This is a genomic window from Pseudomonas sp. FW507-12TSA, from assembly GCF_058781435.1.
Map to the genome: position 1 here is coordinate 1 of NZ_JBYSWT010000043.1, position 50,715 is coordinate 50,715.

At 60.6% G+C, this 50,715-nt stretch carries 48 protein-coding genes and 1 pseudogene; 35 read left to right on the plus strand and 14 right to left on the minus strand.

What is annotated here, in order from left to right; all coding sequences use genetic code 11:
* The first annotated feature begins 253 nt into the window (after positions 1 to 253).
* From AC3WK8_RS29370 to AC3WK8_RS29480, 23 genes are all read left to right on the plus strand, one after another.
* Complete coding sequence (locus AC3WK8_RS29370) at positions 254 to 826, plus strand: terminase small subunit (RefSeq protein ID WP_103326606.1); 573 nt, start codon at positions 254 to 256, stop codon at positions 824 to 826.
* Between the two features lie 4 nt (positions 827 to 830).
* Positions 831 to 2,834, plus strand: coding sequence for a phage terminase large subunit family protein (locus AC3WK8_RS29375; protein ID WP_103326604.1), 2,004 nt, complete (start codon positions 831 to 833; stop codon positions 2,832 to 2,834).
* 1 nt (position 2,835) lies between these two features.
* Complete coding sequence (locus AC3WK8_RS29380) at positions 2,836 to 3,042, plus strand: phage head-tail joining protein (protein WP_103326602.1); 207 nt, start codon at positions 2,836 to 2,838, stop codon at positions 3,040 to 3,042.
* A complete protein-coding gene (locus tag AC3WK8_RS29385; RefSeq protein WP_103326600.1) occupies positions 3,042 to 4,523 on the plus strand; it encodes a phage portal protein in 1,482 nt (493 codons plus the stop codon). The genes AC3WK8_RS29380 and AC3WK8_RS29385 overlap by 1 nt, the downstream gene beginning before the upstream one ends.
* Positions 4,520 to 5,662: a head maturation protease, ClpP-related gene (locus AC3WK8_RS29390; protein ID WP_103326598.1), complete on the plus strand. Its 1,143-nt coding sequence runs from the start codon at positions 4,520 to 4,522 to the stop codon at positions 5,660 to 5,662. Before AC3WK8_RS29385 ends, AC3WK8_RS29390 begins: the two co-directional genes overlap by 4 nt.
* Complete coding sequence (locus tag AC3WK8_RS29395; RefSeq protein ID WP_103326596.1) at positions 5,659 to 6,003, plus strand: head decoration protein; 345 nt, start codon at positions 5,659 to 5,661, stop codon at positions 6,001 to 6,003. The genes AC3WK8_RS29390 and AC3WK8_RS29395 overlap by 4 nt, the downstream gene beginning before the upstream one ends.
* 63 nt (positions 6,004 to 6,066) lie before the next feature.
* Positions 6,067 to 7,062, plus strand: coding sequence for a major capsid protein (locus AC3WK8_RS29400; RefSeq protein ID WP_103326594.1), 996 nt, complete (start codon positions 6,067 to 6,069; stop codon positions 7,060 to 7,062).
* 2 nt (positions 7,063 to 7,064) lie between these two features.
* Positions 7,065 to 7,379 (plus strand): head-tail joining protein, encoded by a 315-nt coding sequence (locus tag AC3WK8_RS29405; protein WP_041118653.1) that lies wholly within the window; start codon positions 7,065 to 7,067, stop codon positions 7,377 to 7,379.
* Positions 7,376 to 8,029, plus strand: a complete 654-nt coding sequence (locus AC3WK8_RS29410) for a hypothetical protein (protein WP_103326592.1) — start codon at positions 7,376 to 7,378, stop codon at positions 8,027 to 8,029. Before AC3WK8_RS29405 ends, AC3WK8_RS29410 begins: the two co-directional genes overlap by 4 nt.
* The gene (locus AC3WK8_RS29415; protein ID WP_103326590.1) at positions 8,022 to 8,549 is read left to right on the plus strand and encodes a hypothetical protein; all 528 of its coding nucleotides are present in this window, start codon (positions 8,022 to 8,024) and stop codon (positions 8,547 to 8,549) included. The genes AC3WK8_RS29410 and AC3WK8_RS29415 overlap by 8 nt, the downstream gene beginning before the upstream one ends.
* Complete coding sequence (locus tag AC3WK8_RS29420; protein ID WP_103326588.1) at positions 8,546 to 9,136, plus strand: phage baseplate assembly protein V; 591 nt, start codon at positions 8,546 to 8,548, stop codon at positions 9,134 to 9,136. Before AC3WK8_RS29415 ends, AC3WK8_RS29420 begins: the two co-directional genes overlap by 4 nt.
* A gap of 43 nt (positions 9,137 to 9,179) precedes the next feature.
* On the plus strand, positions 9,180 to 9,395 hold the full coding sequence (locus AC3WK8_RS29425) for a hypothetical protein (RefSeq protein WP_103326586.1): 216 nt from the start codon (positions 9,180 to 9,182) through the stop codon (positions 9,393 to 9,395).
* A gap of 4 nt (positions 9,396 to 9,399) precedes the next feature.
* A complete protein-coding gene (locus AC3WK8_RS29430) occupies positions 9,400 to 9,726 on the plus strand; it encodes a GPW/gp25 family protein (protein ID WP_103326585.1) in 327 nt (108 codons plus the stop codon).
* Positions 9,723 to 10,604 carry a baseplate assembly protein gene (locus AC3WK8_RS29435; RefSeq protein WP_103326583.1) on the plus strand — a complete coding sequence of 294 codons (882 nt, stop codon included), beginning with the start codon at positions 9,723 to 9,725 and terminating at the stop codon, positions 10,602 to 10,604. Before AC3WK8_RS29430 ends, AC3WK8_RS29435 begins: the two co-directional genes overlap by 4 nt.
* 1 nt (position 10,605) lies before the next feature.
* Complete coding sequence (locus tag AC3WK8_RS29440) at positions 10,606 to 11,217, plus strand: phage tail protein I (RefSeq protein ID WP_103326582.1); 612 nt, start codon at positions 10,606 to 10,608, stop codon at positions 11,215 to 11,217.
* Positions 11,214 to 13,187, plus strand: a complete 1,974-nt coding sequence (locus AC3WK8_RS29445; protein WP_103326580.1) for a phage tail-collar fiber domain-containing protein — start codon at positions 11,214 to 11,216, stop codon at positions 13,185 to 13,187. Before AC3WK8_RS29440 ends, AC3WK8_RS29445 begins: the two co-directional genes overlap by 4 nt.
* Positions 13,188 to 13,200: 13 nt before the next feature.
* Positions 13,201 to 13,791 (plus strand): tail fiber assembly protein, encoded by a 591-nt coding sequence (locus AC3WK8_RS29450; RefSeq protein ID WP_103326578.1) that lies wholly within the window; start codon positions 13,201 to 13,203, stop codon positions 13,789 to 13,791.
* A 97-nt stretch (positions 13,792 to 13,888) separates the two neighbouring features.
* The gene (locus tag AC3WK8_RS29455) at positions 13,889 to 15,052 is read left to right on the plus strand and encodes a phage tail sheath subtilisin-like domain-containing protein (protein ID WP_103326576.1); all 1,164 of its coding nucleotides are present in this window, start codon (positions 13,889 to 13,891) and stop codon (positions 15,050 to 15,052) included.
* Between the two features lie 12 nt (positions 15,053 to 15,064).
* Positions 15,065 to 15,574, plus strand: a complete 510-nt coding sequence (locus AC3WK8_RS29460) for a phage major tail tube protein (protein WP_085599592.1) — start codon at positions 15,065 to 15,067, stop codon at positions 15,572 to 15,574.
* A gap of 11 nt (positions 15,575 to 15,585) precedes the next feature.
* Positions 15,586 to 15,888, plus strand: a complete 303-nt coding sequence (locus AC3WK8_RS29465) for a phage tail assembly protein (RefSeq protein ID WP_103326574.1) — start codon at positions 15,586 to 15,588, stop codon at positions 15,886 to 15,888.
* A gap of 136 nt (positions 15,889 to 16,024) precedes the next feature.
* Positions 16,025 to 18,640 (plus strand): phage tail tape measure protein, encoded by a 2,616-nt coding sequence (locus tag AC3WK8_RS29470; protein WP_103326573.1) that lies wholly within the window; start codon positions 16,025 to 16,027, stop codon positions 18,638 to 18,640.
* 8 nt (positions 18,641 to 18,648) lie between these two features.
* Positions 18,649 to 19,491 (plus strand): phage tail protein, encoded by an 843-nt coding sequence (locus AC3WK8_RS29475; protein WP_178088066.1) that lies wholly within the window; start codon positions 18,649 to 18,651, stop codon positions 19,489 to 19,491.
* Positions 19,466 to 19,672 carry a tail protein X gene (locus AC3WK8_RS29480; protein ID WP_085599547.1) on the plus strand — a complete coding sequence of 69 codons (207 nt, stop codon included), beginning with the start codon at positions 19,466 to 19,468 and terminating at the stop codon, positions 19,670 to 19,672. Before AC3WK8_RS29475 ends, AC3WK8_RS29480 begins: the two co-directional genes overlap by 26 nt.
* Here the strand turns inward: AC3WK8_RS29480 and AC3WK8_RS29485 are convergent.
* Complete coding sequence (locus tag AC3WK8_RS29485) at positions 19,669 to 20,139, minus strand: hypothetical protein (protein WP_085599545.1); 471 nt, start codon at positions 20,137 to 20,139, stop codon at positions 19,669 to 19,671. The two genes, AC3WK8_RS29480 and AC3WK8_RS29485, sit on opposite strands and share 4 nt — an antisense overlap.
* A 73-nt stretch (positions 20,140 to 20,212) precedes the next feature.
* Here AC3WK8_RS29485 and AC3WK8_RS29490 point away from each other — a divergent pair, with 73 nt between their 5' ends.
* The 6 genes from AC3WK8_RS29490 to AC3WK8_RS29515 all read left to right on the plus strand — a co-directional run bounded on the left by AC3WK8_RS29490 (position 20,213) and on the right by AC3WK8_RS29515 (position 25,687).
* Entirely contained in the window at positions 20,213 to 21,256 is a 1,044-nt protein-coding gene (locus AC3WK8_RS29490; protein ID WP_103326571.1) for a phage late control D family protein, read from the plus strand.
* A 25-nt stretch (positions 21,257 to 21,281) separates the two neighbouring features.
* Positions 21,282 to 21,833, plus strand: a complete 552-nt coding sequence (locus tag AC3WK8_RS29495) for a glycoside hydrolase family 19 protein (RefSeq protein ID WP_103326569.1) — start codon at positions 21,282 to 21,284, stop codon at positions 21,831 to 21,833.
* Positions 21,830 to 22,357, plus strand: a complete 528-nt coding sequence (locus tag AC3WK8_RS29500) for a lysis system i-spanin subunit Rz (RefSeq protein WP_103326567.1) — start codon at positions 21,830 to 21,832, stop codon at positions 22,355 to 22,357. The genes AC3WK8_RS29495 and AC3WK8_RS29500 overlap by 4 nt, the downstream gene beginning before the upstream one ends.
* A gap of 191 nt (positions 22,358 to 22,548) precedes the next feature.
* The gene (locus tag AC3WK8_RS29505; protein WP_103326565.1) at positions 22,549 to 22,962 is read left to right on the plus strand and encodes an SAM-dependent methyltransferase; all 414 of its coding nucleotides are present in this window, start codon (positions 22,549 to 22,551) and stop codon (positions 22,960 to 22,962) included.
* Positions 22,959 to 24,257 (plus strand): ParA family protein, encoded by a 1,299-nt coding sequence (locus AC3WK8_RS29510; protein WP_103326564.1) that lies wholly within the window; start codon positions 22,959 to 22,961, stop codon positions 24,255 to 24,257. The genes AC3WK8_RS29505 and AC3WK8_RS29510 overlap by 4 nt, the downstream gene beginning before the upstream one ends.
* Positions 24,254 to 25,687 (plus strand): hypothetical protein, encoded by a 1,434-nt coding sequence (locus tag AC3WK8_RS29515; protein WP_256592430.1) that lies wholly within the window; start codon positions 24,254 to 24,256, stop codon positions 25,685 to 25,687. The genes AC3WK8_RS29510 and AC3WK8_RS29515 overlap by 4 nt, the downstream gene beginning before the upstream one ends.
* A gap of 515 nt (positions 25,688 to 26,202) precedes the next feature.
* Here AC3WK8_RS29515 and AC3WK8_RS29520 read toward each other — a convergent pair.
* Positions 26,203 to 27,006, minus strand: a complete 804-nt coding sequence (locus tag AC3WK8_RS29520; RefSeq protein ID WP_103326562.1) for a LuxR C-terminal-related transcriptional regulator — start codon at positions 27,004 to 27,006, stop codon at positions 26,203 to 26,205.
* A gap of 132 nt (positions 27,007 to 27,138) precedes the next feature.
* On the opposite strand from AC3WK8_RS29520, the gene AC3WK8_RS29525 reads away from it, so the two are divergent.
* The gene (locus AC3WK8_RS29525; protein ID WP_103326560.1) at positions 27,139 to 27,963 is read left to right on the plus strand and encodes a carbon-nitrogen hydrolase family protein; all 825 of its coding nucleotides are present in this window, start codon (positions 27,139 to 27,141) and stop codon (positions 27,961 to 27,963) included.
* 39 nt (positions 27,964 to 28,002) lie between these two features.
* Positions 28,003 to 29,100, plus strand: a complete 1,098-nt coding sequence (locus tag AC3WK8_RS29530; protein ID WP_103326558.1) for a polyamine ABC transporter substrate-binding protein — start codon at positions 28,003 to 28,005, stop codon at positions 29,098 to 29,100.
* A gap of 651 nt (positions 29,101 to 29,751) precedes the next feature.
* Here AC3WK8_RS29530 and AC3WK8_RS29535 read toward each other — a convergent pair.
* Together AC3WK8_RS29535 and AC3WK8_RS29540 are read right to left on the minus strand one after the other, a co-directional pair.
* Entirely contained in the window at positions 29,752 to 31,335 is a 1,584-nt protein-coding gene (locus tag AC3WK8_RS29535; RefSeq protein WP_178088065.1) for an anti-phage protein, read from the minus strand.
* Between the two features lie 796 nt (positions 31,336 to 32,131).
* Positions 32,132 to 33,019: a serine hydrolase domain-containing protein gene (locus tag AC3WK8_RS29540; protein WP_103326556.1), complete on the minus strand. Its 888-nt coding sequence runs from the start codon at positions 33,017 to 33,019 to the stop codon at positions 32,132 to 32,134.
* Positions 33,020 to 33,230: 211 nt separating this feature from the next.
* On the opposite strand from AC3WK8_RS29540, the gene AC3WK8_RS29545 reads away from it, so the two are divergent.
* Positions 33,231 to 33,710 (plus strand): hypothetical protein, encoded by a 480-nt coding sequence (locus AC3WK8_RS29545; protein ID WP_085599531.1) that lies wholly within the window; start codon positions 33,231 to 33,233, stop codon positions 33,708 to 33,710.
* A gap of 256 nt (positions 33,711 to 33,966) precedes the next feature.
* Here the strand turns inward: AC3WK8_RS29545 and AC3WK8_RS29550 are convergent, their stop codons facing one another.
* The 7 genes and pseudogenes from AC3WK8_RS29550 to AC3WK8_RS29580 all read right to left on the minus strand — a co-directional run.
* Positions 33,967 to 35,073: a glycosyltransferase family protein gene (locus AC3WK8_RS29550; protein WP_103326554.1), complete on the minus strand. Its 1,107-nt coding sequence runs from the start codon at positions 35,071 to 35,073 to the stop codon at positions 33,967 to 33,969.
* A complete protein-coding gene (locus AC3WK8_RS29555) occupies positions 35,070 to 37,151 on the minus strand; it encodes a glycosyltransferase (protein WP_103326552.1) in 2,082 nt (693 codons plus the stop codon). The genes AC3WK8_RS29550 and AC3WK8_RS29555 overlap by 4 nt, the downstream gene beginning before the upstream one ends.
* A gap of 25 nt (positions 37,152 to 37,176) precedes the next feature.
* Positions 37,177 to 38,193 carry a class I SAM-dependent methyltransferase gene (locus AC3WK8_RS29560; RefSeq protein ID WP_256592429.1) on the minus strand — a complete coding sequence of 339 codons (1,017 nt, stop codon included), beginning with the start codon at positions 38,191 to 38,193 and terminating at the stop codon, positions 37,177 to 37,179.
* Between the two features lie 38 nt (positions 38,194 to 38,231).
* On the minus strand, positions 38,232 to 40,388 hold the full coding sequence (locus AC3WK8_RS29565) for a glycosyltransferase (RefSeq protein WP_256592428.1): 2,157 nt from the start codon (positions 40,386 to 40,388) through the stop codon (positions 38,232 to 38,234).
* 16 nt (positions 40,389 to 40,404) lie between these two features.
* Positions 40,405 to 41,097: a 2OG-Fe(II) oxygenase family protein gene (locus AC3WK8_RS29570; protein WP_103326610.1), complete on the minus strand. Its 693-nt coding sequence runs from the start codon at positions 41,095 to 41,097 to the stop codon at positions 40,405 to 40,407.
* 116 nt (positions 41,098 to 41,213) lie between these two features.
* Entirely contained in the window at positions 41,214 to 42,488 is a 1,275-nt protein-coding gene (locus AC3WK8_RS29575; RefSeq protein ID WP_404942568.1) for a polysaccharide pyruvyl transferase family protein, read from the minus strand.
* A pseudogene (locus AC3WK8_RS29580) lies at positions 42,465 to 43,736 on the minus strand (ABC transporter ATP-binding protein); the annotation flags it as partial. The pseudogene AC3WK8_RS29580 and the gene AC3WK8_RS29575, both read right to left, overlap by 24 nt.
* Positions 43,737 to 44,365: 629 nt before the next feature.
* Between AC3WK8_RS29580 and AC3WK8_RS29585 the strand changes: the two are divergent.
* Positions 44,366 to 45,922, plus strand: coding sequence for a GGDEF domain-containing protein (locus tag AC3WK8_RS29585; RefSeq protein ID WP_085599520.1), 1,557 nt, complete (start codon positions 44,366 to 44,368; stop codon positions 45,920 to 45,922).
* A 3-nt stretch (positions 45,923 to 45,925) separates the two neighbouring features.
* On the opposite strand, the gene AC3WK8_RS29590 is transcribed toward AC3WK8_RS29585, so the two are convergent.
* Both AC3WK8_RS29590 and AC3WK8_RS29595 read right to left on the minus strand, forming a co-directional pair.
* Entirely contained in the window at positions 45,926 to 46,450 is a 525-nt protein-coding gene (locus tag AC3WK8_RS29590; protein ID WP_085599518.1) for a GNAT family N-acetyltransferase, read from the minus strand.
* 30 nt (positions 46,451 to 46,480) lie between these two features.
* On the minus strand, positions 46,481 to 47,065 hold the full coding sequence (locus AC3WK8_RS29595; protein WP_085599516.1) for a GNAT family N-acetyltransferase: 585 nt from the start codon (positions 47,063 to 47,065) through the stop codon (positions 46,481 to 46,483).
* Positions 47,066 to 47,299: 234 nt separating this feature from the next.
* Here AC3WK8_RS29595 and AC3WK8_RS29600 point away from each other — a divergent pair, with 234 nt between their 5' ends.
* On the plus strand, positions 47,300 to 48,139 hold the full coding sequence (locus AC3WK8_RS29600) for an arylamine N-acetyltransferase family protein (protein ID WP_103326608.1): 840 nt from the start codon (positions 47,300 to 47,302) through the stop codon (positions 48,137 to 48,139).
* A 388-nt stretch (positions 48,140 to 48,527) separates the two neighbouring features.
* Positions 48,528 to 50,063 (plus strand): nucleobase:cation symporter-2 family protein, encoded by a 1,536-nt coding sequence (locus AC3WK8_RS29605; protein WP_085599514.1) that lies wholly within the window; start codon positions 48,528 to 48,530, stop codon positions 50,061 to 50,063.
* A 47-nt stretch (positions 50,064 to 50,110) separates the two neighbouring features.
* On the opposite strand, the gene AC3WK8_RS29610 is transcribed toward AC3WK8_RS29605, so the two are convergent.
* The coding region (locus tag AC3WK8_RS29610; protein WP_335740013.1) for an SH3 domain-containing protein at positions 50,111 to 50,715 on the minus strand (605 nt) is incomplete at its 5' end.

The following is a 50,715-nucleotide window of genomic DNA, read 5'->3' on the forward strand; positions in this document are numbered from 1 at the left end:
CCCCGGGGGCGGGCCCCTACACGGGTACTCGGACTCGCGGTTTCTCTGTAGCTGAGTTGAGTCCAGGAATGTCCGTCTTTCTAGTGGAATCAGTTTCGGGTGTCCGGGAAACCGCCGGGGACCCTGGAAGCCGTTCCCGGACACGGGGTCGGAAACCCGCGGATCTTTGTTAGCGGCTGGTTCACCCGCTTAGTGAACTGGCGGTGAACTGGTGAACACCCCGTATTCATTGGGTTAACTGGACGTCAAACACATGACCGTTATCAGCAAGTCGGACTTTGCGGCGCGGCGCGGTTGGGCCAAGTCCTACGTTTCTAAGCTGGCAAAGCAAGATCGGCTGGTGCTGACCGCAGACGGCAAGGTCGAGCTGGAGGCAACCGAGGCCCTGCTGGCTGAATCGGCAGACCCCAGCAAGGCGGCGGTGGCTGCCCGGCATGAAGAAGCGCGCATTGATCGCGATGTGCGCAGCGGCCTGGTGCCGACTGCTGAAACCGATGCTGTGCCGCAACTCCCCAGCAAAGGCCCGGATTTTCAGAAGTCCCGAGCCCACCGGGAGCATTACCTGGCCAAGCTGGCCGAAGCTGAGTTCTACAAGGTCCAGGGTGACCTCGTTGATCGCGAAGCGGTAACGGTTGCGGCCTACAACGCGGGGCGCATGGTCCGTGATTTGCTGTTCGGCATGTCGCCGCAACTAGCTGCCGAGGTCGCGGCACTGAGCGATCCCTGGGAAATCGAGCGACACCTGACTGGGGCGTTTCGCCGGGCCCTTGAAGACGCCGGACGCATGACCGACGCCGACCTACAACAAGCCATCACACAGAGCTGAACCTATGCCCGAATACGCTAACGGTGCAGAGGTGTACCGCGATGCGTATTGCCGAGGGCTACAGCCAGACCCTGAACTATGGGTTGACGAATGGGCAGATGAATACATGCGAATCCCGCGTGACACGGGGGCCGCAGAGCCCGGCAAGTACCGCACGGACCGGACGCCGTACGCACGAGAACCCATGCGCTGCCTGTCCCCGGCCCACCCCTGCAAACGGGTGGTGACCATGGTGGCCTCGCAGTTGATGAAAACCCAAATCGCCTTGAACTGGATCGGCGCCCTGATCCACATGGCCCCATCCAACATCCTAACCTTGCTGCCGAGCCTGGGCCTGGCCAAGCGGGTGTCGTCGCGGATCGGCAAGACGATCAAGGCCACGCCGGAGTTGAACAAGCGCGTGGCATCCAGCCGCTCCCGTGACTCCCGCAACACGATGGACACCAAGGAGTTCGAAGGCGGTTCGTTGTACGTGACCACGGCCGGTTCTGCCGCCAACCTTGCCGAGCTGTCGGCCCGGTATGTGTACGGTGACGAGGTGGACCGGTGGGAGGTCGATGTGGGCGAGGAGGGCGACCCCATCGAACTGGCGGAAGCCCGGGGCAGTACCTTTGGCCGCAACGCCAAGTTCTACTTTTCCAGCTCGCCGACCATCAAGGGCGCCTCGCGGATCAGCGATCTGTTCGAGTCGAGCGATCAGCGGCATTACTACGTGCCGTGCCCAACCTGCGGGCATCACCAGGTGCTGGAGTGGGAACGCCTGCTGTACTCCGCTGACTTCAGCGTGGCGCACTACCAGTGTGCAGGTCCTGAGTGTGATGTCCTGATCGAGGAACACCATAAGGGCTGGATGCTGGCCAACGGGCAGTGGCGGGCGCACGCGGAGGGCGACGGGGAAACCGTGGGGTTCTACCTCAACGCCTTGTACGCCCCATCCGGCTGGACCGACTGGCGGACCTTGGCCCGGCAGTACGAGAAGGCCAAGAAGGCCCAAGCCGCTGGCAACCTGGAGCCGATGCAGGTGTTTTACAACACCCGCCTGGCCAAGGTCTGGGACAGCGCCCAAGAGCAAACCAAGGCCCATGTCCTGCGGGACCGGGCCCGCCTTGAGCGCTACAGCCTCGGCTCGATGCCGGCCGGCGTGTTGATGCTGACCGCTGCGGTCGACGTGCAGGCCAACCGCCTGGAGCTGATGGTGATGGGCTTCGGTGTTGGCTTGGAGCGCTGGGTGATCGACCACCAGGTGATTTGGGGTGATCCGGCGAACCAAAAGACGTGGGATGTGCTGGACGAGAAGCTCAAGGCCCGCTATCGGCATCCCTGCGGTGTCGCGCTGGCGATCCTGGCTGCAGGTGTCGACTCCGGTGGTCACCACACCGACGAGGTTTACCAGTTCTGCCGCCTTCGCCGGTGGCGCAACATCTTCGCCATCAAGGGGGCGAGCAAGCCCGGGCGTCCGGTCATTGCCCAGCGTCCGTCGATGGTCGATGTCACATGGCGCGGGCAGACCGAGCGCAACGGCGCTGAGCTGTGGTTTGTCGGCACCGACACCGCCAAGGACTGGATCTACAACCGCTATCCGTTCCCGGACGGCCCTGGTGCATTGCACTTCGCCAACGACTTGCCCGACGAGTTCTTCGATCAGTGCGTGGCCGAAAGCAAGGTGGCCCGCTACGTCAAAGGCTACAAGCGCATCGAGTGGGTGAAGGGCAAGGCCGACCGAAACGAAGCGCTCGACCTTATGGTGTATTGCCTGGCAATGGCCCATTACCTGGGCATCAATCGCTACCTGGACGCTGATTGGGAACGGGTCCGGCAGGCGCTGGTACAGGGCGGATTGTTCGACGACGAGGCCGGCCAGCAGGCGGTGTCGCCTGCACCTGCGACCGATGTACCGGAACCACAGGCCATCGAGCGTCCGGCTCCGCCACCTGTGGCCAGGGCCCAACCCGTTGCGCCGCAACCTCAACGCCGCATGTCAACCAGCGGCTATCTCAAGAGACGCTGATATGTCCTTTACCCAGAAACACCTCGACGCTATCGAGGCGGCTATCGCTCGCGGTGAAAAAACCGTGCGCTATGGCGACCGCACGGTGGAATACCGGACGGTGGACGAACTGCTCAGGGCTCGTGAGGAGATCCGAGGCAGTCTTGCCGCAGCTGCTGGCCCACGCCCCCGCGTGGTTCGGCTTTACCACGGGGGCAAGGGACTGTAATGGCTCGCCACTACCCAACGTTGAGCCGTCAAGGCTTCCTGCTGCCCTCGAACATCAAGGCCAGCTACGAAGGCGCCGGGGAGGGGCGCCGGTCGGCGGGCTGGGACGCCCCGGACAGTAGCCTCAACAGCATCAACACTCCGGCTTTGCGCAACTTGCGCTCGCGCTCCAGGGCAGCGGTGCGCAATGACCCCTATGCCTTCAACGTGGTGGACAAGCGGGTCAGTAACCTGATCGGCACCGGCATTACCCCTCGGGCCCAAACCGTCGACAACGACCTGCGCAAGCTGTTGCATGTCCTGTGGGAGGATTGGGTGGACGAGTCGGATGCCGACGAGCTGACCGACTTTTACGGCCAGCAGGCGCTGGTCGCCAGGACCGTTGAAACCTCGGGGGAATGCTTCGTGCGGTTGCGGCCGCGTCGAACCGAGGATGGGCTGGTGGTGCCCTTGCAGGTGCAACTGCTGGCGCCGGAGTTTGTGCCCCATGACAAGTTCGAGACCACTCGCGACGGCAACGTCATTCGGGCCGGGATCGAGTTCAACGGCATAGGCAAGCGGGTGGCGTACTGGATGTATCGCTCGCACCCGGGGGAATCCTCCGCATTGACCGGCGGCTATAACCAGCTGGTGCGAGTACCGGCCGCCCAGGTGCTGCACATCTTCGACCCGCTGGAGCCTGGCCAACTGCGTGGTGTACCGCGCCTGTCGCCGGTGCTGAAACGTCTGCGCAGCCTCGATAACTACGATGACGCGGTGTTGTTCCGGCAGGAGGTCGCCAACCTGTTCGCGGGTTTCATTACTCGGCCCACCCCGGAAGGTGGTCCTCCGCCGTTCGATCCTGTCACCGGTAAGCCGTTGAGTCTGGATCGAGACGGCTTCACGCCCATGGTGGCGCTGGAGCCGGGGACCATGCAGGAGCTGGGGCCCGGGGAGGAGGTCGAGTTCTCCAAACCGCCGGATGCGGGCAACAACTACCCGGACTTCATGCGCCAGCAACTCATGGCTGCTGCTGCCGGCGCGGGTGTGCCCTACGAGATCGTTACCGGCGATATGCGCGACATCAACGACCGAGTGATGCGGGTGGTGCTGAACGAGTTTCGCCGGCGCCTGGAACAATTGCAGTTCGGCGTTTACGTGCACCAGTTGTGCCGCCCTGTGCGTGCGGCTTGGCTGGATATGGCGTTCTTGGCCGGTGCGGTGCAATTGACGGACTACACCCAGCGCCGCCGTGAATACCTGCGTACTCGCTGGGTGCCACAGGGGTGGCCGTATCTCCAGCCGGTGCAAGACGTTCAGGCCCGACGCATGGAAGTGCAGGCCGGCTTCGCCTCGCGCAGCGAGATGTGCCTGCGCACCGGCTACGACGCCGAAACGGTCGACGCGGAAAACGCCGCGGATCTGGAGCGGGCGAACGGCCTGAGCCTCAATTACAACACCCTCGAAAGCGTCGAGCAGCTCGACGACAAGGAGCAACCATGAGCAAGAAAACTCAGGTCCGCGTCTACGACGCTGCCGGCGCGTTGGTGCCGGTCAAGGATCAGACCTGGTACACCGTTCGGGCCAGCGACGGAGCCGAGCAGCGCAATATCGAAGTGTTCGTGTATGGCGAGATCGGCACCTGGGGCGTGACAGCCAATCAGTTTGTGCAGGACCTGCGGGCCCTGGATGACGGGGTGTCGCCGGTGGTGGTCGCCTTCAATAGCATTGGCGGGGATCTGTTCGACGGCCTGGCAATGCACAACGCGCTGTCGCGTTTGGGCGAGCGCTGTACCGGTCGGATTGACGCCCTGGCCGCCAGCGCCGCCAGCGTGGCAGTGTGCGGCGCGCATCGGGTGGTGATCGCTGCCAACGCCATGCTGATGATTCACAACCCGTGGACCTATGCGGCTGGCGATGCTGAGGACTTCCGCAAAGTGGCCCAAGTACTGGACCAGACCATGGAAGCCATCATCGCGGCCTATAAGGCGAAGGCCCCTGACATTGATGAGGAGGAGCTGCGGCGCCTCGTCGATGCTGAAACCTGGCTGACAGCCAACGAAGCCGTGGCGCTGGGCCTGGCGGATGAAGTAGGCGACGGGGTCAAGGTCAGCGCCTGCCTGGGCCATGGCGATGCGTTGCGGCGCTTTCGCAACGCTCCCCCTGGGCTACTGGCCCAGTTGGACGAGCAGCCTCCAGCATCTCCAGCTGAGCCAGCAACCCCGCCCGAGCCGGCTCCGGTGGTGGATGCTGCCCAGTTGGCCCTGATGATCACTCAGCGTTGTGCTGAGTCCGGTATCAGCAACCTGGTAGAACCGCTGCTCAAGTCCACCCAGTTGGAAAGTGAGGCGGTGGTCCAGGCTGGCCTGGCACGGGCCAAGACCATCAACGATCTGTGCGTAGCCGCTCGGTTGCCGGAGTTCAGCGTCGAGTTCGTGGCGGCCGGTCTGGATGCGGCCAGTGTTCGCGCCCGCTTGTTCGACAAGCTGGTGGGCACGGGCAAGGGCTTCGAAATCAACAACAGTCTGCCGTTGGAAAACGACCCGCCGCCCAAGGTACAGGCCAAGAAAATCGACCAGCCCTCGATCTGGGCTGCTCGCCAAGCTGCACATCAACCATCCGCGAAAGGAACCAGACCATGACTGTTCAACGTGAGCCGATGCATGCGGGTGAATTCCTGCTGTCCGAAGGCCCCGGCAACATCTCCCGCGAAGCCATCAACGTCGCCGCAGGCCCGGCCCTGGAGCCCGGCCAGATCCTTGGCTTGGTCACTGCTACCGGCGAGTTCGCGCCTTATAAGCCGACTGCTGAAGATGGCAGCGAGAACGCCCAGGCCATCCTCTACGGCCCCCTGGGCGAGTCGGATGTGGTGCGACGCGGTCGTGCTGTGGTGCGCCTTGCTGAGGTCAGCGAGGCATGTTTGACCGGTCTCGACCCGGCCGCTGAAAAGGCCCTGGCCAGTCACTTCGTGATCGTCCGCTAAGACCCTTCACCCTCGTTTATCGAACCCGCCCTTGCGGGTTTTTTGCTTTCTGGAGATTGCTTCATGGCTGACATTGAGATTTTTAACGACGATGCGTTTTCGGTTTCCTCGCTGACTGCGGCGATCAACGAGCAGGAATACCTGCCGGGTCGCATCAGCAGCCTGGGTTTGTTCAGGGAGGAAGGTATCTCCACCGTGACCGTGCAGATCGAAAAGGACGGCGACACCATCGGCCTGGTTCCGGCGGGTGAGCGTGGCACCTCTGGCCTGGTGGTCGGAGGAAGCAAGCGCACCATGATTCCGTTCAACACCGTGCACCTGCCGCAGCGCTTCTCGATCAAGGCGGACGAGATCCAGGGTATTCGTGCGTTCGGAACTCGCAGCGAGCTGCAATCGGTACAGGATGCGGTCAACAGGCGTTTGGCCAAGTGCCGCCGACAGTTGGACGCCACCCACGAATACCAGCGCATGGGGGCTCTGAACGGCCAGATCCTCGACGCTGATGGCAAGACCGTGTTGCTGGACATTTACAAGACCTTCGGCGTCACCCGGAAAAAAATGTCGATGGGGCTTAATAGTCCAGACACTCAAGTCCGTGAGAAATGCGGCGATGCCCTGGACGAGCAGGAGGAGGCGCTGGGTAGCATTACCAGTACCGGAGCCCGGGCGTTCTGTGGCAAGAACTTCTGGAACAAGCTGATCACTCATAACTCTGTGGAGAAGACCTTCCTCAACACAGTGCAGGCTGCTGCACTGCGTGGTGACTCTCGCGAAAGCTTCGAGTTCGGCGGCATCGTCTGGGAGCGCTATCGGGGCAAGGTCGCTGGGGTTCAGTTTGTGCACCCCGATAAAGCCCTGCTGATTCCTGAGGGTGTGCCCGACCTCTATATCTCTGTGTTTGCCCCGGCCGACTACATGGAGACGGCGAACACCGAGGGCCTGCCGTACTACAGCAAGCTTGAGCCGCTGCCGTTCAACAAAGGCATTGCTGGTGAAGCACAGTCCAACCCGCTGCACATTTGCTCGCGGCCGCTGGCGCAGATCTTGCTGGAGATGTGACCGTGGGTATTCGCGACCTGGTGGCGGATGTCGACGAGGTGGTGTTTGAGGTTCTGGCGGACACCGCCTACATCGAAGGGCGCGAGGTGCGGGGGATGTTCTCCGCGCCTTGGCTGCAACCCAAGCTTGGCAAGATGTCCACGGCGCTGCGCGAGCCGCACCTGGTGATTCGTGTTGCAGACGCCGAGGGCGTAGAGATCCGGCAACAGGTGCGGATCGACCTGCCGGAGCATGACGGCGGAGGGGTTTACACCCTGATCCTGGTGGAGCCGACAGGTGACGGCCTGGTGACGCTTGTCCTGAGGATCAACCCATGAACGTTGGTAGCTATGCACGGCTGGCCGTCAGAGATGGCGTGATCACCTTGCAGTCGTCGCCTGCGCATCTACAGGCGTTTAGGGACTTTGCCGCCCTGGTCCCGAAAGCGGCGGTGGTGGCCCAGCGGCGGGCGATCAACAAGACGTTGCGCTGGCTGCGTACTTACATCTCCCGAGCTGTTAGCAGCAAGGAGCGTATAGCGGTGGGTGCAGTTCGCCAGCGCCTGCGGGCCTATCCGATCAACAGCGCCGGGCAGGGCAAGCTCTGGTTCGGTATCAACCCGATAGAGTCCAGCCGAATCGGCCGCGCCCGGCAGAACCGGTCGGGTGTGTCGGTGGCGGGCAGACGTTATCAGGGGGCGTTTTACAAGCAGGTCTATGGCAGTCAGGCGGATATCTGGATTCGTACCGGTAGCCGCCACTATGACCCAGCTGACTATCCCGAAACCCGCGAGGGCCGGCGGCGCACGGGCTTCATCAACGAGAACGACAACCGCTTCCCCCTGGCCAAGGCAAAGGTATCGCTGGATGACGTGCGGCCGGTTTTCGATGAATGGGTTAAACGGGCAGATCAGCGGCTGCTGGAGATCCTGGAGCAGGAGCTGAACTTTGAGCTGCAAAAATACTTGAGAGGTAGCAAAGGTGTCTGAACCCCTCGATCTAGACCAGCTCTACCAGGCCATCGAACAGCATATCCGCGAGGCTATTCCCGGCCTGTTTGATGTAGCAGTGATGCCTGATCTGCTGGGGCGCATGGCACTTCCAGCCGTGATTGTTGAGCTGAACGAGTTGGAGCCTGGAACCGATCCGCTGACCGGCGAGACGGCGCTGGAAGCCCGCTTTGAAGCGCGGGTGATGGTGGGAGCTGAGCAACCTCAATCTGAACGGCAGGCGCTGTTCATTGCCTCGCAGCTTGCGGTTTTGCTACGCATGCAGACCTGGGGTCAGCCCGTAGAGCCTGCGCAGTTTGTCCGGTCCGGCCAGGATTGGACGCGGCCCGAGCTGGACGGCTACACAATCTGGACTGTGGAATGGACCCAGGGCTTTTACCTCGGCCTTGAGGAATGGCCATGGCCAGACCAGCCACCTGGAACGCTGGTGTTTGGGTTCAGCCCTGATACCGGCCCGGGTCACAAGGACGGCTACCTGGGGCCGGAGGAGATGGCATGAGCTACGTTGCAGCAGCGCATGACCGCATGATCGCCGGCCTGATCATTCCCTGTAGCGTGGTCGCGGTCGATCTGGCCGCCGCCATGGTGCGGGTGTCTGATGGTGCCGGCTGGACCAGCGCCTGGGTGCGTTGGCACAGCCAGGCCGCCGGCAAGGCCCGGCACTGGCGGGTGCCGAGCCTGGGCGAGCAGGGGGCCTTGATCAGCCCCAGCGGCGAGCCGGCCCAGGGGACCTTCGTGCCGGGGCTGTACGGCAACGCTGGAGCCCAGCCGGACAACCGCGACCACGTCGAAGTGTGGCGCTTCGACGATGGCGGCTCGCTGGTCTACGACTGGCAGGCCAAGAGCTACAGCATCAGCTTGCCCAGCGGCACCGTGACCATCCAGGTCGGCGGTAGCTCGGCGGTGATCACCGATAGCGCGATCACCGGCAAGGCCAGCAGCATCACCCTGACCGGGCAAATCACCTTGAACGGTGACGTACAAATCAACGGCGCGAGCCTGAAACACAACGGGGTCAACGTCGGTTCGACTCATACCCATTCGGGCGTGCTGCCCGGCGGTGGATCGACCGCGGTGCCTCAGTAACCAGCAGCCCGCCATCGCGGGCTTTTCTTCGCCTGGAGCAAACATGACCATAACCAAGAAACCCGCCGAGCAACCCGGCGGGGAGCCGGCCGCGCCCGGCGCTTCGGTGTTCCGCGACACCCTCTATACCTCCCGCGTGCTGATCCTACCGGATGGCCGGCAACTGGCGGTGAAGCAAGGCCAGGTAACGGCCGGGCCGGGCGACCAGGTGGCGCTGGACTTCCTGCGCTCGCATTCGGACCTACAGCCGCAGGGGTGACGCGATGATCGGAATGGATCGCCGAACGGGCCAGCCGCTGTCGGGCCTTGAGCATGTGCGGCAGTCCATCGAGGACATCCTGACCACGCCGCTGGGCAGCCGGCGGATGCGCCCGGAGTACGGCAGCGACCTGCGCCGCTACGTCGACTTGCCCGTCACTGGCGGCTGGAAAAGCGCCGTCCAGGCCGAGGTGGCCCGGGCGCTGTTGCGCTGGGAGCCGCGCTTGAAGCTGGAACGTGTGCAGGTGGTGGCGGTAGTGGGGGGCCAGATCAGCTTTCAGCTGGTGGGCCAGTACCTGGGGGATAGCGCGATATTGGAGGTGACGGCATGAGCATATTGGACTTGTCGGCCCTGCCGGCGCCGCAGGTGCTGGAGCCCCTGGATTTCGAGGCGCTGTACCAGGGCAAGCTGGCGATGTTTCGTCAGCACATGGGGGAAGCCTGGACGGCGGACCTTGAGAGCGACCCGGTGACCAAGCAACTGGAGCTGTCGGCTTACGGGGATCTGCAACTGCGGGCCCGGATCAACGACGCGGCCAAGGCCCTGTTGCTGGCCCATGCCCAGGGGAGCGACCTGGACCAGTTGGCGGCCAACGTCAATTTGTCCCGCCTTGTGATCCGCCCGGCCGATCCCCAGGCAGTGCCACCGGTGGAAGAGGTCAAGGAGTCCGACGACGCCTTGCGCGAGCGCGTCCAGCTGGCCTACGAGGGCCTGACCACGGCGGGTCCGCGCAACAGCTACATCCTGCATGCCCGCAATGCCTCGGCGCTGGTGGCGGATGCCGAAGCCGAAAGCCCGGCGCCGGCCTGTGTCACGGTCACGGTGTTGAGCCTCGACGATGACGGGAAAGCCAGCGCCGAGCTGCTGGCGACAGTCGCAGCGGCCCTTAATGATGAAAACGTGCGGCCGCTGGGGGACCGGGTCACGGTGCAGAGCGCGCAGGTGCTGCCCTATCGCATCGATGCGGTGCTGTACATGAAAGGCCCCGGGCCGGAAAGCGATGCCGCGCTGGCCGAGGCCCGGCGCAAGCTGGCGGCCTGGATTAATCCGCGTCGGCGCCTGGGGTTGGAGGTCGCCCGCTCGGCGATCGATGCCCAGCTGCACGTTGCCGGCGTGGCCCGGGTTGACCTGAGCAACTGGCGCGATATCTCCCCGACGCGGGCCCAGGCGGCGTATTGCACCGGCTACAGCGTCACGCTGGGGGGCTGATATGACCAGCCTACTGCCGATCAACAGCACGCCGCTGGAACGGGCCATGGAAAGCGCAGGGGCCCGGCCTGGGGAGGTCGCGCAGATCCTGCGCACGCTCTACAACCCCGCGACCTGCCCGGCCCACCTGCTGCCGCAGTTGGCCTGGGCGTGGTCGGTGGATCGCTGGGACCCGGGCTGGTCCGAGACGGTCAAGCGCAACGCCATACGCGCATCGTTCTTCATCCATGCGCGCAAGGGCACCATCGGTGCGCTGCGCCGTGCTGTGGAACCGTTGGGCTACCTGATCGAGGTGATCGAATGGTGGCAGACGGTTCCCCAGGGGCCGCCGGCCACCTTCGCCCTGAAGGTCGGGGTGCTGGATACCGGTATCACCGAAGCGATGTATGCCGAGCTTACGCGCTTGATCGATGACGCCAAGCCGGTCAGTCGCCACATGACGGGCCTGGCCATCAGCCTGGAAACATCAGGAACCATCAGGTTCGGCGCCTACGTCGACCAGGGCGAGGTGATCGACATCTATCCGCCGACTCCTCGCGATATCGAAGTGACCGGCCGTTATGGCCAGGTTGTGTGCATTGACGAAATAGACACTTTGGATGTGTACCCATGATCGATTCTAACAGTCAGTTCTTCGCCATTCTCACGGCGGTAGGGGAGGCGAAACAGGCCAACGCCACCGCCCTGGGCATTCCCTGGACCTTCAAGGATATGGCGGTGGGGGATGCCAACGGCACCGACCCCGTGCCAGATCGGGCTCAGACCAAGCTGATCAACGAATGGCGCCGGGCGCCGGTCAACCAGGTTCGCACCGATCCGGCCAACCCGAACCTGATCATCACCGAGCAGGTGATTCCATCGGATGTTGGCGGGCGCTGGATTCGCGAGATCGGCTTGTATGACGCGGCGGGCGACCTGGTGGCGGTGGCCAACTGCGCACCGAGTTTCAAGCCACTGCTGGCCCAAGGCACAGGCAAGACCCAGATCATTCGCATGAATTTTATCGTGTCGAATACCGCGCAGATCGTGCTCAAGATCGATCCGGCGGTGGTGCTGGCAACTCGGCAATATGTCGACGATTCACTGGCCACGGCGCTGCCAGCAAACAAAACACCAGGCACTTACCGGCAGGTGACCATCGACAAGCGCGGCATTGTTGTCAGTGGCGCTAACCCCACCACACTGGCTGGCTATGGCATCACCGATGCTTTCACCAAGCCGGAAACGTCGGCGGCGATCAATCAAGCGGTGGCCGCGCTTGTTGCAGCCGCGCCCGGCGCACTCGACACGTTGAAAGAGCTTGCGGATGCGCTTGGCAATGATCCGAACTTTGCAACGACGATGACAAACGCCCTCGCGGGGAAAGCCGCCAAGGCCACAACGCTCGCCGGGTACGGCATCACCGACGCGATGAAAAAGCTCGCGGGCGGTATTGAAGCTCAAGCGGTCCCGTCTTCAAACAATCTCGACACGGTCAGTTCTTCGGGGCTGAACAGTTTTCATGCTTCAACTGCAAACCGCCCGTCGGGGTCCACGTACGGGACTGTTCTCCACATCTCCTATGACCAGCCCACCGGAAACTGGACTCAGCTTGCAGTGGCGACGGGCGACAGCCGGGCGTGGTTCCGGGGATGTGTGAATGGATCTCTTCAGGCGTGGCAAGAGATATGGAGCTCCGGAAATCTCAATCCTGGAAACCTCCAGCAAAAGCTTGGTTTTACGCCGGTTCAGCAAGGAACAGGGCACGGACAGGGCAGCAATACAGTTAAAATTGGTTGGTCAACTGATCAGTCCCCTAGACTTAAACTTACTGTTGATAATACCTATATTGGGGACTTCTGGACGTCATCAGACTTCAATCCTGCCGACTACATCAAAAAAGGCCAGATATTGGGATCAGGAGAAAGCCCCAAATGTATGAGTGCTGCCACAGGCACTATTGGTGGCATAAGCGGCGATGCTAGCGGGCTTGAAGTTCGCGGAAATGGTAACGGTGCCGCAGTGATTAGCTTTCATCGTCCCGGGATTTATGGGGTTCACCTTGGGTTGGACACCGACAGCCAACTCAAAATTGGCGGCTGGAGTATGGGCGGCGTCGCTCACACGATATTGCACACCGGCAACTGTGATATGACCGGGGCCATTGTGCACTTCCCGTTCCCCGAGCCGCCTACTGGTTTTCTGCGCGCAAACGGTACGGCAGTCAGTCGTTCAGCTTATCCAAGGTTGTTTGCGCGGATCGGAACAACACACGGCGCAGGGGATGGTTCTACGACATTCAATCTCCCGGACTGGCGTGGCGTCTTCGTGCGCGGGCTAGATGAAGGGCGCGCACTTGATCCGGGCCGAGCGCTCAATAGTTTTCAGTGGGATCAGCTACAAGGGACCGCACAGAGCATGCCACCAGGTTCTTCCGGTTTTACTGTCTACGCGCCTGGAATCGGTGGGGCTTCTAGTGGTGGCGGGATTAATACAGCTCCTCGGACTGGCGGCGCCATTTCAGATGGAATAAATGGCGAGCCGCGAGTTGGTAAAGAGACTCGACCGGTGAATATCGCTTTTCTAGCCTGCATTAAATACTGAACTGAGGTGAAACATGTCTGAGAAAGAACCGCCAAAGGTGTACCAAGCCCATGTTTTCACAGGTGAGTATATCGGCCAGTCTTATGCTGACCCTGACCCCATGGTGCCTGGCAATTGGCTGATACCAGGAATGGCGTTTACTGAAGCTCCACCGATAGCTGAAAAGGGATTCGCGGCCGTCCACATTCCTGGCGGGAAGGAGATTTGGAGCCTTCTGCCCGACCTGCGCGGAACGGTTTACCAGACGGATACGGGGCAGCCAGTTCAGTGGGAGAAATTCGGAGAATTGCCTGAGGGGCTAACGTCAATGCCACGACCTGGGCCCTACCACTTTTGGAAGGAGGGGGAGTGGAAGCTAGACGCTGCTGCACAGACCGAGGGACAAAAGGTCCAAGCATTCGCTAAGCGCGATCAGTTGCTGGGTGATGCGGCTATCAGGATCAGTCCGCTGCAAGATGCGGTTGATCTTGGCGATGCAACAACAGCAGAAGAAGCAGAACTGAAGAAGTGGAAACAGTACCGGGTGGCAGTCAACCGCGTTGACCAGCAGCCGGGCTTCCCTCGAGCAGTTAGCTGGCCACCAGCGCCTGAGCCCACGCCATAAACGCCCCGCACTGTCGGGGCGTTTTCATTCCAGCGCTTCGGCGCCCGTTCCACCCACGGCCTCGCACATGCGGGGCCTTGTCATTTCTGGAGACTCTATGAGCTTTTTCCACGGCGTCACCGTCACCAACGTGGACACCGGCGCGCGCACCATCGCGCTGCCTACGTCCTCGATCATCGGCCTGGTGGACACCTTCACCGAGGGCCCGGGCGTCAGCGCCAAGGCCAACGATCTGCTGCTGATCACCAGCGAGCGTGAGGCCATTGCGGCCTGGGGCCCGGATGCGGCGATCACCAAAGCGTGCCAGGCCATCTATCAGCGTGCCAAGGCGGTGATCGTCGCCTGTGGTGTGGCCAAGGTCGCAGACGCGGCGCAGCAAACCTCAGCCATCATCGGCGGGGTCCTGGCCAGCGGCAAGCGTACTGGCTTGCAGGCGCTGCTGGACGGCAAGAGCCGTTTCAACGCCCAGCCGCGCCTGCTGGTGGCGCCCAAGCACAGTGCCACCCAGGGGGTCGGTACGGCCCTGGTGGCCCTGGGCGACAAGCTGCGCGGCCTGGCCATCATCGACGGGCCCAGCACCACCGACGAGGCGGCCATGGAGTACGCCAAGAACTTTGGCGCCAAGCGCGCTTACCTGGTTGATCCGGGTGTTCAGTATTGGGATGGCCAGGCGAGCGCCACGGTCGATGCGCCGGCCTCGGCCTGGGTCGCGGGCCTGTTCGCCTGGACCGATAGCGAGTACGGCTTCTGGGCCTCGCCTTCTAACAAGGAGTTCGTAGGCATCACCGGCACAGGCCGGCCTGTTGAGTTCCTGGACGGCGACGAGACCTGCCGCGCCAACCTGCTGAACAACGCCAATATCACCACCATCATTCGTGACGCCGGCTTCCGCCTGTGGGGCAACCGCACGCTGTCCAGTGACCCCAAATGGGCGTTCGTCACCCGCGTGCGAACCATGGACATCGTCATGGACGCGATTCTCTACGGCCACAAGTGGGCGGTGGATCGGTCGATCACGGCCACCTATGTGAAGGACGTCACCGAGGGCCTGCAAGCCTTCATGCGCGACCTCAAGAACCAGGGGGCGATTATCAATTTCGAGGTCTACGCAGATCCGGAGTTGAACACCGCCAGCCAACTGGAACAGGGCAAGGTGTACTGGAACATCCGCTTTACCGACGTACCCCCCGCCGAGAACCCGAATTTCCGCGTCGAAGTCACCAACCAGTGGCTGACCGAAGTCCTCGATAAAGCCGCTTAAGGAGCTGCAGCAATGGCAATGATTCCCGAAACCCTGGCGAACATGAACCTGTTCGTCGACGGCATTAGCTTTCAAGGCGACGTGCCGAGCCTGACCCTGCCCAAGCTCACCCTTAAGACCGAGGAACACCGGGCCGGCGGCATGGATCTGCCGGTGGAACTGGACATGGGCATGGAGAAGCAAGAAGCCGGCTTCACCACCACCGGCGTGCGCCGCGAGTCGCTGCGCATGTTCGGCCTGTCGGATGGGACCGCGTTCAACGGTGTGTTCCGTGGTGCCTTCAAGGGCCTCAAGGGCAAGACCACGGCGGTGATCGTTACCCTTCGTGGCCTGTTGAAAGAGGTCGACATGGGTGACTGGAAGGCGGGCGACAAGGCCGAGATCAAGCACAACGTGGCCTTGACCTACTACAAGCTGGAGGTCGACGGGCGCCTGATCTACGAGATTGATGCCCTGGGCATGAAGCGTGTGATCAACGGCGTCGACCAACTCGCCGCCCAACGTTCGGCCCTGGGCCTGTAAGGAAAACCCTCATGACTCAAGTAAAGAAAACCCCGGCCTGGATGAACCTGACCCCCGATAGCGTCGTGGTGACCCTGACCAAGGCTGTCGAGCTGAACGGCGTGCGGTGCGACACGGTCACCCTGCGTGCCCCCACCGTGCGCGACGTGCGCGCAGCGAACACCGCCGCCGGCGGTGATGACGAACAACGCGAGCTGGCGCTGTTCGCCAGCCTGGCCCAGGTAGGCAGCAAGGACCTGGAGGGCATGACCCTCAAGGACTACCAGCGTTTGCAGGCCGGCTATTTTCGCCTGGTGCAAGACGACGAACTTTGACCCGGCGGTGTTGAAGATGGCGGCAAAGCGGCTCGCCAGCGAGCTGCATTTTTCTGCCGAGGAGATTATGACCATGCGCTTTTCCGACATGGTCTGGTGGCTCACGGATTGAGCCTCACGGGGCATAGGAGGTCAGATGGCACGCAATATTTCGCTGGGTCTGGTGATCGGCGGCGCCGTGAGTGCAACAGTCGGCGCGGCCTTCAAGACCGTTGGAAACAGCATCAAGAAGCTGGAAGAGCAGGGCAGCAAGGCCAAGGTGCTGAAAAGCACGATCGGCGAAACCATGCGCCTGCGGGACGAATGGAAGCGAGCCCACGACAGCGGCGCCGCCTCGGCGGCCGGCCTGCTGAGCAAGCTGGAGCGCAATCTAAGCAGCCTGCAAAAGCAGGGCGTTCAGGTCGGCAAGCTGCGCCAGGAATACCAGGCCCTCGGTCGGGTGGCCAAGGGCGCAGATTTGCAGCTCAAGGGGCACCAGCAGATCCAGCAGGGCAAGGAAGGGTTCAAGTCGAGCATTGGCCAGGCCGTGGCCGGGACTGCTGCTGTAGCGATCCCGACAAAGATCAGTGCTGACTATCAGGCGATCATTCGGGATATCGCGATCAAGGCTGGTATTGCGAACAAGCCCGAAGAGCAGCAGATGACACGGACGATCATCGAGACGTCCCAGCAGACCGGCATGGGTCGAAACGATGTGGCGGACCTGGTGAACCAGTTGGTGGCTGCTGGCCTGGAGCTGGACAAGGCGCTGTCCTATGCGCCGCTCGCTGCAAAGTTCGCGGTAGGTCAGGGTTCGGGCGGTGAAGAGACGGCGAAAATGATTTTTGCGTTGCAGCAGAACGCCCAGATCAACGATCCGAAAATCATGGAAAAGGCGCTGGAGGCTATCGCCGTGCAGGGCCAGTCGGGCAGTTTCGAGGCGTCCGATATGGCGCGCTGGTTTCCCAAGCTGCTGGCCAACATGGGTAACACCCAGTTGTTTGGCATGGATGCGGTGGTGCAGTTGGGCTCGATGCTGCAAGTGCAGATGAAGACTGCCGGCAGTGCGGACGAGGCGGCCAACAACCTGATGAACTGGATGTCCAAATCGGGGGCGGAAGATGTCGTGAAGGCCTACAAGGACGTTGGCATTGATTACCAAGCGTCGCTGAACACGGGGATTCAAGGCGGAAAGTCGACCTTTGAATCGACCTTTGAACTGGCCATGCGATACATCAAGGCCACGGACCCGGCGAAGGCCGCGAAAATGCAGGAAGCCCAGGCCAAGATCAGCAAGGAAGCCGATCCGGCGGCGGCCAAGGCGCAGTTGATCGCGCTGGAGGAGTCGTTGCGTACCGGCAACCTGTTCGCGGACATGCAGGTCAAGATGGCCCTGCTGGCCTACTCGCAGAACCGGGAGCTGTACGAGCAGCAGAAAAAGAACTCGCTCAACGGCAAGGGCATCCTCGACCAGAACCTGGCCGAGCGCCGCGAGACGTCTGCCCAGCTTTGGACCGAAACCGTCCAGGCAATTAACGATGGCATGCGTGCGGTGGGTGATGCGCTGCGGCCGGCAACGGATGCGGTGGCCAAGGGTGTTCGAACGGTGGCCATGTCGTTGACCGGGCTTACGGAAAAGATGCCGGGTGTGGTCGCGGGGGTGGTGGGTGTAGGAGCGGCATTGGTCGCCCTGGGTTCAGCATTCAGCATGTTCAAGATGGGCAAGGGGCTGTTCAACGTTGCTCGGGGTTCGCTGATGGGTAACCCGAATGTGATCCAGCGGGTGTTCGTCACCAACGCCGGCGGCCTGGGCGGCGATTACGACCTCGACGGCGGCCGCGACAAGACGGGCGGAAAAGGCGCTAGGGGCGGCAAGGCGGGCGGCGGTGTACGTGGCCGGCTCGGTCGGGCCGGGCGTGCGTTGCGCTCTGCATTCCGGCCGGGCGTGCTGGGCCGCACGGCGCGGCTGGGTGGCGCGGCATTGAAGGGTGCCACCAGTCTGGGCGTTTCGGCATTGAAGAGCGTAGGCGGCCTGGTCAAGGGCATGTCGCCCTGGGTGAAAGGTGGCGGCGTGCTGTCGGCGCTGGGGGCTGGATTCAAGGTCGCGGACACCTACCAGAACGCCAAGACCAAGGACGAAAAAGCAGAAGGCTATGGCGGTGCCGCCGGTGGATTAGCCGGTGCCATGCTCGGCACCAAGGCGGGGTTGGCGGCAGGGGCTGCCATTGGCTCGATTGTGCCAGGGCTCGGCACGGCCATCGGCGGGGCTGTAGGGGCCGCGGTGGGTGGTGCCCTCGGCTATTGGGGTGGTGATGCCCTGGGCGCAAAAGCTGGTAAGGCGCTGTTCGGTGGTGACGACTCGCTTAAGCGACTGCCGGACGCCGGCCCGCTGATGATACGCGATGCCGGCAAGAACATCCCGCCGGTCCTGGGCGATATTGCCAAGTCCTTCAAGGCTGGCCAGTCGCCGCTGATGCTCAAGGCCCCCGAGGCAGCTAAACCCATGATGGGGCAGGTGGTGCGCTCGATGGCGGGGACAGCGTCGCCAGTCGCAACGCCGGCGATGATCAAGCCGCCTGAGTTGGCGAAACCATTGCCGCCGAAGGTCGACCAGCAATTCAGCTTCGCCCCGGCGCTATCGGTCACGGTCCAGGGTGATGTTAAGGACCCGGCGCAGTTGGCCCGGGAGCTGACCCCCCACCTGCGTTTACAGTTCGACGAATACAGCCGCCAGGCCGCTGCTCGACAGCTGTCGGACGAACCACATGTTTAGGAGATCCCATGGCTTACATGGAACAATTGCAATCGGGGCTCCACTCCCTGGTCGCCGCCGGGGAGGCCGGGCGCACCAGCGCAGACGGCATGTTGACCCCGTTGAACGGGGCTATCGGCGATATTACGGGGGCTGCGTCCGAGCTGGAGAATGTGCCGTTCGTGGGCCCGGAGATCGGCGCGAAGTTGCAACGGACCTTGCGCGGCATCACTGCTGCGCAATCGGTCGTGGGCCAGGTCGCGGCCGGCTACAGCCAGGCCGTGTCTGCTGCGGGGCAGATCCAGCAACGCCTGGGCAGTTTGCAGGAGCAGACAGCCCGGGCGGGGGCTGCGATCAACCGTATCGGCGTCCAGGTCAGCCCCTCCCTGGGCAGCATCTTCCCGAGTGGTGCGCTCGGCGGTCTGGGCATGCCGGCGGCAGCGGTGAAGCCGTTCCCGCATTTGCTGATCATTCATCCGCTGCGCCCTGGTGCGCAGCCCTACTACTTCAACCTGGACACGGCCGCCTTCGACGAACTGCGCCGGCAGACGGCGTTTCGCTGGGCGGGTCAGGAGCGTCTGACGCGCAGCATTGCCCAGCAGGCTGTGGGGCAGGGGGACGACAAAATCACCCTCAAGGGCGCGGTTTTCCCCGGCTTCAAGGCCGGCCTCGGCCAGTTGCAGAAGTTGCGCAGCATTGGCCGGCGGCTCCAGCCGTTGAGCCTCACCACCGGTTACGGCGAGGTCCTGGGCACCTGGTGTCTGACAAGCCTTGAGGAAGAACAGAGCCATCTACTGGCCGGCGGCGTGCCGCGCAAACAAGGCTTTTCATTGGAGTTCGTGAGCTATGGCGACGACTTGCAGAACGTCTAGCGGGGATCTGCTCGACACGATTTGCTATCAGTTCTATGGCCACCTGAACGGCAGTGTGGAGGCGGTGCTGGATGCCAACCAAGGGCTGGGCGATGAACCCCAGCCGTTCCGGGCTGGGGTGCTGATCGTGCTGCCGGATCTGCCGGCGGCGGTCGATGCTCAGGTGCTGCTATGGGATTAGTCCGCTGCGTTAGCGCATTGCCGTGCGGCCACTTGGTAGGCGGCGTAGTTTTCGGAGTACCGTCGAGCATCCTTAAGAATCATGCCTTGCCAAGAGGATGCTGCGTCTATAGCAGCTGTGCGGCATTTTGCGTAGGGCGTAAAGAGAGCCCCGTAGCGGTCGCTTTCGTCTTGTAGCCTTTTCAGCGCAAGTGCCTGTTCGCTTGCTTGCTGGTTGTTCATGGCTCCTGTCAGCGCGAGAGTCTGGCCATGTTCTACCGTCTCATTGAGGCGCTTAAGGAATTCGCGAGCTTCCTCGGGCTTAATTTTCGCTACCTCATCTTGGGCGGCCACGTATTGCTTTCCGCGTTCAATGGACCCGGCGCTGGGTGGGGGATCGTCGCCAAGGTTCATGACTCGTAACTTGTGCTCGGCTTGTACGAAGTAGGCGGCCACCAGGCAAAGCGTTATCCCAACAATCCTTTTCATTGCTTTCTTTCTTCCTAACACGCGGGGCTCCGAGGTCCCGGTGGCTTCATGATTTTTGGAGGGAATATATTACATGACACCTGTTTTTCGAATTGTAGCGGATGGCCATGACATCACAGCGCTGATCAATGACCGCCTGGTGACCTTGCGCACGTCGGACAAGCCGGGCATGGAGTCGGACGAGTTCGAATTGCGCATCGATGACCGGGCCCAGGCCGTGGCGCTGCCCAGCCGCGGCGCCACTATCGAGGTGTTCATGGGCTACAGTGGCCAGGCCCTGGCCCGGCTCGGGCGCTATACCGTGGATGACGTGGTGGTCAGCGGTCCGCCGGACACCATTGAGATACGGGGCAAGGCCAGCGATATGCGTGGCAGCGGTAAGACCACTCGCAGCGGCAGCTGGGAGGATGTGCCGCTGCAACAGATCGTGCGTGACATCGCAGCACGCAATGGCTGGCAGCCGGTGTGCCCGGTCACAACAAAGGTGCCCCGGATCGACCAGTTGAACGAGTCCGACTACAACTTCATTACCCGCCTGGCCAAGCAGTACGACTGCACGGCCAAGGTGGCTGATGGCAAGTTATTGACGTTGCCGCGCCAGGGTGGACAGAGCGCAAGCGGCAAGGTCTTGGGTATGGTCACCATCACCCGTCGCGACGTGAGCCGCTACCAGTTTCGCCTCGGCGATCGCAGCACGCATAAGGCCGTTCAGGCCAAGCACCAGGACAAGAAGAGCGGCAAGCTGCGGGTGGTCGACCTGGGCAACGACGACTCCCCGGATGGCCTGCCACCGGTGCATACCGACCGTCATATCTACCCCAACAAATCCGCCGCAGAGCAGGCCGCCAAGGCCCGGCTGGCGGCATTCAACCGCAGCACCGCCGGCGTGCGCCTGGAGATGCCCGGGCGTACCGACCTGTTCGCAGAACGCATGATCAACGCCCAGGGCTTCAAGGTTGGGCTGGATGGTGAATACCTGGTCGACTCGGTCGAGCAGGTGTTTACCCAATCGGGCTGGAGTACCACCGTCGAATGCAACGGCGGCAAGAAGGGCAAGGCGAAAACCAAGGGCAAGAAAAAGAAAGCCACCAAGCCGCTGCGAGTCGAGCAGCTGTAACCCATCACCACTGGAGAAACCACGCATGACGATCACAGTGCAGCAGCTGCTGCAAATCCTCCCCAACGCCGGCGCTAAAGCCGGCGTTTTTGTTCCTGGGCTCAACGCGGCCATGAGCAAGTACGCGATCATCACCCGGCTGCGAATCGCGGCGTTCATCGCTCAGATCGGCCATGAGTCCGGCCAGTTGCTGTACGTGCGCGAGCTGGGCAACGATCAATACCTGAGCAAGTACGACACCGGCACCCTGGCCGCTCGGCTGGGCAATACCCCGCAGGCCGATGGCGACGGCCAGAAGTACCGGGGGCGGGGCCTTATTCAGGTCACCGGCCGGGCTAACTATGAAGCGTGCAGCGAAGCGCTGTTTGGTGACTCGCGACTGCTCAATACCCCCGAGCTGCTAGAAAACCCGGTCTATGCCGCGCTGTCTGCTGGGTGGTTCTGGCAGAAGGCCGGCCTGAATACCCTGGCAGACAAGGGCGACTTTCTCACCATCACCAAGCGCATCAACGGCGGCACCAACGGCCTGGCGGATCGCCAGGCGCTGTATGAGCGTGCCCTTAAGGTGCTGGCGTGAAGGGTTCTGGCTGGTTGTTGCCAGCCCTGGTCCTGGTCCTGGTGCTGGGGCTCGTCCTGGGCGGCTGGAGCGCATGGACCTGGCAGGCCAACGCCTACGGCAAGGCCCTGGCCGAGCAAGCCGAGGCGTACAGCACGGACCGAGAGCAGGCCGCTACGGCGGTGATCAACTGGCAGGGCGAGCAGCAGGACGCCCGCCGTGCGCTCGAGGACCGCCTGCAAACGAATGACGAAACCCACTACAAGGAATTGCGCGATGAACAAGCGAAACAGGCTCGCCTGCGCAGCCAGCTGGCTACTGCTGATTTCCGGCTGTCAGTCCTACTCAACACCGCCGCCTCGGGTGGTGGCGGTGGGTTGCCAGCCACCGCCGGCACCTGCGGCATGGTTCATGGAGCGGCGAGAGCCGAACTTGACCCAGCGGCTGCTCAACGAATTGTCGCCATCGCCGGCGACGGTGACCAGGGATTGATCGCCCTGGCGGCGTGCCAGGACTACATCAAAGAGGTGATTTCAATGAAGTGAAAAGGAGCGGGTAGATGGGATATGAAAATACCCCATAACCCAATCCTCACGTGCAGTTATTGGCTGCAGCGTGGCTACCCGGCTAGCGACAGTGCATAATTGCATAATCACATTCACGCAGTTAAGCGTCAGTATCTGACGATCTTTTACCGATGTTTGCTTATCGGAGCTCTAAGGATGGATAGCAATACATGAATGCAGATTTTTTAGACGCCCATCAAAGGCACATGGTTGATGCAGAAATGCTATTTTTGGCGTCACGTTTGGCTAATTCCGACCAGCTCTTCGGCTTCGCTGCGGAGTGCGGCCTCAAAACACTCATGCTCCATTTTGGCATGGTGATTAAGCAAGACGGTTCGCCGAAAGGGACTGACGACCGTGTGCATGCTGATAAAGTGTGGGGTCGTTACGATACCTATCGGGCTAATTCGGTTCATGGCGCAAATTACGCACTCCCGAGCCAGAATCCCTTCCAAGATTGGGGGGCGCCTCAGAGATACGTCCATAGCGGCGAAATTTTGCAGCCGAGGGTTGATGCTCATAGAGCTGCTGCTGGAGCTGTCGCGGCTTTGGTTAGAAAGGCCCGGCTGGAGGGATTGATATGATTACATTTGACCGGCTTATCCCCGAGTTGCAGAACATTTTTTCTCACCATTCTGAGTTTTTTCGTCAGACGGCGCCCGTCTACGTAAACAGAGACTTGAATGGAAGGATTCGACTGATCATTTCTGCAAAGTGGCAAAGTGATCAGGGTGTTTTGGATACTCTCGCAATCATATCGAAACAAATATTTGATGCGCTTGGAGGTCGAGCATTTCCACCTCCACAAGCAGTATTGTTCGAGTCAGACTTAGAAAATGTTTCATTTGGTGCGCCGATATTCCCCTTAGAGGGCATTCCTGGTGTTTCGTTGATTGATCGGTTAGCAACTCAAGGTAACTGGTCGACAATTGCTCCTCCCTCGACTGACGCTCCTAGAGTTGTATTTTTTTCCATCAAGGGTGGGGTTGGGCGTTCTACAGCAATAGCAGCGAGTGCTTGGTCGCTAGCGCAGAGTGGGAAGCGAGTCTTAGTATTAGATCTAGATCTTGAATCGCCAGGTCTCTCTACTTCTTTGCTGCCTGTAGATCGTCGCCCCCGGTATGGTATTACTGATTGGTTGGTTGAAGACCTCGTCGATAATGGAGACGAGGTGTTTGACAGTATGGTGGCGTCTAGTGGTTTATCACATGACGGCGATATTTTTGTCGTGCCTGCTCATGGCGCTGAGTCTGGTGAATATGTCGCTAAATTGGGGCGGGCTTGGATGCCGAAAGTATCGGCTACCGGTCAAGAGTCTTGGTCCCAGAGACTTCAACGACTTATCTCACTATTAGAGAAGCGTTGGTCACCCGATGTGATTTTGGTGGACTCTAGAGCGGGAATTGATGAGGTAGCATCTGCATGTGTTACTGATTTAGGTGCAAATTTGGTTCTCCTGTTTGCATTGGATGGAGACCAAACTTGGTCTGGCTATCGGATTCTATTTCGTCATTGGCGGACAACAGGGGTTGTTCGAGAAATCAGAGAGCGCCTTCAGGTCGTGGGAGCCTTGATTCCGGAGTTAGATGGGATTGAATATACAATAGGCTTACGTGAAGAGGCATGGAGTTTATTCGCAGATGAGCTCTATGACGAAGTGCCAGCTGGCAGTGCAGCTACGGAGGAAACCTGGAGTTTCGACACTGCCGACGAGGGAGGTCCTCACTATGCTTGGGCAATTCGTTGGAACCGAGGCTTCAACTCTTTAAGGGTAATCCACTCAAGGTTAGATGGCATCGATGCTAATGAAGTCTCTGCTGTTTTTGGCCAGGTAATACAAGGCGTTTCGAATGCTGTTCAGGATGAGGATTGCTCGTGATTTCAAAGGTACAGATTAAAGAGTCTCTTGTTCAAGCGATTCCTCTGACAACTTCGAGTCACGGGGAAGCGCCTGATTTGCGGCACTTGTATATGCCTCTTGGCCATGTAAAAGCATTGAGGCTTGAATGCAATTTGGTAGTAGGTGCAAGGGGAGTAGGGAAATCTTTTTGGACCGCGGCGCTCCGCGCGCCACTATTGCGTGAAGCTCTCGGTAAGGCTGTTAAGGAACTTGAGTTTACCGATGTTCACGTGGGCTTTGGCGTTGCTCCAGATATCGATTCGTTTCCCGATATGGAGGTTTTTGCGCAGCTAATCCATACTGGGTTTACCCCTTTTGAAATATGGAAAGGTGTTGTTGTTCGTTGGCTCGCTAAAATTAATCCAGTTGTAATTCCAGACGGTAGCTGGAAGGATACAGTAGAATGGGTTAGAGATAAGCCTGAGAGTTTAGCTAGGATTGTTCAGGATACTAACGGCTTGCTGGCTGGTAAGAGTAAATCTGCTCTCATAGTTTTCGATGCTTTGGATCGTACCAGTAACGATTGGGGGATGATGGATCGGATTGTTAGGGATCTACTAAGAGTTGTACTGTGGTTAAAGTCTTACTCGCGCCTTCATGCCAAAGTTTTTTTACGAGAAGATCAATCTGATCGAACTATCACCGATTTTCCAGACGCATCAAAATTGCTTGCTACAAAGGCTGAGCTGACGTGGGCATCGCACGATTTACATGGCTTGTTATGGCAGACACTTTGTAACGCTGCCGGAAATGACGGCTCAAATCTGCGCGCCCTGTATACAGGCGTAATTGGACGTGCCCCGCGATCAGATAATCAAGTTTGGTTTGTAGCTGAAGAGGTAAAGCGAGAGAGCGTTAAGCAACGTGAGTTATTTGAGGCTCTCGCGGGGCCGTGGATGGGACGTGACCGTCGTCGGGGGGTGCCCTATATCTGGGCTGTAAGTCATCTCGCTGATGGACGGGGGCGGACTTCTCCTCGATCTTTCCTTGCCGCCATACGCCAGGCGGCAGAGGACTCTTTAGAAAAATATCCGGACCACGAACAGGCGCTTCATTACGAGAGTATTAAGCGCGGCGTTCAGAAAGCGTCTGAGATAAGAGTTTCCGAAATGGCTGAGGACTATCCATGGGTTCCTAGGATTATGGATCCTCTTCGGGGCGCATCTGTTCCTTGTGCTTTTGACATTGTTGAAGAACGGTGGAAATTGCAATTTCCTTCGGGACTCTCCGGTCTATCAGACCAAAGGCTTCCACCTCAGCATGCTGAAAGAGGATGGGCCGGGGTGCGTAGTGACCTAGAGCGATTGGGTATCTTTGAAACGATGAAGGATGGAAGGGTGAACCTGCCAGATCTATATCGCGTCGGTTTCGGTTTAGGGCGACGTGGGGGAGTGAAGCCGGTTAAGTGACATGCTTTTCTAATCATGAAACTGGGAGTTTTAGGGCAAAAATAGGGCAAATTATGGGTCGCTACGGGTCGCAGTAGGCAGTCAAAAGCTCATTAGGTATGCTGGTTTTGCTGGCTGTAGCGGCCTGTGTTGATATAGAAAGGGGGGCGAATCCCTATCCTCGCTACCTTGGTTTGCAGTTGCCGAACTGATTGTTGACAAGGGAGGCGGGCCTGTGGGGCAAAAATGGGGCAATCTGTACGCCAATCAATGCCATTTAATGCCAAGTGACCTTATATCCAGCTGCTTTGAAAAAGCCCTACAGCCCTTGTTCTTCGGGGTTGTAGGGCTTTTTGCATTAATACCCGAGCACAATCGGCGTATGTTCGTCTCCTTTGGGCCAGTAGCTGCTTTTCGCTAAGACAGCTAACGGCCAGTAGCGGCCTGTGACCGGAGGTCTCTCTCGGCCGAAAGTAGCGGGCACTGTACGCTGACAAACTAAACTTATGGGCCTAGCAGGCACGGTCAGGTAGGGTTCAGGTTGATGTTGCGCTGAGCGAGCCCTGAGCCTTTATGAACAGCGCGAACAGTTCAGGCTGCGACTTGATGTTGAGTTTGGCGTAGAGATGCCGTCGGTGAACCTTCACCGTCTCGGTAGAGATATCCAGCTTGCGCGCGACTTCCTTGTTTGAGCAGCCGGCCAGCATCAAGCGAACCACATCCACTTCGCGCATCGTCAGCGCTGCGCCTAGGCGCTGCATGAACATCTCCATTCCAGCCTCCTGCGCCATCTGCTCGGCCACGGGTTCTGCAGGCTCTGGTTCGAAGGCCATGCGCTGGCGCATCAAGGCGATTAGCCAAGGGCGGATCAATTCCAACAGGGCGATCTGCTCGGGGGTGAAGCGGAGCTTGCTGCCCAGAGACAGGCAAAGGGTGCTGTCCGCATTCAACTGAACATTGAATTGCACCTCGTCGGCGACCACGTTGTGGGTGAAGTACAGGCGGTAGTAGTCGGTTTGCTCGAAACACTCGGGAGCTACTTCGGCCAGACGCACCAGGCCGCTGCCGGGGTGCTCGCGACAGGCGATGTAGAACGGGTCGAGCAGATACAGGCCCTTGAGGTAGTCGCAGTACAGTGGATCGCTGCTCTCACCCTTATATGGGCTCTCGGCAAATACCCGGGGGCGACCCTGGCTGAACAGCAGGACGACCCAGCTGTCGGCCGGCACGTAGTCCTGCAGCAGGCGACTCAATGCCAGCCAGAAGCCTGGGTGATCGAGGCGCTCGATCAGCTGACCGACAGCGCGGTGCCACGCCAGATCCTGCAGCGTCAGCCCCATGTCTAATACTCCCTGGGTTAGCTAATCCGGGTTATATGAAATTCAAAATGAAAACACATACTTACATCTCCCCTCCGGAAAGTCATGGTGTTCCGGAGCCCACGCCTAATCGCATAACAACAAGGTTTGCTTATGAAACTCGAGCTCGTACAAATGGCCGGCCGCGATGGTGATACTGCCTACAACCTGCAGCGCACGCTGGAAGCCATTGCCTCCTGCCAGGACGACACCGACATTCTGATTTTTCCTGAGTCGCTGATCACCGGTTTCCCCAGTCCGCACAACCTCGCCAGCCTGGCCGAGCCACTGAATGGTCCGAGCCTGAGCACGCTTCAGCAGGCGGTACGCGAGCGCGATATCGCCGTGGTGGTCGGCTTGATCGAGAACGACCAAGGCCACTACTACAACACTAGCGTACTCATCACCCCGGACGGCATCGCCCTGAGCTACCGCAAGACCCACCTGTGGGTCGGTGAAGGCGAGCTGGTGAAGGCCGGCGATCGCTACACCACGGTGGAGTGGCGCGGCGTGCGTATCGGCCTACTGATCTGCTACGACTGCGAGTTCCCAGAGAGCGCTCGCGCCCTCGCCGAACTGGGTGCCGAGCTACTTCTGATCACGGACGGCAACATGCAGCCCTATGGCTACGTACACCGCACTGCGGTGGCCGCGCGCGCACAGGAAAACCAGGTATTCGCCGCCATGGTGAACCGGGTAGGCCCAGGTATCGACGAGCTGACCTTTGCTGGCGGTAGCACCGTGGTAGATCCCTTTGGCCACCTGCTGTTCGAGGCGGGCCAGGAAGAGTGTAGGCATAGCCTGCGTCTGGACATGACGCGCATCGCCAGCGCTCGCCAGCTTTACGACTACCAGGTCGACCGACGCTTCACCCTACCCAGCGAACACTGTCGCCATGCCGACGGCCGTCGCGAGCTGCTGATTCCCTCACGCGCCTGATCCTCAGGTCCTCGAATAAGAACACGTCAAGGAATCACCATGCATTGCAAACCTTTGCTCACCCTCAGCCTGGTCGGTTTGCTCTCCGGCCTGGGTCACGCGCAAGCAGATACGCCCAGCGTGCATCTGTATAACTGGTCCGACTTCATTGCCCCGGAAACGCCTAGAGAGTTCAAGCAGGAAACCGGCATCGCCCCCATCCTCGATGTGTTCGATGACGCCGAAGTGATGGAAAGCAAGCTCATGGCCGGGCGCAGCGGCTATGACGTGGTGGTGGTGTCGGACGATCTGCTGCCCAACTTTGCTAAAGCCGGGCTGCTGCAGGAGCTGGATCGCTCGCAGCTCGCCAACTGGTCCCACCTGGCCCCGAACATGATGCGCAAACTGGAGGTCAACGATCCCGGTAACCGCTACTCGATTCCCTACATGTGGGGCACCACAGGCATCGGCTACAACATCGACAAGGTCCGCGAACTGCTCGGCAACAACGCGCCGGTCGACTCCTGGGATCTGATCTTTAAGAAGGACAACATCGCCAAGCTCAGCCAGTGCGGCGTTGCCATGCTCGATGCGCCGGTCGAGATCATCCCCATCGCCCTGCATTACCTGGGGCTGCCCAGCAACAGCAAGAACCCAGACGACTACCAGCGGGCTGAGGCGCTGCTGCACGAGATCCGTCCCTACATTCGCTATTTCAACTCTGCGAAGTTCGGCACCGACCTTGCCAATGGTGATATCTGCGTCGTGGTGGGCTGGGGTGGATCGGTCTACAGCGCCAAGCTCAACGCCGAGAACGCCCACAACGGCGTCAACCTGGCCTACAGCATCCCGCGCGAGGGCGCGCCCCTGTGGATCAACACCCTGGTGGTCCTCAAGGACGCCCCCAATCCGCAGCCTGCCTACAAATTTATCGACTACATGCTGCGCCCTGAGATCATCGCCAAGAACTCCAACTACGTCGGCTACCCAAACGGAAATCAGGCTGCCACTGCGCTAGTTGATGAACATTTGCGCAACGACCCAATGTTGTATCCACCGCAGTCAGTCATGGACAACCTGTTTCCCCTGGAAACTCTGCCATTGAAGCTGGAGCGTGTACGAACCCGCACTTGGAGCAGGATCAAGAACGACACTTGATGGAGCAAAACAACATCTTGAGATCTGAGTGAGCTTGCTCATCTGCTCGGTAGGTCTGATGAAAGCCTCGGCAATGCTGAGGCTTTTGTACTAGCCTTCGTAGGTCACCATCTGCGCCTGAATCTATTAGAAGCAAGCAGCAGGTGGTCGATAACCCCCGCCTTCGTTTGTCTGCTTGTGGCCCATAGCTGCCCTTCGCCAAGGGCAGCTAAGGGCTGATTTCTGCCGGTAAAGGCCACCCTGTTCTGGTGAAGCTCGTGTAATTACGCAATTGAACAATGCTGAGATATTTTAGGGCAAATTTAGGGCAAAACGGGGGCCGCTGTAGTCCGTTTTAGGCTGTTCATGAAGGCTCAATATCCTGTAAATTCGGGCCTGCACCGGCCTACTGGTCAACAGGAAGGGGTTCGAATCCCTATCCTCACTACCCTGGTTTGCAGTTGCCGAACTGGTTGCTGACAAGGGAGGCGGGGCTGTGGGGCAAAAATGGGGCAATCTGTACGCCAATCAATGCCATCTAATGCCAAGCAAGCCTATATCCAGCTGCTTCGAAAAAGCCCTACAGCCCTTGTTCTTCGGGACTGTGGGGCTTTTTGCGTTAATACCCGAGCACAATCGGCATGTGATTAATTCTATGCAATTTATCTGAAGCTATAGAGTGATTGTCTCATCCGATTCAATATCATTAGGGATATAGTCTTCATCCTTGATACTGGTCGTGGTCTCCAGTTGCGCTCCAACTAATTTATCTAATCGACGCTCGATGATGCGAACCACCCTTGGGTCGGAGACTTCATACAAAAATGATGGCTTGCCTCCAGATTCGCCGGGGATCGCTCCGCTTTGACGAACCAGACCTGCATCTGTCCATTTAGTAATTTTATTTCTTGCCCCTTGAGACCCAATTTTGAACGTGAACTGCACATCTTTATTCAAGAAAGATGTTTTGCCAAGGCGGTATAGTTGATGCAGCGTGTCTTTCTTGTACCATGTTTGAATGGTGTCATTAGCGTACTTGTCTTGAGCTCGCTCAACAGAAATCTGATCAATTCTTGGCGGCGCTTCTTCACCCCGGGCATCATGCTCACGGAATAATGTATCCATTAAACGGATCAGTTCACGTGGTGAGCCCAATGATAGCTGGCTCAAACTACTGAAGATGGCGGATGTATCAAGACTTTTCTCAAAAATCCCCGAGAATTCAATGCTACCCTTTGAAAAGAATTCTATTCTTCGGTCTAGCATTTGTTTTAACTGTTCTGCTGTCCAAGCAATTTTGGCATTGGCAATTTTGTCGAGGCGAATCTTAAGTTTTTCATTGAAGTGATCTTCGACCTTGCGCCATACAAAGAACAACCATGAAAAACCATCAACCTCCAGTAGCTGGATGTTGGCTAGAAGAGGGTGAAGTAAGCGCGCAGTTGCTTCAACCGAATTGTCTGTTTCGCTAGTCTCGTCAAGCTTATCTACAAGAACGCATACGCCAGAGAATCCGAAAATTCTGCAAAGTTCAACCAGTTTAGTAAGGATTGCCTTTGCAGTATTCGAGGACTCTCCCATCAAGCTTGCTAAAATTTGTTCAGTTGGAGCTTGAATATCTAATTTTTCATCAACTTTATTTCTTATGAAAGCCTGTATGGCTTCCGAGAAGACAGAGCTGACGGAACCCCAACGTTTTTTAATCCAAATTTTGCTTTTAGTACTCCAGGCACTACCAAGTAATATGAAAGCTTCCGATGTGGAAGTTACTCTGTCCATTTCCGGAACGGATAAATATATGGCCTCAAGCAAGGCTAGAATCAAAGCATTGTCGTGCTTGTCTAGTTCTTTTAAGCGTGTCTCTCTATCCTCATCCTCAAGAGATGAAAGCCAGGCAAACAACTGCTCAATAATGAAAAATCCTGCCAGAGAACATATATCTTTATCTGTCAGTTGGCCACGTTTGAATTTAGGAAGAATCTGTGCGTAGTCAGTAAGGTTGACAATAAAAGGTTGGTCGGCCAGAAAGTTTTTGGAGGCAGCTTCCCAGGCCTCTTTATATACAGTTAGCCGAGTTGCACTTTTACCTGCTCCACGGTCGCCAAACAAGATGAAAGAGCTCAGCCCATGGGAGCGCTGTGAAATCGTTTCTAGGTAGGGAGGCCGGACCGCATAGGCAGCAATGTTGGGTTCCTTTTCAGCGTTGTAGTGTTCGAAAGGATTGCCTGTTAAGCCCAAGCTTTGCGCGATATTCATGTAGCTTCCGTCCGTTGGATGAGGGGGCAAATTAGCATTAGTGCCGGGTAGAGCGGAAGAGCAAAAGGAAAGAGCCGGCTCGGCATCATCCGAAAGCCATACATCCCTTCAGTCTTGTTCTCCTAGTATCCATGTTGGCACTTTTCAGGCCAGGCCGCTGCTCATTCCCCCTTCCTCAGCCTGCATCAGCCCGCATCAGCAGAAATCGAGATGCAGAGGATCGGCTATTTTTTGAGGTGGGGGAGAGAGGTAGAGGGGTAGGTGTTCACTTGGTGGGATCTTGAGATTGATGAGCGTCTGGTACCAGTCTGGCGTTTCTTTTATTGGACATACTCTGATCGAAACTTGATCAAATTGCCGGTGCTTACGCTTCTCTGCTTAATTTTTGCTACAGCAAAGATGCTGATGTATTTAACTATCTGAAATTTAAGTATTTTTATTGATGATGTGCCCGATCCATCATCGGTGCAACGCTAAACCGCCGGGACAGCGTAGGGCTTGAGTTTACTGGGGTTGTAGCTGAATTCTGGACCATTTTGCTCTACGTGTTTCCGGTGTGTTTTGGGGCGTTTCTTGGCCTTCTGTAGTACGAGGATCCCTTCCGGGGCTGGTACGTAGCACGTCGGATATGGCGACTATCCGGGCAAGAAAACTGGCAGATGGGAAGCTGAGCTATACCGCTCGGATCCGCATCAAACGAAATGGACTGCAAGTTTACCAAGAGAGCCAGGTCTTCGCCTGTAAACAGCTTGTCCAGGCCCGGATACGCAGGCAGGCAAGCTGCACAGGCTTCGATTCAGCACTCTCGTCGTAGGACCTGTACCAGTCGTTCAGCCACCAGGGTTTCTACCGTGCCTTCGCTGGCGCCTGCTGCAAAAGCGGCGCAGCAAGCCGATGTGTTGCCATCGCCGATTCGATAAACCGCGATCACGCTGCCTGGTCCGCAGCCTGTGTGCCCGCCAAGCAAGAAACCGCCCTCGATTGAGCCCTGCATAAGACCCAGGCCATAGCCGGCCTCGATCCATGGTCGCCCTGGAATCGGGCCGCCCAATGTTCGAACTGTCTGCATTTCCTGAAGCAGGTTCGCTGAGAACAGCTGCCCGCAGAGCAAGCGATCCAACAATAGCGCCGCTTGCGAAATCGGCCCGATCAGCAGGCCGTGATAGACCCAGGCGGGGTCATAGTTCGACGTGTTTCCTGCTGCCGTTGCCTGTAGGTCCGCTGCTGTTTTAGCGAAACGGACATTCGTCACTCCCAGGGGCGCCAGTACGCGTTGAGTCACCGCATCGCCCAGTTCAAGGTCGGTCACCCGCTCAATCAGCCTGCCCACCAACAGATAGCCAAGGTTCGAGTATCGCCAATGGGTGCCCGGAGCGTATCGGAGTCGAGCCCCGTCAAGGCGTTGCAGCATTTCCGCCGCTGGCCAAGCTGGTTCATTGTTGGCTACGGCGGCGTGATACTCCGCCAGCTCGCCATAGTCGGCCAGACCTGCTTCATGTCGTAGTAGCTGGCGTAATGTGAAGGCTCGCTCGGGAACAGGGGCGTCCAGCTGCAACAGCCCGTCACGTACCAACGACAGGGCGGTCGCCGCCAGGACTGTCTTGGTGAAGCTCCACCAGGGGGCGATCAGCTCCGGGCCATCAGGCGTTGCTGGCTTACCATTTGCTATGAGCGAGCTGAACATGGATTTCCTTGGTGTTGAGCGGTTCGACAAAATACCCCATGCACGTTCATTCCCCGAAGACCCGCGATCCAGACAGGCGCTGGCAACGGACAAGCGATCAAGCCCATTCTCGATATACGCTAACGGCAATTGGCTAGCATGGACGCGGCGTTGTGGCTGAGCCAAAGTTCCGAGGTTTTCCCCTACGCCACATGCACATGGAGTGAATGTCATGCCTTCGATCAAGCTCGCCAGCCTCGCCATCGCCGTCCTGGCTCTTACGGCCTGCGCCGTGCCTGGCAAAACCAGCAACCAGGACAATGAGGTCAAGCTCGCCGCGCAACGGTTGATTGGCCAACCGGCCAAGAAAGCCTTCGAGTTGTTCGGCAAACCCGACCAGGGCATGGGGCCTTCATCCTACGGCAGTGGTGGTTTCTATGCCTGGAACCGGGTGCAGACCCACTTGGGGCCCGACAAGGTGTTCGTACAGACCGGTACCGAGTATGTCGGCCAGCGCGAGACCTTGGTTGGTGTCGGCGGCCAGGGTGTCAGCGGTGTGATGCCGGTGAGCAGCGAGGCCGTCTATCGCAAGACGGGGTACTACGAGAACCAGACCGTGCTGGACTACTTCTGCAGCATCACCCTGTATACCGACAGCAAGAACATCATCACCGACGCCAGTGTGATCGATTGCCAGGATCGCAAGCTCTAGTTCCGATACGCATCGCCCAGAAGTATCAGCCCTGGGCACCTGCTCCGAGCCCAGTCAGCCAGCTTTGCAGAGAGCGCCGTATCGCCAGTCCATTCGCGCCTGGCAGCTCCGGTGCCTGGGCGCGTTTCGCCTTGCCTTGCCTGCGCAAGGGCTTGGGCGAGCGTTACAAGCGCTGGTAGGCCTTCCCCCATCTACAATCGATACCAGCCTTCACCATGCCTGGTCACGACGGTGCCTTGGCCAGGACCAGCCTCGCTCACTGGAAGATCGCCGGGTGCGCCAGTTCGAAGCGTTTCGTCCATGAATTGGCTTCTCGAAACAGCAGGGTATCGTCCAGTGGTTCGCGAAAGGCCAGTGCCTGCTCCATGAGCCAGGGAATATCCGCTGTATTTTCGCAGAGGAATACTCCCGAAACATCCCGGCGGCTGGTCATTTCTCCGAACGCACTGCTGACCACCGGCAAACCCAGCGCCCGGTACTCGTAATACTTGATCGGATCGACGAAGCGAGTGAGATCGTTGCGCTTGAAGGGGATCAGCCCGACAGCGAATTCGGTCATGGCTTGCAGCGCATCGGCGTGGGACAGCGCCGGCAAAAGACGGATGTTGGTCGCCAGGGAGGTTGGCGCAGCGCCATATCGAGGGCCGATCAAACGTACTTCGGCATCAGGAAAGGCCAGCGCCAGAGCCTGCACGAAATCCCAGTCGAACCATTTGGCCAAGGTTCCGACATAACCGAATACGGGCGCAGCCACCGCGCTACCGGAGCGACGCAGCCCCAGGGCTGGCAAGCGTTCGGTGGCGCAGGCATTGAGCAGCAATTGCGTGTGGACCCTTTGTCCTTGCCAATAGCGCTGCAAAGCCGAGCAGGAAGCCAGGGTGATGTCCACGGCCCGGGCGGTTTCATGTTGGTGGCGGCGCATGGTACGGCGCGACCAGCCTCGGTAGAAGGCCGGTACGTTATCCATGACATCGTAGAAGCTGCTGTCGAAAACCGGCTCGCGCAACAACTGCAGGGCCAGCCTGGAGGGCTTGCCTATACCCAGCAGCGTGGTGCCCTGGGCGAAATCTCGCACCTGGCGCACCAGATCGCGCCAGAGCAGGCTGTTCAACCAACCCGATCCGGGCAGCGGCTCTATCGGCAGGGCCCGCGGACTGGCCAGTGTCAGCCAGGCGGGCTGCGGCTCATGCGGCCCTTGGGGCGGGCGTTGGCCGAACAGGTCGCTGATTCCCGGCAGGCGTGTGGGATAAGGTTCGATCCATAGCACCTGGGCCTGGGTCGCCGCATGAAATTGGCGGACCAGTTCATGGGGACGCTGGGCAAAACTGTGCCAACTGACGGGCGAAAGGTAGACCAGCCTCATGATTTCTCCCGGGACACATGGGGTACCCAGGAGCGTTCCCACTTGGCTTCGTAAAGCGCCTTGTTGCGATTGAACAGTTGCTGGCGTTGGCCTTCGGGCATCCGATCGAACGACGCGGACAAGTGGTGGTGGATGAACACGTCCTCGGCGAAAGCACAAGACAACCCGATCTGCTCCACCCGTCGGCAATAATCGTCATCTTCGAAGAATCCCAGTCCGAAGGCCTCGTCCAGCGGGCCAACGCGCAGGTAGGTCGAGCGCGACAGCATCACGGCGAAGAAACCCAGGGTAGCGCAGGGCACCAATTGGCCGATGTGGCGCCAGGTGTATTGTCGAGCACGAGCAGGCATGTGCCCGAGGGTCCGGTAGCCGATGTCGATCCTGGCCTCGTTGCCGATGTTGTTAGTCACCGGCCCGACCAGGCCAACCCCGGGATTGCGTTGCAGGTGCCGGCGCAGGCTCTGGGCCCAGCCGCAGGTGACCTGGGTATCGTTATTGAGCAGTGCCAGGTACTCGCCCCGGGCTTTGGCCAGGCCCAGGTTGTTGGCGGCGGCGAAGCCCAGGTTTCTGGTATTGAGGATCAGCTGGTGCCCGCCGCTGGCGGCCCACTGTCGCAGGAACTCGACGCTGCCATCGCTGGAGGCATTGTCGACGACGATGAGCTCCAGTTCCCGGCCCGAAGGATCGGCGTCCAGGCTGGCCAGGCAGTCACGGGTGAAGGCGAGGTTATTGCACGTCACCACGATCACGCTGATCAACGGTTGTGGCGGGGACCTCTCGGCCAGGGCCAGCAGCGCTCGTACTCTGTGGGTCCAGGTCTGTTGCCGGGCGAAGTCCTGGCGTTGCCGAGCCGCCTCGGCCGGTTCGGGCTCGTCCAGGGCTTGGGCTATGGCGGTGATGAAGGACTGCGCATCCCCGGCGATTCTCACCAAAGGGGTAAATTCATGCAGTTCGGGCAGGTCCACCGCGACTACCGGCTTGCCTGCGCTCAGGTACTCATAGACCTTCACCGGGTTGGTGGCCAGGGTCAGCGCCTGGATCCGAAATGGCAGGATGCACACGTCGAACGCATGCAGATAGGCGGACAGTTGTGCATAGGGGATTTCGCCGGCCAGCCTGACATTGGCGTGGCTGCGCAGTCGTGAGCCGACCTTTGCCGTGTCTGCGCCGATCAACAGCACCGTGCAATCGGCGAAGGCCTGGGCGATGGTCGATACCAGGTGCACGTCGAACCACTCGGCCAGCGCCCCGTAATAACCGATCACCTTGCGACCGCTTGGGTCCCGGTGGCAGTGACGGGGAGCCTTGGAGAAATACTCGAAGTCGGCAGCGTTGCGTAGCAGGGCCTGTGGGCTATCGGCAAGGGGCGGACACTGTTGCTTCCAGTGTTGCGCGAGCCACGCCGAGGCGAACAGGGTCAGCTGCGCTTCGTCCAGCAGTTGCCGCTCCAGTGGCAGCAATCCAAGGGCGTTGTTGCCGAAGCCCTGATGATGGTCCATGCAGTCATAGACCAGGCGATTGTTGGGCAGCAGCCTGGCTACCGGAAACCAGAACGGGTGCTGGACCAGCGAAACCACCCTTGGTGCGTCCACCCAGCCGAGGAACTCACCCAGGCTGCGGCACAGCTGCCGGATCGTCCCGGCATCGGGCGGGGCCTGGTAGATCACCGGCGCCTTGCAGGCGAACAGCTGTACCTCGAACAGCCGGCCCTGGCGATCCAAGGAGCGTACGCTGAAGCCATCACGCAGGTCGTCTTCCAGGCTGGCTGCGATATAGAACACCCGCCGCCCTGCAAGGCTCAGGCCATGGGCCAACTGTTGTGGGCGTTGATAACGCAAATCCCAGTCGATGGCGCCCCACACCAGATAGTCGGGCAATTGCGTCGGTGCTGCCGGTACCACGCCTGGCGCCGGGACGAACGGCCGATTTGCCTGCTGGTAGCGGCGCAGCGCGCGCCAGGCTGGCAGCCAGGCGCTACGGTACAAGCGTCGAACCAGGGCCTTGGCCGGCGTCGGTAGCGGCAAGCGCTGGTAGGCACTGCGCAGGTGCTTGAGCAGCTCGGCTGTGGGTTGGCTCATTACCAGGCTCTCGTCACGGACGATCTCAACGGCTGGTGTCCCAGGGTTTCGGAGTCGCGGCGACGATCACGAAATCGCTGTGCAGCGTGCCCGATTCGATCAAGCCGTCCTCGATGTCGAAGAGCATTTGCAGGATCCGCATTGCCTGCGGATCGTCATCCCGGAAGTTACCGGCAATGCCATGCAGCAAGAATTGCAGCAGGGTGCCGCCACAAGGGTTAAAGGCACGGATATCGAAATGCTCCTGGACCACCCGCAGGATGTCCTGGGAACGCACGGCTTCCGAAGGGTCGACCTTCACCACCTCCAGTGGATCGGGCAGTGGCACCTGGTTTTGCACCTGGCCATAGGAACCCTGGACGAAGGAATACCGCATCGAGGGCGGAATCAGGGCGAAGGCATGGCTGATGGCCGCGCACTGGGTTTCGTCGAAGGCGAAGTGATTGGCGCCGACGTACTCGTTGAGAAACAGCCAGCCGTCGGGCTTCAGCGCCTGGCGAACATTGGCGCAGACGCTTTCCAGTTCACGGATGTGGTGCATCGAGCCGTTGAACCAGACCGCGTCGTAATGGGCGCTGGGTAGCTCCGTACGCTCGACATCGAGCAACTGGTAGTCGATGCTCCCGGCGCCCAGGAATGCCGCTTGGGCCCTGGCGGTGTCCAGGGCCGCGGGCGCGATGTCCAGGGCGTCGCAGTGCTGGAATGCCTTGAGGTTGTACAGGTCGCGCTCCAGGTCCCCGGTACCGCAGCCGACACTGAGCATGCGGGCCACGGGCAGGCGGTCGCCGAAAAAGGTGTCCAGGCAGTAGGACACCCAATAATCATGGCCGCTGCCTGCGGTAGCCTTCTGCTGGTGGCGTCGCTGGATGGCCGGCACCGCACGCCAGTAGACGTCTGCGGAAAACGGGTCCGAGCCAGCCTGGTTCCGGGACCAGTGTTCAGCGGTCCGGGCCTTGCGCCGCTGCTCTTCGGTTTCGTTGTCCACAGCGGTGGAGGAGGGCGCGACCGGTCCACTGAGTTTGTTGATGATGTTCTTCAGCACGCTTGGCCTCTTGTTCTGATTGGAGCCGATTGATGGGTTCAGTCGGTGATCCTTGATTTCGGAGCGTCCGCTTCCATTTCCCGGTGTCGTGGGCTGTGAGGCTTCCAGGTGCCCCACTTGCTTTCGAAATAGGCCTGGTTCCTGTCCCACAAGCGCTGGTACTCGCCGGTCGGGATCAGGGCCTTGAACGAGGCCTGGCCGTAGTGATGGATGAAGGCGTCCTCGGCGCATACGGTGCGCCAGCCCGCTGTCTGTACCCGGCGGCTGTAGTCATCGTCCTCGAACATGCCGATGCCGAAGGTCTCGTCGAGCCAGCCCACCTGCTCCAGCACCTCGCGGCGCAATGCCACGCAGAACATGGCGAGCATCGGGATATCGAAGCAACGCCCGTGATACTGGCTTGCGCGGCGGTCGGCGAAATCTTCCAGGCCATCGAGTCGCTGGTAGTCGATCCGGACCTTGGCTTCGTTGCCCACCGCATTGGTGGTGGGCCCCACCAGGCCGATCCCGGGGTCGGCCAGGTGGCGCAGCAGGGGCGTCAGCCAACCCCTGGGGACCACGGTGTCGTTGTTGAGCAGTACCAGGTAATCGCCTTGGGCGCGCCGCAGTCCTTGGTTGTTGGCGGCAGCGAACCCGAGATTGCGCGGGTTGAGCACGATGTTCACCCGCGACTCGGTACGGGCCAGGTAGCGCAGATAGTTACGGGTGTCATCACTGGAGGCGTTGTCGACGATGATCAGTTCGAGGTTGGGATAGGCGCTGTTATCCAGCAGGCTGTCGACACAGCCTCGGGTCAGCTGGACATTGTTGTAGGTGACGACCACCACCGAGACCTTCGGATACAGGGCCACCAGCGCGTCGCGGGTGCCCTCGAAGCGGTGCCGCCAGTCGTTGGCCCTGGCCAGTTCGATGCGCCGCTCCCAGCGCTGGGGGTCGGTTTCCTCCAGGGCCTTTTCGATCTGGGTCACGAAGCCTGGAGCTCCTTCGGCGAAGTACAGGTAGGGCGCGTAGAGCTGCATTTCCAGGAGCGGCACAGAGACTACCGGCTTGCCGGCGCTGATGAATTCGTAGAATTTCACCGGGTCCACGGCATGGGTCACGTTGTACAGGCGGAACGGAATGATGCAGACGTCGAACCGATACAGGTACTGCGGCATCTGGGTGTAGGGCTGGCGCCCAGTCAGGTGTACGTTGGGCAGTCGCTCGAGGCCGGCGAGGTCGTTGACGAATACATCGCCGACCAGCACCAGGTTCCATTTTGGCCGTTGCCGGGCGATGGCCGCGATCAGTTCCAGGTCGACCCATTCGGCCAGTGCGCCATAGAAACCAATCACCGGCCCTGGCAGATCGGCGAGCAAGGCATTGGGCGTGCAATGGCGGGCGAAGAATTCGAAGTCCACGCCGTTGCGCACCAGCACGCACCGGTGGCAGCGGCTGGCCCATTTGTCATACAGCACCGAAGCGGTGACGGTGACCAGGTCGGCTTGTTCCACCAGCACTTGTTCCTCGGCCAGCAACGGGGCGCCGATGTTCGGGAAATCTTGCCATTCGTCCATGCAGTCGTACTGCACCAGCCAACCTCGCTCCTGACGCAGGTGCAAGGCCAGGCGAGTCCAGTAGGGCAGGTGGACCACTGACACGGCAGTCTTGATTCGGAAGTCGGCGACCAGGTCCTGCAAGGCCTCGAGGTTGCTGCGCAGGTTGCCCGAGGTGATGCAGGTGGCGTAGGGATCCTGGGATGAGTGCCCGCGCAGGTGCACCTCGTAGACTCTCGGAGCCACTTCCCGTACCTGATATGGCTGTCCCGGCGTGGGGGCCAGGACGATATAGAACACCCGGTAGCCATGGGCGGCGAACTGCGTCATCAACTGCTGGGGGCGCTGGAACCTGGCTGACCAGTCGATATTGGCAAAGCACAGCAGGTCGAATGGCCCCTGGCTGTCCGGCGTCGTCGGTTGCGCGTCAACAGGGGGTGGCAAGGGTTCGAGCGCAGGCCTGGTTGGCAGCAACCGTGGGGCTGGCGCGATGGGGAGCGGATATTCGCTGCCACTGCCGACGGCCCCGTGACGCAGCAGTTGCAGGAGCATCCGCAGTGGGCGGGTCAGGCGCCAGGAGCGCGAGCGCCGCATATGCTCGATATGTGCCAGGGCGGCATCGCGCTCGACGATCGCCTGGGCATGTTCTTGTGCTGGCACTGGCGACGATCCTGGCTTATTCATGCTGGCTCACATAGGTGTGCAGGGGCGTCTGGTCATCCGCTGGCCACATGGAGCTCTGCGACCCGGGTCGGTAGAAGGTCACGGTCATGCTGCGTCGCGAGGTCCGGCAACTGTCCACCACCGGCGAGACCGCATGCCATGAGCTTTGGCTCCGTACCAGGAGCGCCGAGCTGCCCACCAGTGGCGGGATTACCGCGACGACGTCTTGCGGGTCCGCCGAGCGCAGAATGTTCAGGCAACCGCCATCCTCGACGCTCCACGTATCGTTGAAGTAGAGGATGTGGGTCACCAGCTTGTCGTCCAGGTCCAGGTGTGGGCCCAGGCAAGCCTGGGGGCCGTAATGGAAGACGTTGACCTCCATCGGCGCCGTACGCAGGTCCATGTCGGCCAGCATCGACAAGGCCAGGCGATAGGCTGGCCGGGTCAGTTCGGTGGCCAGTTGCAACCAGCTCGGACTCAGGCCCTGGGCGTGGACTATACGTCCGGTGCCCAACTCCACCAGTTGTCTTGCCTGGTATTCGTAGTCCTTTTCCCCGCCATAGCCGTATACCCGCTTGAACGCATCGTGGGGGTAGCTGGCCGCCAGCGTGGCGGCATCATCGGCCGAGTACAGGCCATCGATCCGGCCCCAGCGAAAGGGCTGCTGGTGCAACGGTTGGTGGGCGAGCATCTTCAGGTCCAGCAGCATGTTCTTCCTCCTTGAATCCATGTCATGTGCGACGCAGTGTTGCGGTGCCACGCAAGGAGCCGGGGCCACGGCCAGTCCCATTCGACGTGGGACTGGTCCGTGGCGGGCCATTGTCATTCCTGAAACTGTTGCAACTGTCGCATTTGCCGGCGCAGCTCATCGAGTTCGGCGCGCTGGCGCAGACACTCCTCACGCCAGTCCTGTTGTTGACCTTCCAGCAGGTTGGGCAGGTCTTGCCAGAGCCGGTTCATCCATTGGCGGGTAGGACGGCGACCTTGACGGATCAGCTCGGCGACCCTGTCCCAGTGTTCGCGCAGCTGCTCCCTGGCCGCTTCCAGGCGAGGGCAGGGGGACCGGCGTCGCAGGCGTTCGAGGAACCACTCCAGGGCAATGGGCTCGCCGTTCGGCAGCGGGTAGATGCCCTGGTAGTCGAGCAGGGCGGTGTACTTGCCCGTGTGCAGACTGGCCGAACAGAAGATGGGGACACCGAAAGCCAGGGCGCTGATCGCCAGGTGATAGCTGTGGCCGATCACGCCTTCGGCATGTCCGAGAATTTCCGCCAGCAACAGTGGCTCTGGCCAGTAGGGCAGGGTCACCGCTCGCGGCAGATCGTCGCCGAGGATCGATTCATGGTCGCCCAGCACCGGACCTATGGGCAGCAGCAAGAGTTGCCACTGCTCCAGGTCGGTACCTTGGGTTTTCCACAATTGCAGGAAGTTCTCCAGGCCGGCGATCGTGTGCACCACCAGGTATCGACGGCCCAGGCCGGCCTGTTCGCACAATTGGCGGTACTCGGCCGAGGGCTGTTGCAGGTCGATGAGGTTGGCCAGGCCGAAGGCGGTATCCGGCAGCACCTCGACCTGTGCCTGTTCGCTGAGTGCCGACAAGGCTTCCCGGGACAGGGCGTCGCGTACCCGTACATGGGGACTGAGCTCAAGGGACAGTCGGAGCAGCGGTCGGGCCCAGGACGGGATCTCGTTGCAATGCATGCCCGGGGCATTCCAGATCAGCGGCACATCGTGTTGCAGGGCCAGCAGGGCAGGGGACAGCCAGTAACCGGTGGGGTGATGGATCTGCGGGGTTGGCGGGTAGTAGCCGACGGCCACCAACTTGTCGAAGCGAACGATGAAGCCGCCGCCAATCAACACCCCATCCAGGGAGTCCACCAACTCGGGCAGCTCGCTTACTGAAGTCACGTCGTAGGGCCACTGCGGGGTGCGGCGTTGGTGATAAGAGAAGGGACGCAGTTGCACTGCCCCCAGGCGCGACTGCAGTTCGCGCTCGGCGATGATGGGGAACAGCAGGTCGCCGTAGTTGGCAACATCGAAGGTGCCGAGGATCGCTACCCGCCAAGGTTTATCCGCTGAGCGGGGGGCTGCTCCGGCGATATTCGGCTGCTCCGGCTCGACCGTTCGGATATCCAGGTCGACGAGGCCGAGAAAATGCTTGTCCCCCGGCAAGATATCGAAGGCCAGGGGCGCGACCTGTTTTTCGATCAGTTGGGACGTCTCCTCGGTTTCCCCATTCATCAGCTTGAGGGTGACGTGATAGCGCCCGGGCGCCAGGTTGGCGGCAAATTTCAAGCGTGTGCTGGTGCTGCACCAGCCTTGCTGCGGGGCCTGGCATGCCAAGGCCACATTGGCTCCTGCGACCACCAGCAGCCGTGCCTCCTGCACAGTCAGGCTGAGATTGGGACGTGCGACCTGGTCGCTGACCAGGGCCTGGACTTCGATCTCCACCGGGTCGCCATGGACAAAGCTGCAGTATGAGGTCCCCGTGGCACTGAACAGCGCCGAAGCGATCTGGCCTTCGTGGGTACCGAAGGCGATGCCCTGGTCTTGGGCGAGTGCAGGTTTGCTGGTGACCTGGATCGCACCATCACTGGCCCAGCGTCGCTGCTCGTCGCGCATATCCAGCAAATAGAGTTCGGCCATTTCCTCAGGTGCACCACTGGCCCGGACTTCGCCGTTGCGCAGGTACAGGACCCGGTTGCAGAAGCGCTTGACCATGCTCATGTCGTGGGACACGAACAACAGCGTGGTGCCCTGGTGGGTCAGGCGTTCGAGGCGTTCCAGGCACTTGAACTGGAACGAGGCATCGCCGACGGCCAGAGCTTCGTCGACGATCAGGATGTCCGGTTCGACGCACACCGAGACGGCGAACGCCAGGCGCACCAGCATGCCGCTGGAATAGGTCTTGGTAGGTTGGTCGATGAACTCGCCAATGTTGGCGAAGGCCACTATCTCTTCGAAGCGCGCTTCTGTTTCCTCGCGAGTGAGGCCCAACACCGCAGCGTTGAGATAGACATTCTCGCGGCCAGTGAACTCCGGGTTGAACCCCGAGCCCAGCTCCAGCAGGGCGGCGATTCGTCCATGGCGGGTCACGCTGCCCGAGGACGCGCTGACGATGCCGCAGATCAATTGCAGCAGGGTCGATTTACCGCTGCCGTTGCGGCCGATGATGCCCAGGCTCTCACCTTTGCGCACCTCCAGCGAGACATCCTTGACCGCCCAGAACGAGCGATAACGCTGCCTGCCGTTGGGTAACAGTATCTGCAGCAGGCGATCCCTGGGATGGTCGTAGATCTGGTAGCACTTACCCAGGCCCTGGGTCCTGATCGCCAGGTCAGTGCGCATGGGCGCATACCCCCAAATCGGATATGGCGCGATGGTCGATCAGGAGCCATAGCCGCTGCTGGCGCATGGGCCGGAAACTGAAACGCTCGAGTGTGATGCCCCTGGTCAACTTCCACTCCTTGGCGGTCAACTATTCCAGCATCGCGATTTGCCCGATCAGGCGGTGCGGGGAAATGGGTCGATGTGTTGGGTTCGGTACAGTTATTTTTGGAATTGTTTATAGACCAGAATTTCCCACATCGAAGGTGGGGAAATGATTCTTTCTGATAAAGGGAATGATAGTAAAGAGCCATCAGCAAAAATCTCCAGACTGTGGCTGTTTGGCTGGTCGGTCAGTTTGTGTCCGATTGGTTTTGGAGGACTGCATTGGATGGGGGACGTTGTGTGATACTGCGCCACCCCAGCGGCCATCGGCCAAGACGCATGTCGGAAATACTGCCATGGCGTTCTATGCTTCAGGCATTGCCCGGTGCTGCCGATAACCCTCGATGTGCCGGTCCGCTCGCCTCCCTGCCGGTTGTCGCGTGTCTGGCACCGAGGCTGTGCGCAATGTCGGTGTCCGGGCCGGCCAAGACAACAACAAAGGGATTTGCGTCGCAAATCACGCCTTTTCCCGTCAGGACGACCCATTGCCTGTCCCCATATACGATGTAAATGCCCCAGGTGGCACCTTGAAACGCCTGCCCTTGCTCAAGGCGGCGGTAGGTTTCATCTCCATGGTTTTCCTCTGCCTGTGCGGCTTGCTGTACTTGCAACTGGAGCAGTCGTGGCGCCATGACCTGGCCCAGGCCGAGGTCAACTCCACCAACCTGACCCAGGCCATGGCCCAGCAGGCTGAAGACACCTTCATGGAGGCCGACCTGGTGCTGATGAGCCTCTGCGAATGGATCGAGGCGCTGGGCGAGGGGGCGGAGCAACGTCAGCAGCTGCAGAAGATCTTCGCCCGGCGGGTGCTGGCCCTGAGTCAGCTCAGCGGGGTATTCCTCTATGACCGGCAGGGCCAGTGGGTAGTCAGCTCTTTCAACGATTCACCCCATGGCAAGGACGTGGCCGATCGTGACTACTTCCGTTTCCACCAGCAGAACGCTTCGTTGCAGGCCCATATCAGCCCGGCGATCCGCAGTCGTGCCAATGGCGAATGGATCATCCCGATTTCCCGCCGCATCAACGACGAGGCTGGGAACTTCCAGGGCGTGTTGATGGCCGGCATCAAGCTGACCTACTTCGACCAGTTCTTCAAAAGCTTCAATATCGACGAGCAGGGGGCGATGTTCCTCGCGCTCTCCGATGGCACCCTGATCGCCCGGCGGCCATTCGAGGCTCGCCAGGTCGGGGCTTCGCTGTCCCGGGGCGAGATCTTTTCCAAATACCTGCCCGAAGCCCCGGCAGGCAATGCCATGATCACCTCGATCGTCGATGGAGTGCCGCGCCTGTATGGCTATCGCCAGTTGCAGGCGTACCCGTTGGTGGTGGCTGCCGCCAATTCCAAGGATTCGATTCTCAAGGGCTGGTATGCCTCGGCCTACCAGTCGACGGCCATCGTCGCCCTGGTGTTGCTGGGAGTCGGATTGTTCGGCTGGGTCTTCGTCAACCAGGTGCGCAACAACGAACGGATCGAGGCCGACTTGCGCGAGGCACAAGAGGCGCTGGAGGTGATCGCCACCCATGACAGCCTGACCGGCCTGGCCAACCGGCGCTTGTTCGAACGGGCCCTGGTGATCGAGTTCGGCCGAGGGGCCCGGCAGAGTAGTCCGCTGGCCCTGATCATGGTCGATATCGATTACTTCAAGCGCTACAACGATACCTACGGCCACGTTGCCGGCGACCACTGCCTGACGCAGGTGGCCCAGGCGCTGCAAGCCTGCTGCCAGCGCCAGGCCGACCTCGCGGTGCGCTACGGTGGCGAGGAGTTCGCGGTGTTGCTGCCCGATACCGATATCCACGGCGCGGTGGCCATGGCCGAGCAGATCCGCCAGAGCGTCATGGCGCACAACATTCCCCATAGCGGCTCGGCGGCCGGTTGCGTGACGGTCAGCCTGGGTTGCTATGCCTTCGTGCCTAGCGGCCGCGACAGTACCGAGGTGTTCATCGAGCGGGCGGATGCGGCGCTTTATCAGGCCAAGGCCACGGGGCGCAACCGGGTCTCGGCGTTGTCCGCCCAGCCACTGCAGCGTTCCGATCGCTGAGCCTTACCAGGCCTTGCAGAACACCTGGTTGCCATAGCTATTGCCGCCGAACTCATAGCTCGTGACACCCACCGCGTCATAGCCCTGGGCCAGGTAGAAGGCCAGGGCCGGCTGGTTGCCCTCCCAGGCGCAGAGCCACAGGCAGCTGGCGCCACGTCCCCGGGCGAGGTTTTCCGCCTGGCGCAGCAGGGCCTGGCCGATGCCTTGGCGCTGGGCATGGCGCTGGACGTACAAGCGCACCAGTTCCATGCCGTCGGCCAGTTGTTCCAGGGGCGGGCGGGTGCCGCTGGCGGCGAGCTCGGCGAACCCCTGCAGGTGCCCCTCGCGTTCGGCCAGCAGCAGGATTCGCCGGGGATCGGCCAGGCGTTGGCGGAACTGCTCCGGCGCGTAGACGTTCAGGGCCTCCTCGGCCAGGTCGGCACGCATGCCATCCAGGGCGTAGGTATCGAAGAAGACCTGGGTGGCCAGGCCGCCGAGGCACAGGGCGTCCTCGTGGCGAGCATGGCGAAAGGTGAGGGTGGTGGGCATGACTGCATCCTTGTAGTTGATTGCCGGTAGTCAGTGGGTGGCGGATCGCTCGAGCAACTGCTCCAGGTGCTGGCGTACCGCCGGCCATTCGTCGTCAATGATGCTGAAGCGCACGGAGTTGCGCTTGCGGCCATCGGGCATGATGCGTTCGTGGCGCACTATGCCCTCCTGCTGTGCGCCCAGGCGCAGGATCGCCGCGCGGGACTTGTGGTTGATTTCGTCGGTGGTGAACTGCACCCGCACGCAGGCCATGTCCTCGAAGGCATGGCGCAGCATCAGGTACTTGGCTTCGGTATTGACGAAGCTGCGCTGCCAGCGGCTGGCGATCCAGGTACTGCCGATTTCCAGCTTGCGGTTGTGCCGGTCGATCTTCCAGAACCGTGTGCAGCCGATGACCTGGCCAGTGGCGCGCAGCAGGGTGGCGAAGGGCTGCACGCTGCCGGCGGCGCGGCCCTCCAGGGCGCTGGCCAGATAGTGGCCGACCGTGCTGGGTGAGGGCACCACGGTAAAGGGCAGGTTCCACAGTTCGCCGTCCCGGGCCGCTTCGACCAGGGCGTCGGCGTCGCTCTCTTGCAGGGGGCGCAGGATGATCCGCGGGCCTTCCAGTGGGTGCATGGCGGGGGATTCTCCAGGTCTGGGCTGGGCGGTCGGCTATTACAAGACCCCGGACACGGCTTGGCAAGGGCCAATCCGGGACCAATGCGATAAAAAATATCAGCCGAATCGATTGTCGATCCGTGTCTGTTCTGGCTTATACATAAACCCGACATGCAGGGGCTGGCGTTGCTCGAGTGGATCGGCACGCGGATTGCCGGAGCCCTGCGCGACACTCATATCAAGGACCCGTGCATGAGCCAGCCGCACCTGATGAACTTCGACCTCTACCTGCACCGTCTCGGCTACGACCGAGCGCCAGCGCCCACCCTGGAAACCCTGCAGGAGCTGCAGCTGCGCCATGTCTGCCGGTTCACTTTCGAGAGTCTCTCGACCTTGCTGCATGCACCGGTACCCATCGACCTGGCGGCGGTGGAGCGCAAGATCTTGCAGGACGGGCGCGGCGGCTACTGCTATGAGCTCAATCAGCTCTTCCTGGAGCTGCTGCAGCACTTGGGCTACGAGGTCCGGGGCATCACCGGACGGGTAGTGATGGGGGGACCGGAAGATGCGCTCACGCCTCGCAGTCATCGCCTGACGCTGCTGCAACTCGATGGCCGGCGCTATATCGTCGATGTGGGTTTCGGCGGCATGGTGCCGACCGCGCCCTTGCTGCTCGATACCGAGCAGGAGCAGGCCACGCCCCATGAGCCTTATCGCATCATCCGGCGTGACGCCAGCTACATCCTGCGGGCCAAGGTCGCTGATGAATGGCGCGCGATGTACGTGTTCGACCTTCAGGTGCAGGGCGAAGTGGATTACGAAATGGGCAATTGGTACGTCTCCACTCATCCGGCCTCGCCGTTTCTCGGCCAACTGATGGTGGCGCGGATCGGCCCGGGAGTACGCCATACCCTGCACAACCAGAGCTACGCCCTGCATCGCATGGGCCAGCCCAGCGAGCGCCGCCAGATCACCGAGGTCGAGGAACTGAAGAGTCTGCTGCAGGGGGAGTTCGCCTTGCGCCTGCCGGACCATCCAGATCTGCCGCAGGTGCTGGAGCGACTGCTGCAAGCCGAAGTCGTACCCGCATGACGCAGGGCTGAGCAGCACCTGGCGTCGCGCTGTGATGTGCCGCGACTGTGTACAGAATCCAGATGCCGTTGCCTCAGAGGTTGGTCGATCGCGCCCAAGGGCTGATTCGTTTGTCGGATCGGCCCTTTTTTATTGAGCCGCCAGATGAGGCTGGCCAGTCCATGACTTTGCTTGCCCAGGGTTTCGGTGGCCCTGATGCGAGGGCTCTGCAACGGCTTTTTCCCGGTGTGGCCGGGGCATCGACAGGATCGCGAGCAGCAGCCTGGGCGATGGTTTTGCGAGCCGAAGACGCCGGAAAGTTGGCGGATAAACTGTATACAATTCTATGGACAGTTCTCTTTGATGTTGCATACAGTGTGCGCATAACAAAAACAGGGAACCCCAAACCATGACTACCCCTCAGGTTTCACAGCAGCGGCCCGAAGACGAAAACTTGGGTGTTGGCGCGAATATGGCCTACGGCCTGCAACACGTGCTGACCATGTATGGCGGCATCGTCGCGGTGCCGCTGATCATCGGCCAGGCTGCCGGCCTGGCGCCGGCGGAAATCGGCCTGCTGGTCGCCGCCTCGTTGTTCGCCGGGGGGCTGGCCACGTTGCTGCAGACCCTGGGGGTACCGTTCTTCGGCTGCCGCCTGCCGTTGGTGCAGGGGGTGTCCTTCGCGGGTGTGTCGACCATGGTGGCGATCGTGACCAGTGGCGGCGAGGGTGGTTTCCAGTCGGTGCTCGGCGCGGTGATCGCCGCGTCCCTGATCGGGCTGCTGATCACCCCGGTGTTTTCCCGCATCACCAAGTTCTTCCCGCCCCTGGTCACCGGTATCGTCATCACCACCATCGGCCTGACGCTGATGCCCGTGGCGGCGCGTTGGGCCATGGGCGGCAATAGCCGTTCGGCGGATTTTGGCAGCATGTCGAACATCGGCCTGGCTGCCGTCACCCTGGTCCTGGTGCTGCTGCTGAGCAAGGTCGGCAGTGCGGCGATCTCTCGACTCTCGATTCTCCTGGCGATGGTCATCGGCACCGTGGTCGCGGTGTTCCTGGGCATGGCTGACTTTTCCGGAGTGACCCAGGGGCCGATGTTCGGCTTGCCCACGCCGTTCCATTTCGGCATGCCGACCTTCCATCTCGCGGCGATCCTGTCGATGTGCATCGTGGTCATGGTGACCCTGGTGGAAACCTCGGCGGATATCCTCGCGGTAGGGGAGATCATCCATACCAAGGTCGACTCCAAGCGCCTGGGCAATGGCCTGCGGGCCGACATGCTGTCAAGCATGATCGCGCCGATCTTCGGCTCCTTCACCCAGAGCGCCTTCGCCCAGAACGTCGGGCTGGTAGCGGTCACCGGGATCAAGAGTCGCTTCGTGGTGGCCACTGGTGGCCTGTTCCTGGTGATCCTCGGCCTGTTGCCGTTCATGGGGCGGGTCATCGCCGCCGTACCGACCTCGGTGCTTGGCGGGGCCGGCATCGTGCTGTTCGGCACCGTGGCCGCCAGCGGTATCCGAACCTTGTCCAAGGTCGACTACCGCAACAATATGAACCTGATCATCGTCGCTACCTCCATCGGTTTCGGCATGATCCCCATTGCCGCACCGAGCTTCTATGATCATTTCCCCAGCTGGTTCGCAACGATATTCCACTCGGGCATCAGTTCCTCGGCGATCATGGCGATCCTGCTGAACCTGGCGTTCAACCATTTCACCACTGGCAACTCGGACCAGCAGTCGGTGTTCGTCGCCGGTACCGAGCGCAGCCTGCGTTTCCAGGACATCGCCGGCCTGCGGGAGGGGGACTATTTCAGCGGGGGCAAGCTGCATGATGCCGAGGGCAAGGAAGTACCGCTGCTGGCCGATGGTCCGGCGGTCGCGGCAGAAGGCGAAGCGACGCCACCCAGCCATGTTCGTGGCAGCGTCGAAACCACCCATTGAGTGGCTCCGTGGTTACTGACGACCGGCGCCCAGGCGCCGGTTTTTGCTTATTCCAGGTTCTCCAGGGGCGCCAGGGCCTGGAGGACCTCGGGGTCGTCCTTGTATTGCTGGCGCAGTGTCGCCAGTTGGCGATCCACGCCGGTGCAGCTCTCCTTCACCGCCTTTTCAAGCTCGGCCCGGCGCTCGGCGTCATAAGGCTCTTCGCCGGCGAAGTGCTGGCATTCCTCGTGGCGCTGGATCAGGGCGCTGGCGTCGGCCGGCAGTTGGGCGCCGCCGTAGTGCCCTCCCAGTTTCAGGCGCTGCTCCTCGACCCAGCCGCTGTAGTCCTCCCCATCCTTGGCGATGTACATGACCTGGGCCCAACCGTCCTCGGTGGCGGCGTACACCGTCAGGCCATCGCCGGGAATCACGAACAGCTTCTTGTCCATGCAGGCCGCGTGCGGGGCGCTGTGAAAATGCAGGCGCCCGGTGCCGATCACCTTGGCCTCCAGGGGCGGGCGATAGTCGCCGGCTTCCCGGGAGGCTTTTTCGCCCAGGGCGGCGCAGTCCACCGCAGGTTCGGCCAGGGCTGGCAGGGATAAAGGCAACAGCAGGCCGCACAGCGGCAGGAGGCGCAGGGTTCGGTCCATCGCAAAGGTGTCCATGGGCGGGG

Excerpts from the sequence above, each read along its gene's own strand:
- AC3WK8_RS29470 (WP_103326573.1), top strand. The coding sequence starts at position 16,025 with ATGGCACGCAATATTTCGCTGGGTCTGGTGATCGGCGGCGCCGTGAGT.
- AC3WK8_RS29435 (WP_103326583.1), top strand. The coding sequence starts at position 9,723 with ATGAGCATATTGGACTTGTCGGCCCTGCCGGCGCCGCAGGTGCTGGAG.
- AC3WK8_RS29445 (WP_103326580.1), top strand. The coding sequence starts at position 11,214 with ATGATCGATTCTAACAGTCAGTTCTTCGCCATTCTCACGGCGGTAGGG.
- AC3WK8_RS29545 (WP_085599531.1), top strand. The coding sequence starts at position 33,231 with ATGCCTTCGATCAAGCTCGCCAGCCTCGCCATCGCCGTCCTGGCTCTT.
- AC3WK8_RS29395 (WP_103326596.1), top strand. The coding sequence starts at position 5,659 with ATGACTGTTCAACGTGAGCCGATGCATGCGGGTGAATTCCTGCTGTCC.
- AC3WK8_RS29450 (WP_103326578.1), top strand. The coding sequence starts at position 13,201 with ATGTCTGAGAAAGAACCGCCAAAGGTGTACCAAGCCCATGTTTTCACA.
- AC3WK8_RS29505 (WP_103326565.1), top strand. The coding sequence starts at position 22,549 with ATGAATGCAGATTTTTTAGACGCCCATCAAAGGCACATGGTTGATGCA.
- AC3WK8_RS29370 (WP_103326606.1), top strand. The coding sequence starts at position 254 with ATGACCGTTATCAGCAAGTCGGACTTTGCGGCGCGGCGCGGTTGGGCC.
- AC3WK8_RS29495 (WP_103326569.1), top strand. The coding sequence starts at position 21,282 with ATGACGATCACAGTGCAGCAGCTGCTGCAAATCCTCCCCAACGCCGGC.
- AC3WK8_RS29520 (WP_103326562.1), bottom strand. The coding sequence starts at position 27,006 with ATGGGGCTGACGCTGCAGGATCTGGCGTGGCACCGCGCTGTCGGTCAG.
- AC3WK8_RS29455 (WP_103326576.1), top strand. The coding sequence starts at position 13,889 with ATGAGCTTTTTCCACGGCGTCACCGTCACCAACGTGGACACCGGCGCG.
- AC3WK8_RS29385 (WP_103326600.1), top strand. The coding sequence starts at position 3,042 with ATGGCTCGCCACTACCCAACGTTGAGCCGTCAAGGCTTCCTGCTGCCC.
- AC3WK8_RS29390 (WP_103326598.1), top strand. The coding sequence starts at position 4,520 with ATGAGCAAGAAAACTCAGGTCCGCGTCTACGACGCTGCCGGCGCGTTG.
- AC3WK8_RS29430 (WP_103326585.1), top strand. The coding sequence starts at position 9,400 with ATGATCGGAATGGATCGCCGAACGGGCCAGCCGCTGTCGGGCCTTGAG.
- AC3WK8_RS29485 (WP_085599545.1), bottom strand. The coding sequence starts at position 20,139 with ATGAAAAGGATTGTTGGGATAACGCTTTGCCTGGTGGCCGCCTACTTC.
- AC3WK8_RS29550 (WP_103326554.1), bottom strand. The coding sequence starts at position 35,073 with ATGAGGCTGGTCTACCTTTCGCCCGTCAGTTGGCACAGTTTTGCCCAG.
- AC3WK8_RS29380 (WP_103326602.1), top strand. The coding sequence starts at position 2,836 with ATGTCCTTTACCCAGAAACACCTCGACGCTATCGAGGCGGCTATCGCT.
- AC3WK8_RS29420 (WP_103326588.1), top strand. The coding sequence starts at position 8,546 with ATGAGCTACGTTGCAGCAGCGCATGACCGCATGATCGCCGGCCTGATC.
- AC3WK8_RS29440 (WP_103326582.1), top strand. The coding sequence starts at position 10,606 with ATGACCAGCCTACTGCCGATCAACAGCACGCCGCTGGAACGGGCCATG.
- AC3WK8_RS29600 (WP_103326608.1), top strand. The coding sequence starts at position 47,300 with ATGAGCCAGCCGCACCTGATGAACTTCGACCTCTACCTGCACCGTCTC.
- AC3WK8_RS29525 (WP_103326560.1), top strand. The coding sequence starts at position 27,139 with ATGAAACTCGAGCTCGTACAAATGGCCGGCCGCGATGGTGATACTGCC.
- AC3WK8_RS29375 (WP_103326604.1), top strand. The coding sequence starts at position 831 with ATGCCCGAATACGCTAACGGTGCAGAGGTGTACCGCGATGCGTATTGC.
- AC3WK8_RS29535 (WP_178088065.1), bottom strand. The coding sequence starts at position 31,335 with ATGAATATCGCGCAAAGCTTGGGCTTAACAGGCAATCCTTTCGAACAC.
- AC3WK8_RS29460 (WP_085599592.1), top strand. The coding sequence starts at position 15,065 with ATGGCAATGATTCCCGAAACCCTGGCGAACATGAACCTGTTCGTCGAC.
- AC3WK8_RS29400 (WP_103326594.1), top strand. The coding sequence starts at position 6,067 with ATGGCTGACATTGAGATTTTTAACGACGATGCGTTTTCGGTTTCCTCG.
- AC3WK8_RS29480 (WP_085599547.1), top strand. The coding sequence starts at position 19,466 with ATGGCGACGACTTGCAGAACGTCTAGCGGGGATCTGCTCGACACGATT.
- AC3WK8_RS29475 (WP_178088066.1), top strand. The coding sequence starts at position 18,649 with ATGGCTTACATGGAACAATTGCAATCGGGGCTCCACTCCCTGGTCGCC.
- AC3WK8_RS29410 (WP_103326592.1), top strand. The coding sequence starts at position 7,376 with ATGAACGTTGGTAGCTATGCACGGCTGGCCGTCAGAGATGGCGTGATC.
- AC3WK8_RS29465 (WP_103326574.1), top strand. The coding sequence starts at position 15,586 with ATGACTCAAGTAAAGAAAACCCCGGCCTGGATGAACCTGACCCCCGAT.
- AC3WK8_RS29540 (WP_103326556.1), bottom strand. The coding sequence starts at position 33,019 with ATGTTCAGCTCGCTCATAGCAAATGGTAAGCCAGCAACGCCTGATGGC.
- AC3WK8_RS29510 (WP_103326564.1), top strand. The coding sequence starts at position 22,959 with ATGATTACATTTGACCGGCTTATCCCCGAGTTGCAGAACATTTTTTCT.
- AC3WK8_RS29605 (WP_085599514.1), top strand. The coding sequence starts at position 48,528 with ATGACTACCCCTCAGGTTTCACAGCAGCGGCCCGAAGACGAAAACTTG.
- AC3WK8_RS29555 (WP_103326552.1), bottom strand. The coding sequence starts at position 37,151 with ATGAGCCAACCCACAGCCGAGCTGCTCAAGCACCTGCGCAGTGCCTAC.
- AC3WK8_RS29590 (WP_085599518.1), bottom strand. The coding sequence starts at position 46,450 with ATGCCCACCACCCTCACCTTTCGCCATGCTCGCCACGAGGACGCCCTG.
- AC3WK8_RS29425 (WP_103326586.1), top strand. The coding sequence starts at position 9,180 with ATGACCATAACCAAGAAACCCGCCGAGCAACCCGGCGGGGAGCCGGCC.
- AC3WK8_RS29490 (WP_103326571.1), top strand. The coding sequence starts at position 20,213 with ATGACACCTGTTTTTCGAATTGTAGCGGATGGCCATGACATCACAGCG.
- AC3WK8_RS29595 (WP_085599516.1), bottom strand. The coding sequence starts at position 47,065 with ATGCACCCACTGGAAGGCCCGCGGATCATCCTGCGCCCCCTGCAAGAG.
- AC3WK8_RS29530 (WP_103326558.1), top strand. The coding sequence starts at position 28,003 with ATGCATTGCAAACCTTTGCTCACCCTCAGCCTGGTCGGTTTGCTCTCC.